At 57.0% G+C, this 57671-nt stretch carries 49 protein-coding genes (2 of these 49 running past the window's edge); 28 read left to right on the forward strand and 21 right to left on the reverse strand.

Translation table 11 applies throughout. The features are described 5' to 3' along the window. A protein-coding gene (locus VFA76_01485) for a PAS domain S-box protein (GenBank protein HZR30510.1) crosses the window boundary here: on the reverse strand, positions 1-996 show its beginning. 2841 nt of this gene lie to the left of the window's left edge; only the first 996 of its 3837 coding nucleotides appear in the window; it begins with the start codon at positions 994-996; its stop codon lies off the left edge, out of view. A 336-nt stretch (positions 997-1332) separates the two neighbouring features. Here VFA76_01485 and VFA76_01490 point away from each other — a divergent pair, with 336 nt between their 5' ends. From VFA76_01490 to VFA76_01525, 8 genes are read left to right on the forward strand one after another with little or no spacing between them, the layout of a single operon-like run. Continuing rightward, positions 1333-1704, forward strand: coding sequence for an energy transducer TonB (locus VFA76_01490; protein ID HZR30511.1), 372 nt, complete (start codon positions 1333-1335; stop codon positions 1702-1704). 60 nt (positions 1705-1764) lie between these two features. Next, positions 1765-3735 carry a HAMP domain-containing methyl-accepting chemotaxis protein gene (locus tag VFA76_01495; GenBank protein HZR30512.1) on the forward strand — a complete coding sequence of 657 codons (1971 nt, stop codon included), beginning with the start codon at positions 1765-1767 and terminating at the stop codon, positions 3733-3735. An 11-nt stretch (positions 3736-3746) separates the two neighbouring features. Beyond that, positions 3747-4262, forward strand: coding sequence for a chemotaxis protein CheW (locus VFA76_01500; GenBank protein HZR30513.1), 516 nt, complete (start codon positions 3747-3749; stop codon positions 4260-4262). Next, positions 4259-5188, forward strand: a complete 930-nt coding sequence (locus VFA76_01505) for a CheR family methyltransferase (protein HZR30514.1) — start codon at positions 4259-4261, stop codon at positions 5186-5188. Before VFA76_01500 ends, VFA76_01505 begins: the two co-directional genes overlap by 4 nt. After that, positions 5185-7266 (forward strand): chemotaxis protein CheA, encoded by a 2082-nt coding sequence (locus tag VFA76_01510; protein ID HZR30515.1) that lies wholly within the window; start codon positions 5185-5187, stop codon positions 7264-7266. The genes VFA76_01505 and VFA76_01510 overlap by 4 nt, the downstream gene beginning before the upstream one ends. After that, on the forward strand, positions 7263-8351 hold the full coding sequence (locus VFA76_01515) for a chemotaxis response regulator protein-glutamate methylesterase (protein ID HZR30516.1): 1089 nt from the start codon (positions 7263-7265) through the stop codon (positions 8349-8351). Before VFA76_01510 ends, VFA76_01515 begins: the two co-directional genes overlap by 4 nt. A 46-nt stretch (positions 8352-8397) precedes the next feature. Next, the gene (locus VFA76_01520; GenBank protein ID HZR30517.1) at positions 8398-8835 is read left to right on the forward strand and encodes a response regulator; all 438 of its coding nucleotides are present in this window, start codon (positions 8398-8400) and stop codon (positions 8833-8835) included. 3 nt (positions 8836-8838) lie between these two features. Then, a complete protein-coding gene (locus VFA76_01525) occupies positions 8839-9339 on the forward strand; it encodes a chemotaxis protein CheX (GenBank protein HZR30518.1) in 501 nt (166 codons plus the stop codon). A 49-nt stretch (positions 9340-9388) separates the two neighbouring features. Here the strand turns inward: VFA76_01525 and VFA76_01530 are convergent, their stop codons facing one another. Then, positions 9389-10681 (reverse strand): hypothetical protein, encoded by a 1293-nt coding sequence (locus VFA76_01530; GenBank protein ID HZR30519.1) that lies wholly within the window; start codon positions 10679-10681, stop codon positions 9389-9391. Between the two features lie 262 nt (positions 10682-10943). Here VFA76_01530 and VFA76_01535 point away from each other — a divergent pair, with 262 nt between their 5' ends. From VFA76_01535 to VFA76_01565, 7 genes are all read left to right on the forward strand, one after another. Then, positions 10944-12944, forward strand: a complete 2001-nt coding sequence (locus VFA76_01535; protein ID HZR30520.1) for an RHS repeat-associated core domain-containing protein — start codon at positions 10944-10946, stop codon at positions 12942-12944. Between the two features lie 13 nt (positions 12945-12957). Then, entirely contained in the window at positions 12958-13392 is a 435-nt protein-coding gene (locus VFA76_01540) for a hypothetical protein (protein ID HZR30521.1), read from the forward strand. Between the two features lie 223 nt (positions 13393-13615). After that, the gene (locus VFA76_01545; GenBank protein HZR30522.1) at positions 13616-14617 is read left to right on the forward strand and encodes an RHS repeat-associated core domain-containing protein; all 1002 of its coding nucleotides are present in this window, start codon (positions 13616-13618) and stop codon (positions 14615-14617) included. A 48-nt stretch (positions 14618-14665) separates the two neighbouring features. Then, on the forward strand, positions 14666-15283 hold the full coding sequence (locus VFA76_01550; GenBank protein ID HZR30523.1) for a hypothetical protein: 618 nt from the start codon (positions 14666-14668) through the stop codon (positions 15281-15283). A 77-nt stretch (positions 15284-15360) separates the two neighbouring features. Beyond that, complete coding sequence (locus VFA76_01555; GenBank protein ID HZR30524.1) at positions 15361-15657, forward strand: hypothetical protein; 297 nt, start codon at positions 15361-15363, stop codon at positions 15655-15657. A 739-nt stretch (positions 15658-16396) separates the two neighbouring features. Further along, entirely contained in the window at positions 16397-16561 is a 165-nt protein-coding gene (locus VFA76_01560) for a hypothetical protein (GenBank protein ID HZR30525.1), read from the forward strand. Positions 16562-16639: 78 nt separating this feature from the next. After that, the gene (locus tag VFA76_01565) at positions 16640-18133 is read left to right on the forward strand and encodes an RHS repeat-associated core domain-containing protein (protein HZR30526.1); all 1494 of its coding nucleotides are present in this window, start codon (positions 16640-16642) and stop codon (positions 18131-18133) included. Positions 18134-18782: 649 nt separating this feature from the next. Here VFA76_01565 and VFA76_01570 read toward each other — a convergent pair. Further along, positions 18783-19646, reverse strand: coding sequence for a Ku protein (locus VFA76_01570; protein ID HZR30527.1), 864 nt, complete (start codon positions 19644-19646; stop codon positions 18783-18785). Between the two features lie 182 nt (positions 19647-19828). On the opposite strand from VFA76_01570, the gene VFA76_01575 reads away from it, so the two are divergent. Next, positions 19829-20608: a DUF92 domain-containing protein gene (locus tag VFA76_01575; protein ID HZR30528.1), complete on the forward strand. Its 780-nt coding sequence runs from the start codon at positions 19829-19831 to the stop codon at positions 20606-20608. 175 nt (positions 20609-20783) lie between these two features. Continuing rightward, positions 20784-21464: a cyclase family protein gene (locus VFA76_01580; GenBank protein ID HZR30529.1), complete on the forward strand. Its 681-nt coding sequence runs from the start codon at positions 20784-20786 to the stop codon at positions 21462-21464. Positions 21465-21509: 45 nt separating this feature from the next. Here VFA76_01580 and VFA76_01585 read toward each other — a convergent pair whose 3' ends face one another. Together VFA76_01585 and VFA76_01590 are read right to left on the reverse strand one after the other, a co-directional pair. Next, on the reverse strand, positions 21510-22127 hold the full coding sequence (locus VFA76_01585) for a YdcF family protein (protein ID HZR30530.1): 618 nt from the start codon (positions 22125-22127) through the stop codon (positions 21510-21512). Further along, the gene (locus VFA76_01590) at positions 22124-22771 is read right to left on the reverse strand and encodes an L-threonylcarbamoyladenylate synthase (GenBank protein ID HZR30531.1); all 648 of its coding nucleotides are present in this window, start codon (positions 22769-22771) and stop codon (positions 22124-22126) included. Before VFA76_01590 ends, VFA76_01585 begins: the two co-directional genes overlap by 4 nt. 134 nt (positions 22772-22905) lie before the next feature. On the opposite strand from VFA76_01590, the gene VFA76_01595 reads away from it, so the two are divergent. From VFA76_01595 to VFA76_01605, 3 genes are all read left to right on the forward strand, one after another. Continuing rightward, positions 22906-23748: an RNA methyltransferase gene (locus VFA76_01595; GenBank protein HZR30532.1), complete on the forward strand. Its 843-nt coding sequence runs from the start codon at positions 22906-22908 to the stop codon at positions 23746-23748. A 65-nt stretch (positions 23749-23813) separates the two neighbouring features. Then, on the forward strand, positions 23814-25124 hold the full coding sequence (locus VFA76_01600) for a replication-associated recombination protein A (protein ID HZR30533.1): 1311 nt from the start codon (positions 23814-23816) through the stop codon (positions 25122-25124). 53 nt (positions 25125-25177) lie between these two features. Then, positions 25178-26446: a GAF domain-containing SpoIIE family protein phosphatase gene (locus tag VFA76_01605; GenBank protein ID HZR30534.1), complete on the forward strand. Its 1269-nt coding sequence runs from the start codon at positions 25178-25180 to the stop codon at positions 26444-26446. Positions 26447-26453: 7 nt separating this feature from the next. On the opposite strand, the gene VFA76_01610 is transcribed toward VFA76_01605, so the two are convergent. The 6 genes from VFA76_01610 to VFA76_01635 all read right to left on the reverse strand — a co-directional run bounded on the left by VFA76_01610 (position 26454) and on the right by VFA76_01635 (position 32885). Further along, positions 26454-26864, reverse strand: coding sequence for a CoA-binding protein (locus tag VFA76_01610; GenBank protein HZR30535.1), 411 nt, complete (start codon positions 26862-26864; stop codon positions 26454-26456). 95 nt (positions 26865-26959) lie between these two features. Continuing rightward, positions 26960-28078: a hypothetical protein gene (locus VFA76_01615; GenBank protein HZR30536.1), complete on the reverse strand. Its 1119-nt coding sequence runs from the start codon at positions 28076-28078 to the stop codon at positions 26960-26962. 94 nt (positions 28079-28172) lie between these two features. Beyond that, positions 28173-29274, reverse strand: a protein-coding gene (gene prfB, locus VFA76_01620; protein HZR30537.1) for a peptide chain release factor 2 whose coding sequence is annotated in 2 segments (ribosomal slippage) — positions 28173-29204 and positions 29206-29274 — 1101 coding nt in all. Because the reading frame shifts where the segments join, the coding sequence is not laid out codon by codon here. A gap of 1 nt (position 29275) precedes the next feature. Beyond that, on the reverse strand, positions 29276-30850 hold the full coding sequence (gene lnt / locus VFA76_01625) for an apolipoprotein N-acyltransferase (GenBank protein ID HZR30538.1): 1575 nt from the start codon (positions 30848-30850) through the stop codon (positions 29276-29278). A 76-nt stretch (positions 30851-30926) separates the two neighbouring features. Continuing rightward, complete coding sequence (lpxD, locus tag VFA76_01630; protein HZR30539.1) at positions 30927-31937, reverse strand: UDP-3-O-(3-hydroxymyristoyl)glucosamine N-acyltransferase; 1011 nt, start codon at positions 31935-31937, stop codon at positions 30927-30929. A gap of 48 nt (positions 31938-31985) precedes the next feature. After that, complete coding sequence (locus tag VFA76_01635; protein ID HZR30540.1) at positions 31986-32885, reverse strand: lysophospholipid acyltransferase family protein; 900 nt, start codon at positions 32883-32885, stop codon at positions 31986-31988. Positions 32886-33051: 166 nt separating this feature from the next. On the opposite strand from VFA76_01635, the gene VFA76_01640 reads away from it, so the two are divergent. Next, complete coding sequence (locus VFA76_01640) at positions 33052-33609, forward strand: cytochrome c (GenBank protein HZR30541.1); 558 nt, start codon at positions 33052-33054, stop codon at positions 33607-33609. Positions 33610-33612: 3 nt separating this feature from the next. Here VFA76_01640 and VFA76_01645 read toward each other — a convergent pair whose 3' ends face one another. Continuing rightward, entirely contained in the window at positions 33613-34563 is a 951-nt protein-coding gene (locus VFA76_01645) for a YSC84-related protein (GenBank protein HZR30542.1), read from the reverse strand. Between the two features lie 281 nt (positions 34564-34844). Then, entirely contained in the window at positions 34845-35513 is a 669-nt protein-coding gene (locus VFA76_01650; protein ID HZR30543.1) for a response regulator transcription factor, read from the reverse strand. Positions 35514-35630: 117 nt separating this feature from the next. Between VFA76_01650 and VFA76_01655 the strand changes: the two genes are divergently transcribed. Beyond that, positions 35631-36263, forward strand: coding sequence for a hypothetical protein (locus VFA76_01655; GenBank protein ID HZR30544.1), 633 nt, complete (start codon positions 35631-35633; stop codon positions 36261-36263). Between the two features lie 60 nt (positions 36264-36323). Here the strand turns inward: VFA76_01655 and VFA76_01660 are convergent, their stop codons facing one another. Both VFA76_01660 and VFA76_01665 read right to left on the reverse strand, forming a co-directional pair. Continuing rightward, entirely contained in the window at positions 36324-37040 is a 717-nt protein-coding gene (locus VFA76_01660; GenBank protein HZR30545.1) for a hypothetical protein, read from the reverse strand. Positions 37041-37313: 273 nt separating this feature from the next. After that, on the reverse strand, positions 37314-37595 hold the full coding sequence (locus VFA76_01665; GenBank protein ID HZR30546.1) for a hypothetical protein: 282 nt from the start codon (positions 37593-37595) through the stop codon (positions 37314-37316). Positions 37596-37798: 203 nt separating this feature from the next. Between VFA76_01665 and VFA76_01670 the strand changes: the two genes are divergently transcribed. After that, positions 37799-38974, forward strand: a complete 1176-nt coding sequence (locus VFA76_01670; GenBank protein ID HZR30547.1) for a P1 family peptidase — start codon at positions 37799-37801, stop codon at positions 38972-38974. 1842 nt (positions 38975-40816) lie between these two features. Here the strand turns inward: VFA76_01670 and VFA76_01675 are convergent. The 6 genes from VFA76_01675 to VFA76_01700 all read right to left on the reverse strand — a co-directional run bounded on the left by VFA76_01675 (position 40817) and on the right by VFA76_01700 (position 51902). Then, positions 40817-42304 carry a CoA-acylating methylmalonate-semialdehyde dehydrogenase gene (locus VFA76_01675; GenBank protein ID HZR30548.1) on the reverse strand — a complete coding sequence of 496 codons (1488 nt, stop codon included), beginning with the start codon at positions 42302-42304 and terminating at the stop codon, positions 40817-40819. Between the two features lie 130 nt (positions 42305-42434). After that, a complete protein-coding gene (gene gabT, locus VFA76_01680; protein HZR30549.1) occupies positions 42435-43799 on the reverse strand; it encodes a 4-aminobutyrate--2-oxoglutarate transaminase in 1365 nt (454 codons plus the stop codon). Between the two features lies 1 nt (position 43800). Further along, positions 43801-45285, reverse strand: coding sequence for an aldehyde dehydrogenase family protein (locus VFA76_01685; GenBank protein HZR30550.1), 1485 nt, complete (start codon positions 45283-45285; stop codon positions 43801-43803). A gap of 49 nt (positions 45286-45334) precedes the next feature. Continuing rightward, complete coding sequence (locus tag VFA76_01690; protein HZR30551.1) at positions 45335-46759, reverse strand: APC family permease; 1425 nt, start codon at positions 46757-46759, stop codon at positions 45335-45337. A gap of 9 nt (positions 46760-46768) precedes the next feature. Further along, positions 46769-48139, reverse strand: coding sequence for a glutamate-1-semialdehyde 2,1-aminomutase (locus tag VFA76_01695; GenBank protein ID HZR30552.1), 1371 nt, complete (start codon positions 48137-48139; stop codon positions 46769-46771). A 79-nt stretch (positions 48140-48218) separates the two neighbouring features. Next, positions 48219-51902, reverse strand: coding sequence for a TonB-dependent receptor (locus VFA76_01700; protein ID HZR30553.1), 3684 nt, complete (start codon positions 51900-51902; stop codon positions 48219-48221). 154 nt (positions 51903-52056) lie between these two features. Here VFA76_01700 and VFA76_01705 point away from each other — a divergent pair, with 154 nt between their 5' ends. The 5 genes in view from VFA76_01705 to VFA76_01725 are tightly spaced (at most 39 nt apart) and all read left to right on the forward strand, a layout consistent with a single transcriptional unit that may run on beyond the window. Beyond that, the gene (locus VFA76_01705; protein ID HZR30554.1) at positions 52057-52866 is read left to right on the forward strand and encodes a cupin domain-containing protein; all 810 of its coding nucleotides are present in this window, start codon (positions 52057-52059) and stop codon (positions 52864-52866) included. A gap of 13 nt (positions 52867-52879) precedes the next feature. Then, the gene (locus VFA76_01710) at positions 52880-54670 is read left to right on the forward strand and encodes an amidohydrolase (protein ID HZR30555.1); all 1791 of its coding nucleotides are present in this window, start codon (positions 52880-52882) and stop codon (positions 54668-54670) included. Continuing rightward, complete coding sequence (locus tag VFA76_01715) at positions 54634-55734, forward strand: ABC transporter substrate-binding protein (protein HZR30556.1); 1101 nt, start codon at positions 54634-54636, stop codon at positions 55732-55734. The genes VFA76_01710 and VFA76_01715 overlap by 37 nt, the downstream gene beginning before the upstream one ends. 39 nt (positions 55735-55773) lie before the next feature. Beyond that, positions 55774-56922, forward strand: a complete 1149-nt coding sequence (locus VFA76_01720) for an ABC transporter ATP-binding protein (GenBank protein ID HZR30557.1) — start codon at positions 55774-55776, stop codon at positions 56920-56922. Then, positions 56923-57671, forward strand: partial view of an ABC transporter permease gene (locus VFA76_01725; GenBank protein ID HZR30558.1) — the 5' portion only. The gene runs 100 nt beyond the window's last position; the window shows 749 of its 849 coding nt (coding positions 1-749); the start codon lies at positions 56923-56925; its stop codon lies off the right edge, out of view.

Here is a 57671-nt window from a genome sequence, read left to right on the forward strand (position 1 = left end):
TCCGAATCCGGCAACGGCACTCAGCAGCGCGCTTTCTTCATCATTAAAGCTCTCGCCGGAGGGGCAGACCAACACAGCGCCGCTGGTCTGGGAAGTGCGTAGGGGGGCCGCGACCCATTGCCCAGCAGAAATCAAACCCATGAACCCCGCCGCTTTAGGGTCCAGCTTTATTGATACCGGTTGGTCCTCGTCCAAAGCGCGGGAGGCCAGCTGGGAGGCAAAGGCGAAGTCGTCACGCGCGTCATGAGCGCGAAGTTTCTCCACCCAGTCGAGATTTTCGGCCGCCGCCGCTCGCAGCCGGAAGCGACCCCCTTCCCGCAATAACACACATACCAGGCGGGCATGCAGCAAAGCGCGCAACCGCTCGGCCAAGGTTTGAATGACGGCAGAAACATCGGGAACGGCCTGCAGCACTTGTGCACACTGCATCAGGATTTCCGCACGGCGATGCTGCTCCCGCGAGAACTTCGTCAGGCGGCTCGCTTCCAGAAGACTGCCCAGATGACCAGCCAGAATCGTCGCTTTTGCGGCAAAATCTTCATCGAAGAAGTCGGCCCGGGAGGTATGGATGAAGACAGTAGTGCCGATCGCCTCGCCGGCGACCAGTAGCGGCGCAGCCATAATGGATTGGGCTTGGTACTGGCCCGCCAGCGGGTAGCGCGACGGATCGGGCTGGTTCACGTACAAGGTGCGTCGGCGGCGCACCGATTCAGCTGCCACCGCACTCTCGTCGGCTTTCAGAGCGGTCCCGGGAAAACCCTCGGCCATATGCCCTTCGGCCGCAACGCCCACTAACTCATCCTTCGCAAGAACCCTCCAGAAATAACTCCCGTCGACTCCAAAGAATTCCCTGGTAGAGCGAAGGAACATTTGAATGAGCGATTTAGAGTCAATTCCTTGAGTTGCGGCGGCGGCGAATTCGAGCAGAAGTTTTTGAAAAGAGTTGTTCAACCGAGGGGGAGAACCTTGAGGCGCAGTGGTATGCCCAGCTTGCATGCTCGGTCGTCAGCACCTGCAGAAACAGTCAAGCCCTGTAATTACTTATAGTTAACTCTGAAACTACTCTGGAATCTCAATTTGAGTCAAGGAAATTGCCATTCGGGGTGTCGAACTGAGTAAGGCCAGTCCGGCAATCTCACAGTGAAACAGCGCCGGACCGGTGTTAGCGCCGGGTGAGACGGGATGGTCCTCTCTGAGCGCCATTGCCCGAGGCTTGGTACCGGTTAAGCACAGCCTTTTCAATGTGATAGCGGATGTTACTGTGGTACTTCTGCTTCTTCTCTGATGGCAAAAGCCGTGCACCTGTGGGTACGAATTCCCTTAGGAGGAGTTGTGTCTGAAATCAAGGCACGGCGATGGCTGGGAATCTGTGCGCTCGCAGCCGCTGTAGTGACCACGTTCTGGCCAATGCAGGCCCTATCTCAGGGCGAGGCGCCCGCGCGGAAGGTTAAGACCCGGGTGGCCCCTGAGTACCCACAATTGGCCAAGAAGCTGAGTATCGGCGGAACCGTGAAAGTTCAGGTGATCGTCGGTCCTGAAGGCCGGGTGAGAAGCACGAAACTCGTGGGAGGACATCCGTTGCTAGTTCAATCAGCGATGGATGCGGTTCGGAAGTGGAAATTTGAGCCTGGAAGTAGCGAGATCTCAGGAGTGGTGGAAGTGAAATTCCAGCCGCAGAGCGATACCGAGAAGGGTGGCAAGTAGCAGCGCGGACAAAGGCCGACAGATCATCGTGAGGGCCAGCCGTAAGCAGGAGGAAACAAAATGACCATTGGCAGGAAACTCTACCTAAATTTCGGAGCCGTGCTTGCGATGGTGGTGGTCCTGTTCCTGGTGAACATGGTCGCTGTCCAGCGGGAGCACACCGCCAAGTCGGCAGCCGCCCAATCACTGGCGATGGCGGAAGCCACCGATGCAGTGCGCTTCCAGATGATGCAGAACCGGCTCTTTCTGGGAAACTACCTGCTTAGCGGGGATACACATGAGTTTGAAAGGATGAATGAAGGCGTGGTTCGTCTGCAGGATTTGATCCGTGATGCCAAGCTGAAGGCAAACTCGGAGCAGCAACGCGCCGCTCTCGAGCGCCTGCAGCAGCTCGAGCAAGCCTGGTTGGCTGAGTTCGCCACGCCGCTGGTGGGCAAACGGAAGGAAGTGGACGCCGGCAACATTACGGTGGCCGAGTTACAGATTTTCTACCTGCAGAAGGACGCCGCTTCCTGGATTCGCGCATCAACCGAAGCCCTGGATATAGCCGATCGCGAAAATCGAAAGGTGGTTGATGAGCGGCGGCGTTCGGATGAGACGGCCGCATACGCAACCTCGGCGGTGGCAAGCATTGGAACCATCATGGCCCTCCTTTTGGGCCTGGCAATCGCATATACCACGTCGAAGTCTATTACCGATCCGCTCACCAATCTGATCTCCGTAGCAAGACAGATCGCAAACGCGGGAGAGCTTGACCACAAGATTGAGATCCAGCGCGAAGATGAAATCGGCGCCCTGGCACAGGCCTTCAACAACATGGTCACCTATCTACGGGAAATGGCCGGAGTGTCTGAAGCCATTGCTGGTGGCGACCTCACGGTGCAGGTGAAACCCCGCTCCCCTCACGATACGTTGGGGAATGCCTTCTCGCGGATGGTGGAAGGCCTGAGAACGCTGGTGCGCTCGGTACGCGATGGCGCTTCGCAAGTGGCCAGCGGCTCGAATCAGGTCGCCGGCGCATCGGATGAATCGGCAAAGATCAGCCTGCAGGCTTCTTCCGCCATTGATGAAGTGACCAGCACCATGCACGAGATGAGCATTAACGTGCAGAACATGGTGAAGAACACGCAGGTACAGGCTTCCAGTGTGAGCGAAACTTCGGCTTCCATTGATGAAATGGTGGCCTCGATCCAGCGGGTTGCGGACACCGCCCGCGTGTTGCTCGACATTTCCAATCGCTCGCGGGAGGAAGTGCATAACGGCATCGGGACCATGGAGAAGGCCACCGACGGGCTGAACCGCATCAACCTGGCGATTCGCTCTTCAGGCGACATCATTGACGTACTCGGCCAGCGCGCCGACGACATCGGGAAAATCATTGAGGTGATTGACGACCTGGCGGAACAGACCAATCTCCTCGCGCTCAACGCTGCCATCGAAGCAGCGCGCGCTGGAGAACACGGACTGGGCTTTGCCGTGGTCGCCGACGAAGTCCGCAAGCTGGCAGAAAAGTCCGCCCAATCCACCAAAGAAATTTCCGAATTGATTCAGAGCATTCAGCGCGAGGCCAGAAAAGCTGTGGACAATATGGACCGCAGCACCACCATCGTGAATGAGGGACTGACCTTGGGCAACGAACTGAACACGGCGTTGAAGAAGATTTCCAACGTTGTCACTGAGGTTTACAAATTTTCCCAGGAGATTGGCGCCGCAACCAACGAGCAATCGCACGGATCTTCGCAGATTGCCAAGGCGACAACCCGCCTCAACGAAATCACCCACGAGATCAGCTCCTCCGTGGAAGAGCAGGCGTCGGGCGCACAGGCGGTTGTCAAAGCGATGGAGCGCATGCGCGAACTGGTGCAGCAGACGACTTCAGGCTCGACCGAACTCGCCGCATCGGCTGAGCAGATGTCGAAGATGGCGCGAGCGCTCATGGATGCCATGGACCGGTTCGTGCTCGAGAGCGCACAACAGCGTAGCCGCCAGCCTGATACACGGGCGCGCGCGGCCGTAGCGGCGAAATCCTGACCTGGTGACCCATGGAAAAGGAGCTGCACATTATCGGGTTCCAGGTCGGGCGTGAGACCTATGGTGTGCCTATCACCTCGGTCCACGAAATTGTGCGTGTTCCCGAGATCACGGCAGTGCCGGACTCCCCCGACTACATCGAAGGAGTAATAAATCTGCGCGGCAAGATCGTCTCGGTGGTTGACCTGCGCAAGCGTTTTGGAGAGCCGAGCGCCCAGCCCGGCCGCAAACATCGCATTCTAGTTACGGAAGCCAAAGGCAAGTTGGTGGGCTTGATCGTGGATTCCGCTTCCGAGGTAATCAAATTACCGGCCTCGGAAGTAGATGCAGCGCCGGCGCTGCTGCAGGAAGGCGGGCTCAACTGTGTCACCGGCGTTGGCAAGGTGAAAGGCAGGCTCATCATCCTGCTGGCGCTCGATAAACTACTGCAACTTGCGCCAAGACCGACGGCGTCGAATGACGCCACTTCCGTGACTAAGAGCGAAAAGAGCCCAGCGGCAAAGGCTCAGGCCGGGAGCGGGAAATGACCCAGCAGGTCACCGACCCTTTAAACCCAGTAGTCAATGCAGTACCACCCACAGAAGCCGAGCTGAAAATTCTGCAGATGCTGGTCTATCAGGAATGCGGCATGCACTTCGACGACCGGCGCAGCCACTTTTTGCAAGACCGTGTCCAGCGCCGTATGCGCGCCTGCCAAACGCCATCCTTTTACAGTTATTACAGGTTGCTCACCAGCAGCGACGGCAAGCGTGAATTGGCGGCATTGCTCGAGAACCTCACCATTAATGAGACCAGCTTTTTTCGCAACAAAGCGCAGTTTGAACTCTTTCACAAGGTGGTAATGGAGGAGCTACTGCAGCGTAAACAGCTGCAGCATGATTACAGCGTGCGCGTCTGGAGTGCGGGTTGTTCTACCGGACAAGAGGCGTACACCATCGCTATGCTGATGTGCGACGCGATTGGTTATTACGCTCTTCGGAATCCGCTGATACCCAGCACTGGTTCAGCTAAAAGTCTAGTGCCGCCGCCATGGAAGTTTGAAGTGTTGGCTTCAGACATCAGCTATTCCGCGCTGCGAGCAGGCCAGGAGGGAATCTACAACGAAAACCAGATGGAAGCGGTGGATTTTGCTTACCGTTTGCGTTACTTCGACAAGGTCGGTGATCGCTACGCCGTAAAAAAAGCAGTGAAGGAATTGGTTCGTTTCGACTTCCACAATCTCAAGACCGAGTTCTTGCCCCAGCATAACGATGTCATCTTCTGCCGTAATGTGATGATTTATTTCGACCAGGCGGAGCAGCAGCGGGCAGTAGAAAAATTCTATCGCTGTCTGGATCCCGGCGGTTATCTGTTCATCGGGCACGCGGAGACACTGTTTGGGATCACGGAGAAGTTCCGCATGATCCATCAGGCCAATGGCACCGCGCACCAGCGCATTGAGGTGGCCCGGTGAGCTTCTTCTCCGAGGACCGCGCCGCCGAATTGCGACAGTTGTTCTTTGAGAGTGCCCAGGAACTGCTCCAGACCCTCAACGAAGACGCGCTTAAGCTGGAGAAGAACTCTCAAGACCCTGAGTTGGCACGAGCCATCCGCCGTACCATCCATACCATCAAAGGTGACTCGGCGGCCTGTGGATTCCGCGAACTCAGTGAATTGGCGCATGAGTTGGAAGATGCGCTGGCGCCGGAGGTGACCAGCGCCGTACCCAGTCAGGTTGCGGAGCTTGTGCTGAGCGCTGCCGACGTGTTCGAGGCCATGCTCGCGGCTTACAAAGGCAAGCTGCAGCTGCCGGCGGCTGAACCGCTGCAACAGATGATTCGTGGTCTCCGGCCGTCAAAGTCACAAGCCCCTAGAGCTGCAAGCATTCCTCCTCCCGTAACTTCCTGGACGGAAGGTGAACGGCAGGCTATCGCACACTTTCTACGTGCCGGAAAGAACGTCTTTCGGGTGAGCGCCTTCATTGACCCACAATGCCCAATGCGAAGTGCCGCGCGTCAGCTTCTGCAAAATGTGCTGCAGCAGTGCGGAGAACTTCTGGCGCTCCATCCCGATGCGCTGGTTACAGATGCCACCTTGGTGGAAGCCGCGCTGGTCAGTGATAACTCTGCCGAGTGGATTGCTGCACGCTGCCGCATTCCCGCGGTGACGAGCGAAATTAAGGTTGAGACGTGGCCTGCGGTGCGTCAAATCATTGCCAAACATCAGGAGACTAATTCCACAGCGCGCACGACTGCCGCAGAGGCGGCGCCGGCAGCCCCTGGAGGAGTCCATACCCTTGAAAACAGTCTCCGCGTGGACGCGGACCGGATTGATCACGTACTTAACTTGATCGGCGAGCTGATCATCGGGAAATCCATGCTGCAGCAGACGGTGAACGATTTCAGCCGACGTTTTCCGGATGACGTTCTTCGCAACAAGTTTGCCGATGTCATGGCTTACCAGACCAGGGTGCTCAATGACCTGCAGCGTTCCGCGATGCAGGTACGTATGGTGCCGGTGGAGCAGCTCTTCCGGCGCTTCCCACGTATCGTGCGCGACCTAGGGAAACAGTGTGGTAAAGAGATCGGGCTAATGCTGAGCGGCCAGGATACGGAGCTAGACAAAAGTATTCTGGACGCAATAGCGGAACCTCTGGCCCACCTGGTGCGCAATGCCGCTGACCATGGGTTGGAGACCGCGGAAGCACGCCAAAAGGCTGGCAAAGCGGCTAAAGGAACCATTCGTCTGAATGCCTACCATCAGGGCAATCAGGTGGTGATCGAAGTCAGCGATGACGGGCGTGGCATTGACACCAAGAAAGTCCTGCGCAAAGCCATCGAGCGCGGCATTTTGACGACTGAGGAGGCAGCGAAGCTCAGCGATCAGGAAGTGGCTATGTTGATCTTCCGGCCAGGATTCAGCACTGCCGAGGAGGTCACCGAGATATCCGGACGCGGCATTGGAATGGATATCGTGCAGAACGTGATCCATCGCCTTAAAGGCACCGTCAGCATTGAATCGCAGGCGGGCGCCGGCACGAGATTTCTGCTCAAGGTCCCCTTAACGCTCGCCATCATCAAAGCTCTCCTCTTTCGTGTAGGTGGACGACTCTATGCGATTCCGCTGAATTCGGTGGTGGAGATCACACGCGCTGTAGAAGCAGACATCCATCGCGTGGACAATCACGAGGTTCTTCAGCTCCGCAAGATCGTCCTTACCATGGTCCGTCTGGGTAGGCGCACCACTTCGGACACGACCAAAATGTTCGTGATGGTGGTGACGCTGGGAGAACGGAAATACGGCCTGATCGTGGATGAGCTTGTGGGTGAGGAAGAACTCGTAATCAAGCCACTTGATCAGCAGGTGGTTTCGACCGAATTGGTGAGCGGAGCCTCGATTCTGGGAGATGGCACCGTGGTGCTCATCCTGAACCTGGCGGCAGTTGTGGAACGTTACATCCGTATACGTCCCCCAAGTCCCGGCGCTGCGTTGCCGGGTGTTCTAACGGAGCGCGCCCCAGTGCCCACGAGCGCGACGGGGGACCCGTCATGAGCCAACCAGTGAGAGTTCTGGTGGTGGACGATTCTGCCTTGATGCGCAAGCTGATTCCGCAGATTTTGCAGACCGACACCTCCATTCAGGTGGTCGGAACTGCGATGGATGGCGCTTTCGCCCTGAAAAAGATTGAGGAGCTAAAACCTCACGTCCTTACACTCGACCTGGAAATGCCGGGTATGGGTGGCATGCAGGCGCTGGGTGAGATCACCCGCAAGCACAAGTTGCCGGTCATTGTTGTGAGTTCCCATACCACTCAAGGAGCCTCGGCCACATTCAAGGCGCTGGCGCTGGGGGCTTTCGATTTTGTCGCCAAGCCGAGGGACGCGTCGGCGCATATGCAGGAAGTGGCGCGTGAATTGATCAACAAGATCAAAGTGGCAGCCGCCAGCGGCGCACCCAAGCTACCGGTCATGCCGCCGGTTGGGCCGCCAAAGGGAGAGAAGCTGCGCTCCCGCAAAAGGGATTCACCGGCAAAGGTGATCGCAGTTGGAATTTCAACGGGGGGGCCAAACGCTATCCAGTATCTGCTCTCGCAATTGCCAGCGGATTTTCCAGGGGTCATCCTGCTGGTGCAGCACATGCCCGAAGGCTTTACAGAAATGTTCGCCCGGCGACTGGATGAGTGCTCGGCGCTTGAGGTGAAAGAGGCCCAGTCAGGCGATCTGCTTGGCGCAGGCCGGGTCCTGGTATGTCCCGGTAACCGCCACATGAGAGCACGGCGGACCCCCTTGGGAGACGTGGTGGTGCTATCGGATGATCCGCGGGTGAACGGGCATCGCCCGTCAGTGGACGTGCTGTTCCGCTCGGTGGCGGAGGAATTCGGGGCCAAGGCTGTGGCCGTGCTCATGACAGGCATGGGAGACGACGGCGCCGACGCCATGAAAGCGGTTAAGGACGCCGGGGGAATGACCATTGCCCAGAGTCCCGATTCTTGCACCGTGTATGGCATGCCCCGCGCCGCTATCGAACGCGGACACGCTATCCGAGTGGTTCCCCTGGACGCTCTGGCCAACACTTTGCAGGCGCAGTGCATGTCAGGAGATGGAAGCAAAGCAGCGCACGCCAGTGCCGACTTTTAGTGAGCGGCATGGCAAGAACTTGTCTGGTAAGTGAGGGAGATTAGTCATGGAGCAATTCGCGGCAGTGCACCGCAAGAACGGCGAAGCGATCCGTTACTTGGTGGTGGATGATTCAGTCTTTGCCCGCAAGAACCTGTCTCGCATGATCGAGTCATTCGGTGGCAAGATCGCGGGCGAAGCCGGCGATGGCTGTGCCGCCATCGCTGAATACGAGCGGCTCACCCCAGACATCGTGCTTATGGACATCACCATGCCGTTGATGGAGGGCATCGAAGCCGCCGAGCGGATCGTACGGCAGCACCCGGAGGCGAGAATCGTGATGGTGTCGTCTGTCGGTTACCAGGAAAATATCGTGGCTGCCCTGCAGCGCGGCGCCCGTCACTTTGTGCAAAAGCCGGTCAAGCCCGAAGTCCTCTACGAGGTAATTAAGTACGTAATGGGAGAAGAATGTGTGGTTGCCAGTGCCGCGACGGGAGGAGCCTAGGCCATGAGGATGGAGCTCATACAGCCGTTCATCAACGCCGCCGATGCGGTGCTCGCCTCCACTCTCGAGTGCCGCAGCACTCGCCTGGGCAATTTCAGCATGGACCAGGAGGCCTACCGCAGTAAGGGGATTGCCGCCATAGTTACCGTCACTGGCGACATTGAAGGACGGATTATTTTCGATGCCGAGGTTGAGACTGCCCGGCGTATGGCTGGTCAGACGATGGGCGGAGAGAAACCGGATTCTGACGAGACGGTCCGAGAGGCTATCTGCGAGCTAGCGAACCAAGTGATCGGGAATGCTATTAGCTCTCTCAATGACCAGGGTTTTCATTTCAAGATTCACCCTCCGGAAGTTCACCAGGGAGAAGGCCTGAAGAGTACTGAAGATACCGAGGCGTTGGTCATGTGTTTCGAGACCAGCAGCGGCAATGTTTTTATGAACATTGCCATGCGGTATAACCGCCGCCGTCCAAAGGCACGGGCCATAGCGGCGGGCGATTAGCAGCGGCCCGCGCATACCCGCTTGTCACCAAGGGTCAGAACATCTGGCATTACGGTCCGGCCACAATGAAGACCGGATTCTGCGGAGGGGATTGCGCCTTCGGTGCAGGCGGTGGAAATGCGCTCCGCGGAGACGGCATAGCGGCGACTTTTAAGTTGCTGGACGTTTTTAGAATCGTAGTTGTACCGGCGTCGCAGCTGGAGACGTAAACTTTGGTACTGTCGGCCGCGGCCGCGACGAACGCCCGGAAGCGCACTCCGGTAAGGATGCTGGTATCAGAGCCGCAATTTGTGGCAACCGGCTGCGTGAGGTCAATCGTCTTGGACACGGTGTTGCTGAAGGCATTGATTACGGTCAGGGCAAGAACCACGTTGTTTCCTGAAATTCCCTGGAAGCTCACGGCATAGGCCCGGCTTCCATTTCCAAGTGCGGTGACTGCTGTGAGACCCGCTGTGGGGATGGCGATCGGCGGCAAGTTCGTGGGTATGGTTTTAGAGACGTCGAGCACGCTGATCGTATTGTCGCCGGTATTGGAAACGAAGAGCCGGTTCGTCTTCGAGTTCAAGAACATGTAATTGGGCGAAGCGCCAACTGGAACGGTCGCGATCACCGTGTCAGTCGTCGTATCAACGACGGAAATGTCGTTTGAACCCTGGTTCAATATATAAACCGCCAACCCGTCCGGGCTGAGCTGTCCCCAGACCGGCGACGTACCCACAGCGAATGTTGTGAGGACCGTGCCACTCGCAACGTCAATGGCAGAGAGATCATTGCTGGCCTGGTTGATGGAATAGATCTTCTTGCCATCTGCTGTCCCTACCAAAGCCACGGGCGTGGTTCCCACTGCAATCTCCGAGAGCAGGGTATGCACGCCGGATGAAATCATGCCAATCGAGTTCGTCGCAGCCTCAGCTACAAACATCTTGGAGCTATTTGTGCTAGCCACATATACGGGGGCGTGATGTACGCCGGGAGACAGCTTGATCGTGGTTGGCGGAATGCTGCCAACCGAAGGAAAGTAACTGGTGACCGTGTCGTCGTCGCGATTGGCGACAAAGACCTGCGACTGCCCGGGGGGCGAAAATCCCGCATGAACCGGGCCCACACTGGCACGTATGGCGCCTACATTGCTGTCTCCGGAGACATCCACCTGGGAAACACTGCCCGCGGCGGCGGGAGCATTGGCGCTCACTACAAACATGGAATGAGTGAGACTAGGGTCCCCTGAGGGCGCGGTTATGGGAGCGGCTACGGGGCGGAAAGTATCGCCGCAGCTTGTGGCAATCACGGCTGACGCGAGAACTGCCGCCAGCCCAAACTTCTCTAAGAATCCTGTATGCACTGCTGAGAGAACCCGCCTTGATTCAGAGTCACTGGGAATCAGTTCATTCTAGCGGGAAGCACGATTTCGCGCCAATTCCCTCGAGGAGCACCTGCAAGCCCTCACACACAAGCAGGTCATTCAGAATGCGAAGTTGAGTCTGATTATCATCAGTGCACAGGATGTTCAAGCATGGCGAGTCCAGCCGGGATAAACCTGACAATGTTCGACAATCAGAACATAATAACCATTCTTGTTCTAAAATCCGGAATGATTTCCACAGATGAAACAGGTCTCGTACGACTCGCGCGGCCGCCGGACCTCTGCTACCGATGGCAATAGCAAGGTGACCCAATACACGTATGATGACGCCGACCGCCTCACTCAAGTAACGGATGCCAGCCAGCATTCCACCGGCTATGCATACGATACCGAAGGTAACCTTAGCAGCATTACGGATGCCTTGGGCAGGCAGACGAGTTTCAACTACGATACTTTCAGGCGGGTTACCAAAACGACGTTCCCATCTACTCTCATCGAAACCTACACGTACGACGCCGTGGGCAACCTGCTGAGCAAAACTGACCGCAAGGGAAACACTATCAGCTATGCTTATGACGCCCTTAACCGGCTCACTACCAAAACTTATCCCGGCAGCGCGACTGTCAACTACACGTATGACCTCGATGGTCGGCTAACCCAGGTCTCAGATTCGACTGGCACGTATCAGTTCTCCTATGACCACATGGGACGGCTGACTGGAACCACAACCAGCTATTCGTTTCTGACCGCTCGAACATTTACCAACAGCTACTCGTACGACGCCGCGTCGAACCGGGTGTCATTTACCGATCCCGAGAACGGCCAGAACACCTATAGCTACGACACTGTAAACCGTCTGACCAATCTAACCAATTTCCAATCGCAGAGCTTCGGCTTCAGCTACGACAATCTGAGCAGACGTACCCAGCTCACCCGCCCCAACGGGGTCAACACTAATTACGCTTACGATTCTTTGTCACGGTTGCTGTCGGTGTTGCATCAGGTGGGTTCGACCACACTCGATGGCGCCAGCTACACCTACGACAACGCCGGCAACCGTACCTCAAAAACCGACGTCGCGACCAGTGTGACCTCAAATTACGGATACGACAACATTTATCAGCTACTGAGCGTGATGCAGGGCGGACAGACCGCCGAGAGTTACACATACGACGCGACTGGAAACCGGTTAAGCACAATGAGCGCATCTCCGTACGCCTACAACAGCTCTAACCAGCTGAGTTCGACTCCGAGTGCTAGCTATACCTATGACAACAATGGCAACACACTGACCAAAGTGGCTTCCTCGGCCACCACCAGCTATGTCTGGGACTTCGAGAACCGGCTGACATCAGTCACCTTGCCGGGAACGGGCGGCACGGTGAGCTTCAAATATGACCCAATGGGAAGGCGCATCCAGAAGAGCAGTTCGAATGGAACCACAAATTACCTCTATGACGGGAGAAATCTTCTGGAGGAGCTGGACGCCTCGGGGAACGTGCTGGCCAGGTACAACCAAGGCCCCAGCATTGATGAGCCGATATCGGAGCTGCGCGGCTCAACCACAAGCTACTATCAGGTAGATTTTCTTGGCAGTGTCACTTCCCTGAGCAACTCGGCTGGGGCGCTGGCGAACACCTACACCTACGACTCGTTTGGCAAGCTGATCGGTTCCACGGGTACACTCACCAACCCATTCCAGTTCACTGGGCGCGAGTTCGATCCTGAGACCGGAATCTACAACTACCGCTTCCGGTACTACGACCAGAACGTCGGCAGGTTCCTCAGCGAGGATCCGATAATGTTTGGTGGTGGGGTCAACTTCTGTCGCTATGCCGATGGGAACCCAGTGTCAGAAGCTGATCCGTTAGGTCTCGACACTAAGGTCTGTTACTACTCGGACGCGGCGGCGGGCTTTGGTCACGTGGGTTTCGGCCTCCCTCAGGAAGGAGAGCAAGGCACACAGGGCTTTTATCCCACTGGCAATCCAATCGACAGCCCTGGCAAGGTCAAGCCCGACGAGCAGAAAAAGCCACAGTGCAAAACGATTCCGGCACCGAAGGATAAAGACCAGTGCATGTTTCAATGTCGGCTTCGGCGGGTCAACAATCCCGGAAACTACAAAGTCACGAGTCGCCAGTGCACGAGCTTTGTACGCGAGTGCTTGCGGGAGTATGGCGAACCTGCCGGTGATTACAACGGCCCACGACCTTGGCCGTTCTTCGATGGATTGCCAAAGTAGGAGGTATGAGCGAATGAGCAGAATCCTGAAATCACTTCTCGTGTTTGCTGGAGCCGGTCTTCTCGGGCCGCTAGTCTGGAACGTTGTGCGGCATCCATCCCGCATGGAAGGGTTCATTAGTGATCTTGTGTTCTTGCTCTGGCCTGCTCAACCGATGGGGGTTATCGAGACTAACGTCGGAGCACCGGCTGCCCTTGCTGTCGCGATTGGTGCGAACCTCATCCTCTTCGCGATCATGGGTGTAATCGTGGGATTGGTGGCCAAGACCCGTGTCCGACTTGCCGTTGCCTATGGCGTGGTCTGCTTGCTTCTCTTCGTTTGGGCGTTCTGGGGAGCGGGCTTCAGTTTTGCACACTTGGGAGTCCTTGCCCTGGCAGTTGGCTTGCTTGTGTATGCGATTCCGTTCTGGGTGGTCATGCCCAGCTCAGCCATGCTGAGGTCAGCTTAAGGGTGTCCCCGAAGCCGTCCTAGCCGCCGGAAGTGAACTGCTAAAGACCAGTTCAAAACCTGCGCTGCCTGCGGCGTCGGGTGTGGGGTGGTGACACGTCACCCCTGGGAGGGTTGCTGCGCAGTACCGCGCGGCGAGCGCGCGGTAACTCCCTGTTCCAGCGACAGGCGAGTTACGGATGTGGCGGCCAAAATGGATCACCCAAATCAGTAGAACTTGAGAAATGGGTGCACTGCTTATCGGTGACGCATCCGAGACGATTGCTCGGTACAAGCGTTTGGGCATTTCCGTCGTATTCCAGGTAAACGGTGCCCCGGTGATTGTTGTGCCACGGCGTGACAAGCTGGACGAAAACGCCAACGGCGGCCGAGGCCAAAAGGCCATTGGGCCATATCACCTGGGGTCGGGCGCCGCAGTGGCCCGCTATTCGCAAGGACTGAACATCGATCAGCCGCTAGCGCAGCTTCGCTCTGGTGCGACAAGTTACTACGAGCAGGACGGAATTGGCTCAGTCTCTGCGCTCAGCAACTCCGCCGGAGTAATGGCTGGCACTTACACGTATGACTCGTTCGGCAAGTTGACTGCTTCAAGTGGCACGCTCGCAAATCCTTTCCAATACACTGGGCGTGAGTTCGATCAGGAAACGGGTTTGTATTACTACCGCGCCCGTTATTATGACGAGAGCGCCGGGCGTTTCCTCAGTGAAGACCCAATGAGGTTTGGAGCTGGCCCGAACTTCTATCCGTACGCAAACAACTCTCCAACCAATGCAATCGATCCGACCGGGACAAGTGCAGTGCCCGTACCGATTCCGGGACTGGAACCTGTTCCTGTGCCATGGGCGTGGTGTTATGAAAGCCCGGTTACATGGTTGGCTTGCTTAGACGCTGGACTGGTCATTTACGACGCCTATCAACTCTATGGTCTGGGTCAAGCGTACGGGTGGTGGAACGACTTTTTGAGCTCCGGCAACATGCAGCAAGTCCACAATCCTAACCGCGCGAAGTGTCAGAGGGATTGCCAGCCATGCGTCCCTCCAGTTGGGAGCTTGCGCTACCGCTTGGATCAAGTACCGCCTAGCAGGCCGCATAAACCCTGGCCGGGAACTCACTGGGACATCGAGCAGATGCAACAACGACCTGCTCCTGACTGCGGGTGTCTCTGGAAAGAAATCGCGAACGGACAGGGCGATATTCCTCCGGGAGTTCCGCCAGTGACGCCATAGAAAACGCGGAGGTCCTTCTCACTGGAATGTGTAGACTCATAAACTCTAATGATGGAAACTCTATCTCTGGGATTCGATCTTCGATTGCGTGCGGAGGACTATGCCAAGGAGGTGTGGTCCAGAGAACACCGAAACTCGTACTTGCTCCGTAAGGATCTTGACTGGCCTCTGTCTGTGGACCGCACAGTGTGGCCCTCGTTCCTCCAGTCTCACTACTTCGATGCAAAGGCACGCCGCATCTCTAACCCGCGATTCGTGAACCAGGACACCTCGGCCCTGGAAAACGACTTCGGAATGATTCGCGATGTGAAATCTTTGGTGCGATTGCCAGGAGCAAAGCTTGGCGTGGGAATCGCTGCGCAGGTGATCTACCGCAAACGCAAGGGGATGGAACCCTTGCTCGGTGTCGAGGCCGATGCGATCCCCCCCGGAGCAGTCGCGCTTGGATTCGATGTGGCAACGGCAACTCCGATCAGCGGGTTATCCAACTGTGGGTACAGCCCGGCGGAATTACCTCGGCTCCGTTCCGCATGGGGCGGCAGACTAAATAAGCACGGCCTTCTGGAGAGTCTTGATGATGCAATGCAGTTCCGAGAAATGACAAACCGCCGCGTTCCGGAACACGCCCCCTTCCATGTTTACAAGCTCTTCCGGATCACTTTGTAGAATGGAAATCGGTAGGGAATCGGGTACTCGGGATCGTCCGCTGGGCTGCCTTCCCCACCGATTACCTCTATGACGGGATGAGTCTCCTGGAAGAGGTCGATCAGAATGGAAATGTGCTCGCCAGGTCTTACGCTAACAATGATCCCCTCAACCTAACGACATGGTCGAAAGCAGGCGCAGTCGTCAACTGTGCTTACTACCTCGTTGCTTTCGGAGCAGGCGTTTGGGGCATCTGGAAGGACAAGGGTCTAGTGCCCTCTGAACACATCACGGCGGGACTCGTGCTTTATCTGTTGCCGGTCTTCGTCATCGCCCTCGTGGATGTGTGGCTGTATCGGAAGGATCTGCCTGGTTTGACGCCAGCGACCCAGTGACGCGAACCGTGGTCGCAACTGCCAATGAGCCGAACTTTAGATCGCGAGCGGCGTCGACACTGATGCCAAGAAGGGAAACCAGTTTGAACATTCTTAGATCAGGAATAGCCACGGGTTTGATGTTCATGGTAGTAACAATGGCGGTCTCAGCTTTGGACCAATCCTTTCCGAAGCCGATTGGTTCTGTGTTGCCCACGTATCCGGAGCGAGCCCGCGCAGCTCGTGTTGCAGGTATCGTAAAGCTATGGTTTATCCTAAACGGCAGGGGGAAGGTGACTGAAGCGGGGGTTGTTTCTGGGAATCCGCTTTTGCGCGACGCAGCGGTAAGCACTGTCAAGAGTTGGAGATTTGACCCAAAGGTCCTCCCGGCGAACGTTCGTTTCGAAACAGACTTCGTTTATGTACTAAATGTTCAGGCGAACGAAGGTGAACCAAAGCTCACAGTTTCCATGAGAGACTGTCGGCGCGTAGAAATCGTATCTGAACGCTACGTCAAGCCCATTGAATAAGCGGAAGATTCCAAGTAACTCTACGGCTGGCGTTTGCCGCCCGTAAGAGCAATCTCCGACAGCGCTCGAATCAGGTAGCGCTCTAGCCCAGACAACTTCTTGGGATTTGCTATCTGGATGGGAGACGTGAAAGTGAACTGTCAGGAGGCATTGCACAAAACCCAAGCCAAATGGACTTAAGGGAATTAATCCTGCGGGACCGTCTGGCGTGTATTAGTGAGGTGTTGGGTATGAGAGTACGGGCACTGGCTTTGATTTTTTTTATTGTGATTGCGCTTCTGGGAGGTGGCGGCTACGTTGAGGTAATCACAATAGGCGCAGCGGGTCCGCTTCAAGGATGGCGCGCGTTAGCTTGGGCGTTTGTTGGAATTATTGGCCTGATCGGGCCCTCGTAACCACGGTTGCACTGATTCGCGCAAAACCTACTATTTCGCCCTAACAGTAAATCGGGTCCCAACCCTGCACGCCCGGTAATGCGTTCCTTCACGACTGCCGACTCGTATGATGCCGCTTCCAACCGGATATCATTAACCGACCCCGAAAACGGACAGACCACCTACAGCTACGATACCTTGAACCGGCTGACCAATCTCACCAATTTCCAATCCCAAAGCTTCGGCTTCAGCTACGACAATCTGAGCCGCCGCACTCAACTCACTCGCCCAAATGGAGTGAACACGAACTACACCTACGATTCACTCTCGCGGCTGCTCTCGGTCCTGCACCAGGCGGGCTCGAGCACCCTCGATGGAAGCAGCTATACGTACGACAACGCGGGCAACCGCACCTCAAAGACCAATGCCATCGGTGGCGTGACTTCGAATTATGGCTACGACAACATTTACCAATTGCTGACGGTGATGCAAGGCGGGCAGACGACGGAGAGCTACACCTACGACACGGTCGGCAACCGGCTGAGCTCGCTAAATCTTTCGCCATACTCCTACAACAGCTCCAACCAGCTGACCTCGACCCCAAATGCCACCTACACCTACGACAATAACGGCAACACATTGAGCAAGGTGGCGTCTTCGGCAACGACTAGCTACGCGTGGGACTTCGAGAACCGGCTGACGTCGGTCACACTGCCGGGCACGGGCGGCACAGTGACTTTCAAATATGATCCCTTAGGTCGCCGCATCCAGAAGAGCAGTGCGGGCGGGACCACGAATTACCTCTATGATGGTCCCAAACTCTTGGAGGAGGTCGACAATAGCGGAACCGTGCTTGCGCGGTATAACCAGGGGTCTTGGATAGACGAAGTTCTGTCCGAGCTACGTTCGTCAACCGCTAACTATTATGAGCAGGATGGCCTCGGTTCCGTAACTTCTCTCAGCGATGCGTCAGGCACGTTGTCGAACACGTACACCTATGACTCGTTCGGCAAGATGACCGCTTCCACCAGCACCATTGCCAATCCATTCCAGTACACCGGACGCGAGTTCGATGCAGAGACGGGACTTCGATTTTACCGGCTCCGGTATTTTGATCCGAGCATTGGCCGGTTCATTTCCGAAGACCCGATTGGGTTCGATGCAGGAATCGACTTTTACAGGTACGTGCAGAATAACCCGGGGCTACTGATCGATCCGTTTGGGTTGTCCTCGATGATTTTCAACCGTGCGAACGGATCGCTGACCCTGCTCGACAAAGATGGTAACGTCGTCACCATTTGCACTGCGGCGAACAACACGACTCGAAGCAGCAACGGTCCCTGGCCGAATGGGAATTATCCCTTCCAGAGTCACACCAATCACCCACCTGATCCTAACGGGCCATATGGGTCTTACGGAGTCGACGTGTTCGATGTGCCCGGGCGGACCGGTATGGGCGTTCACTCAGGGAGGGAGAACAGCGGCGGTCCCAATCACCCGACGTTGGGTTGCGTCCGAACGACGGACGATTGCATGAAAACAATCACGGATTGGCAGTCGCACGATCCAATGACCGAAATCACTATTCAATAAATAATTAAGGCTCTCAGGTCGGAGCCTGTGGGAGAGAATTCGAATGCGCCTAATCTCGCTTGTTCTCATTCTGTTCTTCATGACCAGTGCTTTCGCAGACCATGCAGCGATCAAAAAATGCACCCAAGCAGAGGCAACACAGGCCGAAAAGGAAGCGGATTCGCTCAAGGACTGGGATCAGGTTTATCGCGCATACAAGCGATTCTCGCACTGCGATGATGGCGCGATTGCGGAGGGATACAGCGACTCAGTCACGAAGTTACTCGCGGACGATTGGAAGAGTTTTAACCGGCTGCTGGTGCTCACGAATCGAAACAGAGGTTTTAGGAGCTTCGTGTTGAAGCATGTCGACGAAAGCGCGCCTGGAGATAGTCTGGCAAAGATTGCGAATAATGCCCGCTCCGAGTGCCCCGCAGGAGGCCGGAATCTCTGCCTCTCAATTGCGAAGGCCACGGGGAAGTGATGGCCGTGCAGAGTGTCTGTTGTTTGCGTTTCTTGGCCCGCTGGTGCGTGAGTTTTCTGATCGGAAGAGGCCCCAGCTCAAACGTGAACCTTGCACGTATTCAGGCATGAGAACACTTTCAGGCGGGTTACCAAAACAACGTTCCCATCTACTCTCATCCTGGAGAACACGCGAATCAAGGGTGAGTTAAGATACGCGCCGCTTTGAGGACTTCCGCGGCCGGGCCACTTCCACCTCTGAGGCCCGCTGCGCTTCGGCAACCCGAGCCGCCGGTTTCTTCTTGCCTTCCATCTGGGCCAGGCTTTCCTTGAGGGCAGACATCAGGTCAACCACAGGCGCCAGCTTGCGTGGTTTTTCTACCTCCGCGACCTCGCCACCCTCCAGCTTGGCCTGTATCAGCTTCTTCAGATTTTCTTGGAAGGTATCGTGATATTTCTTGGGGTCAAACTCATCAGCAAGCGCTTCGATCAACTGGTGCGCTACCTTGAGTTCCGCTTCTTTCAGTTCCACATCCGGACGGCCAAAGTTCTCCACCTGGCGGACCTCGTCGTAGTAATACATGGTGTAAAGCAGCATCCCGCCCTTGTGAGGCCGAAGCAGCACCGTGTATTCGCGGTTGTGCATGGTGAGCTTGGCAACGGCGACGTATTTGGTCTCTTCCAGCGCTTTACTGAGCAGCGCGTATGGACGTCGCCCGGCCTCTTCGGGAACTAGATAATAAGAGGTCTCAAAGTAAATGGGATCCACTTCTTCATCTTTTACGAATTCGAGGATTTCCATCGCCTTCGCGGTTTTGGGCTCGATCTTCTTGATCTCTTCGGGTTCGATCACCACATATTCGCCCTTGCGATATTCATATCCCTTCACGATCTCGTTGCGTTCCACCACTTTGTTTTCGGCGGGACAAATGAGCTGTTGCTTCACCCGCACTTTGTCATCGCGATGAAGCATGTTAAAGGAGACGCTGGAGCTGCGCGCTCCAGAAAAGAGTCGTACCGGCATGGATATGAGACCAAACGTCAGGTATCCCGACCACACGGAAGCAGCCATTTTTCTTGTTCCTCTTTTTCGCCCAGAGCTTGGGTGCGGGTCTGCAGTTTACACCGCCCTATTTACAGTGCAAAGTTACTGCTGTCTAACCCCGCCTGACTCTCTGATACGATGCGCAGCGTCGTGTTAATGCCGCAATTGCAAGTGCGGTGATTAGCCCGCGAGCTTCATACGCTCCTTCTATGTCGCTGATTTCACTAGACTTGTTGGTTGTCACCGTAAGTTGGGCCGGGATTTCGAAGCCGGAGTTCTTGCACCGAATCTGGCCGGCGGCGGTTCTTGTTCTGGCGTTTACTATCTTGGCTCGCCTGCTGCGCGCGGTGGATGTTTCAGGCGCGCTCGGGGGCGCCCTTCTAAGTTTTGTTCTTTACATTACTGTCGGGCCCGGCGCATTCGCAGGGGTTGTGACCGTTTTCGTTTTGGCGTGGGTAGCCACCCGTATCGGATATTCTCGAAAGCAGCTTCTGGGTACAGCAGAAAAGCGCAGCGGCCGTACCGCGTCCCAGATCTTCGCCAATCTGTTTGTCGCAGCGCTCTGTGGTTTAGCTTCCAGCTTCAATAATTGGCGTAGTGTTCTCCTCCTCGCAACCGTCGCTGCGCTAGCCGAGGCCGCTGCCGACACGGTTTCGAGTGAGCTTGGCCAGGCCAGTACGGAACACGCTTATTTGATTACCACTTGGGACCCGGTGCCGGTGGGCACCGATGGGGGCGTCAGTTTAGCTGGGACGCTGGCGGGAACTTTTGCAGCTTCACTGGTAGCCTTGGTCTGCGCAGTCACGGGTGTAATCAACTACCGCGGGATTCTATTCGCTACCTTTGCGGCCGTGCTTGGGATGTTTGCGGACAGCTACCTGGGCGCCTGGCTGGAACGTCGGAACCGTATCGGCAATGACACAGTAAATTTTCTTAGCACGCTCACAGCCGCTTTGCTTGCGATTCTTTTCGTGCGCTTTGTGAAGTAACCGTTAATTTCAAATCGGCACGAAATTGATTTTGGGCATGATGGTACCTGTTCGTCTGGCCATGTCCAATTGTTCCTTGTCGGTTATCCCCTGCGGCACGCAAAATGAATCAAACTTAAATTAGTCCACGGCATCTTATAAGAAGCAGGTTTGTGAATCTATGCAGTTGCCCGCTATGAAGTGGAAGACGTTTGTTGTGGCATACGCGTTCGCGATTGCCTTGTTGCTGTTCGCGCAGCGCCGTCCCCAGCCGACTCAGCCCGGAGGGTTTACCGGGGTTGTGGATCTTACTCGGCGTACTGGTGCTAATGCCCAACTGGCGCAACATGGGGCCACTCATATTGACGCTCCAGCCGGCTACGCGAAGGATCTTTGGGCGGTTGATCAAATTCCTCCCGAGCGACTGCTCGGGCCACTGGTGGTAATTGACGTCAGCAGGCGAGTTCGCAGTAATTCCGATTATCAAATCGGGGTTAATGATATTGCGGATTGGGAGCAGACCCATGGTCAGATTCCGCAGGGCGCAATCGTTCTGGCCCGGACCGCTTCGGATGCCAGTGTTTGTTCCTTCAATAAAGCTGAAGCAACACTCTGCCCCGGATATTCGAGTGAAGCGGCACGCTTCCTTGCTGAAGGCCGAAATATTTTTGGGCTTGGGATTGACAGTCAAAATATTGGCGTCGCGCAGGAGGTGGACTCCGTCGGGCAGTTCACTCTAAGACGGAGCGTCTACCAAATCGAAAATGTCGCCAATTTGCACAAAGTGCCTCCGACCGGAGCGTGGGTCGAGGTAATTCCAACCAAGCTTAAGGGTGGTCGTGGCGCACCAGCGCGGGTCGTAGCGCTTCTGAAGTAGTTCCTCTACCGAATATCCGCCGTTACCACAAACAAGAGCAGCGGGCTATGTCAGGTGTAATTTCCAAAGCATAAAGCTGATAGCCTCGCGCGTAACCGACGTGGCTCGCTGCCAGGCGGACCGCAAACCTGAATCAGGGCGAGGCGCGGCATAAACCGTCACTCCTTCGCTCTCCAGCATCTTCTTTACTCGAAAAACATGATAGGCATCACTCACCGCCAGGCAGCTTTGCATTCCATTGGTCCGCATGATAACTCCCACCCGGTGGGCGGACTCGGCAGTATCCGAGCTTTGGGTTTCAGCGATCAGATTGTGCTCAGGAACGCCGCGCGCGATCAAGTAATCGCGTCCCACTCCTCCTTCGCTATAGGTGGGGTCATAACCTGAGCCGCCGGTGGTAATCACCACCGGGGCTACGCCTTGCTGATAAAGCTGGTAGGCGTGTTCCAGACGGGCGCGAAATACAGGAGATGGTCGACCGGAATATTCCGCCGCGCCGAATACGACGATGGCAGACGCAGGCCGGACTTCGTCATGCCCTGCCTGTTCAATGATCCGCCAGCAGGTGGCGGAGAACCAACCCAGCAGCGTTGCCGCAACCACCGCCAGTATTCCCAGAGCAACGTGTCGGCGTTGGCCACGGCTAGGCGAAGAATCCATCATCCTTCGGCAAAAAACTCAGAGATCTCCTGGCCGGCGATGGCGCCCTCGCGCATCACTGTCCAACGGGCTTCCTGGTCAGTGAGATCAACGATCGTGGAAGGAATATCGCGCGGCGATGTGCCCCCATCGACAATTACGGAAATGCGTCCCTGGAGCTGATCGCGGACCTCTTCCGCAGTGGTGCATTCGCTGGCCCCGCTGAGATTCGCGGATGTAGCGGTGATCGGAATGCCCGCCGACTTGATGACCGCCAGCGGAATCTTTGCCGAAGGAACGCGCAGGGCGACATTGCCGGTATTGGCGGTCACTTTCAGGGGAAGCTTCGAGGCCGCGCGCACAATGATGGTAAGAGGACCGGGCCAGAAGCGGCGGGCAAGCGCGTAAAATTCCGGCGGGAGCGGTCGCGCTAACTCTTCCGCCTGCTCAACACTCTCGATGAGCAGTGATAGTGGTTTGTGCCGCGAGCGTGTCTTAATGTCATAGACCCGGTCTACGGCGCGCAGGTTGAAGGGATCGGCGGCCAAGCCGTAGAAGGTGTCGGTGGGCATGCCCAGCACCAGGCCGGAACGGATTTGCTGCGCCGCATAGCTCACCAACGAGGGCTCGGGCTTCTCACTGCTAATTTTGATAATTTCTGCGTGCACTCTGGCTGTTTCCCGATGTTAGGTTAAAACCGCGAACGCTAGCATAACATCCCGCGCTCCGCAAGCCACTCACGGCCAAAAGCGTATCATGCTGATTTCGAGCCTGGATTCAATCTCCCAGGCCGAGCGCCTTTATGATCAGTTCCGATCGCGAGCGGCTGCGGCGAATTACCGGGCGCCACAACCCACTCCTCAAGGAATTGCGCCGTGCCTTTGACCGCGGAGAACTCACTGCGGAAGGCTACTGCGCCATCGAGGGTGTGCGGGTGGTGGAAGAGGCGGTCCGCAGCGGGCTGCGCTTTCAGGCGGTGTTCTTCAGCGAGTCTGCGGCCAACCGAGCCGAGCGTCTGCTGCCCCAGATGGGCGCACAGGTAGAAACACTCCTGGTTCCCGATAAGCTATTCGCCGGAGTGGTTGCCAGCGAGACTCCGCAAGGCGTGGCCGCGCTGGTCCGGATGAAGACCTTTGAGATGGACGATGTGCTTGGGTCGAGCCCTGGCAAGCCGCCAAGAACACCTCCGCTGGTTTTGGTGGTCGCCGGGCTTCAGGATCCCGGAAATCTGGGCACAATTCTGCGGTCCGCTGAGGCGTTTAGCGCGACTGGAGCGCTGTTAAGCGAGAACACGGTCAGCCCCTATAACTCGAAGGCAATTCGGGCATCAGCGGGATCTATCTTTCGTTTGCCTGTGGCGCGGGTAGCGTCCCCAGCGACAGTCGCGGCCCTTCGCGAACGAGGCATTCGCCTGCTGGCTACGTCGTCACACAGCGGTACGCCGCTAGACCAAGCGCAGTTCGCCGGGCCAATTGCCATTTTTGTCGGCGGTGAGGGAGCTGGACTGCCGCGGGAGATCGTCTCCGCAGTGGACGAAGTGATCGCAGTGCCTCACTCGCCTAAGGTTGAATCGCTGAATGCGGCGGTCGCTACATCTATTGTGCTTTACGAGGCTGCCCGACAGCGCCGAAAAGAGGGTGCGTGAGCTTGTTTCAATCAATCCCCGGAGGAGAGCGCTCCACCGACCGCACGCGCCCGCTCGCCGACCGTATGCGGCCACGAACCCTCGATGAATTCGTCGGTCAGGAGCACCTGGTCGGGCCGGGGAAGCCACTGCGCACGCAAATCGAGCGCGACGACACCGGCTCCATTATTTTTTGGGGGCCACCCGGCGTAGGTAAAACGACGCTCGCCAAAGTCATCGCGGGCATGACCCAGGCGGAGTTCATCCAGTTCTCGGCGGTGCTCTCCGGCATAAAAGAAATCAAACAGGTGATGGCGGATGCGGAAAAGGCGCGACAGTTTGGGACCCGCACTATAGTTTTCATAGACGAAATCCATCGCTTCAACAAGGCCCAGCAGGATGCATTCCTTCCCTACGTGGAATCCGGCAGCATTCGGCTGATCGGCGCTACCACCGAGAACCCCTCATTTGAAATCATCTCGGCGCTGCTTTCTCGCACTCGTGTGTATGTGCTGAATCCTCTAACCGAAGTGCAGATCGTCGAACTGCTCAGGCGCGCGCTGGCCGACAAAGAACGGGGGCTCGGCCAAATGGCACTGCGGGCCTCGGATGAAGGCTTGGCCAAAATCGCAGCCTACTCAAGTGGTGACGCCCGCAGCGCCTACAACGTGCTCGAGGTGGCTGCCGGTCTCGCCATGGAGGCAGCGGGCAATAAACCAGGAGCAGAGATCAGTGACCAATTCGTGCAGGATGCGCTGCAAAAGCGCGTTTTGCTGTACGACAAAGCCGGCGAGGAACACTACAACTTGATTTCGGCGCTTCACAAATCTGTCCGCAATAGTGATCCCGACGCTTCGCTCTACTGGCTGGGGCGGATGCTGGAAGCGGGCGAAGATCCTCTCTACATCGCACGCCGCGTGGTGCGCATGGCAGTCGAAGACATTGGCCTCGCCGATCCGCAGGCCCTCTCTGTCACCATTGCGGCACGCGACGCGGTGGATTTTCTCGGAATGCCGGAAGGAAAGCTGGCGCTTGCCCAAGCTGTGGTTTATCTGGCGGCAGCTCCCAAATCAAACGCCTTGTATGAAGCCTATGGGGCCGTGCAGCAGGATGTGGAGCGCACTGTCGCCGAGCCCGTTCCCCTGCACCTTCGCAATGCCCCAACCGGTCTGATGAAGGGGCTGGGGTATGGCAAAGGGTACCAGTATGCCCACGACCTGGAGTCCAAAGTCGCGGACATGCAATGCCTTCCTGACAACCTGCGCAGCCGTGTTTACTATCGCCCAACCGACGAAGGAACAGAACGACGGATACGCGAGCGCCTGGAAGACATTAAACGCCGGCGAACATCTTCCAAGTCAACGCCCGAGCCGAAAAAATCGGAATCGGGCAGCTAGGCCAGCACATCCAAACCGACAGTTCTGCCCTATAGTCCACAGGGAGTAGAGTCATGGCCGCCAGCCCCGCAACTAATATCCGTTCCCTGCCGCGACGGCAATTCCAGCGCAATCATATTCAAAATCTTTTCACGTTGCAGAAAGCCGCACAGAAAATCAACTCGATTCTCGATCTTGATTTGCTAATCGCACGGATCGTTGACGATATTGCAGGTTGGTTCGGCTGCCTAGAAGCCAACATTTATCTACGTGGCGAGGGCGCCGATGAGATGGTACTGGCAGCGGTCCACGGTTGCACCCTCCACACGAAGGGACATCGGCTCAAGGTCGGAGTAGAGGGCATGGTTGGACATGCCGCGGGAACCGGACGGATGCATTATGCCCCCGACGTCGAGAAGGACCCGTATTACGTTGGGTGTGAACAAAACACCCGGTCAGAGGTCGCAATCCCGCTGAAGGTAGAGGACCGAGTGATTGGCGTGTTCACGGCCTCTCACCCGGAAATTGACGGTTTTCCGCCAGAACAGTTGCGTTTATTACAGGCGTTCGCCATACACATCTCGGGTGCGATCCAGAATGCGCAGCTTTTCCGGCAGGAGCGGCTGGCGAATGAGCGCATGAACCGTGAGGCGGAAGAGGCGCGCTACATACAAGAAGCCCTTTTCCCAAGAAGCTCGCCTTATGTTCCCGGATTTGTCATCACCGGCCGCTGCATTCCCGCAGGCGCGGTCGGTGGTGACTGGTACGACTACATTCCCTTAAGTAACGGCCGCTGGATGCTGGTGCTGGCAGACGTAGCGGGAAAGGGCATGGCCGCCGCACTGCTTATGGCAGCGGCGCGAGGCATGATTCGTTCACTGGCCGAGACCTCCCCTGGACCCGGCGAGGTGCTGACCCGCCTGAACCGGCTTCTGCTGGAGGATTTTCCAAGTGGCCGTTTTGTGACCATGCTTTGCGCAGTTTTCGATCCGGCAACTCGTAGTTTGACACTCGCGAACGCAGGCCATCACTGGCCCTTGCTGGGCGATGCAAGCGGTGTTCGCACCGTCCAGGGCGACGGCGGGTTGCCCATCGGCTTTGCACAGGAGACTTTTGCCGAAACCAGAGTGTCATTGCCCGCCGGTTCACGTGTGGTTTTTTACAGCGACGGAATCACCGAGTCGGAAAATGAAAGCGGCGAAGAGTACGGCAGCCAGCGTCTGGGACAGCTGCTCTCCATGCCGGATTTGTCGGTAGAAACCATCCTGGAAGATGCGTGCGCCTTCACCGCTCCGTCTGGCGCGAGAGATGACCGTACTGTAATTCTGATCAAAGCAGATTAACTGCGCATTACCTGAACCGCGCCCGATGTTCCTTCAGGATGCAGTGATCCATAACCACGAAGATGCCGGCCTGGCGTGCTTTAGCGGCGGCCGACTCATGGACCACCGTCTCTTGCATCCAGATGGCCGGCACCTTGAGCTGAATCGCCTGGTCCACAATTTCCGGTACAAATTCTGGACGGCGAAAGATATCCACGATGTCAATCTTCTCGGTGACGTCGAGCAAGGTGGGGTATGACTTTTCACCCAGCACAACCTTGACCTCGGGATTCACCGGAATAATGCGATAGCCGTGGCTTTGAAGGTAGGCGGCAACCCCATGGCTGGCGCGCAACGGACTGGATGAAAGCCCCACCACGGCGATGGTTTTGGCTTTCTTTAGAACCTCTGATATCTGATCGGTCTGGATGCCGGGCATAGTATCTCCGGCCAACATTCTACAAAAAGCCGCCAGAGACGTCAGATCGCCGCTAAAGAGTGGTTGCCAAAGAGAGTGAGTTGCGGAGAGAAGGCTTAATCGCGTTTGCGACTGTCGTTCTTCTGCACGAACATTCGGAGACCCATCTTGCGGACCGTGTCTGAAACTTCCTTGTTGCCAGAGATGTTTTTAAGATCGCTAATCATCAAGTGCTTCATCAGATCGAGCGAAACATCAATAGGGCATTTGGGGTTAAATACCAGGTTGCGGATAATCGAGTAGTTTTTCAGGAACTTCTTCTTGCTTGCCATCGCCCGCAGAACCACGTCCTGCACGTTCTTCATTTTGGCGAACATCTCGGCTTCGCTGTCGGTAACTTTGGGCGATTCCAGCACCGCCAGGGCGACTACCTTGGCACCGTCGCGGATAAGAAGAAATCGTTCGTCCTTGTTCCCCTTCATAGCAAGCTGCACGCGACCGCCCACGTTCAGGCGCGAGATCTTTAAGAGGGTGCTGACTTTCTCTTTCTCTCCGGGAGCGAGCGCCTGTTTGGCTGCAGCCGCTGCCCCAGCGCCTGTGGCCGCAGTCGCCGTCTGTGTACTTGGAACGGTTTCGTCCAAACGCAGCTCGTCTGCACCGCCAATCAGATTGAACGGGCGGTCTTCTTCCGCCGCAATCTCGTCGGCGTGCTCAGCCATGTAGGCCGCTACCTCCTCGTCACCCAGGAGTTCACCTTCCGCGGCGGCGGGCAGTTTCGTTTCGAGACCAGAAAGTAATTCTTTGGCCTTATTGATCTGAGAATCTTCCAGTTGCGAGTTAGAAACCAACGCTTCCAAAACAAGCTGCGATTTCCGAACCCGAGCACTGGCCAGCATAGTTTCAGCAGCTTCGATAGTCGCTTCCCTCGCGTGGTTCGCCAGGTGAGATTCCGGCACGGCAGGGTTCTCCAGCAAGGCCGGAAACAAAGAACGCCGCAGGTTCTGCACCAGGTACTTCAGCACCTCAGCGGGCGTGCTCGGATCCGATGCAACTGCCAAGGATGCATCTTCGTCCCACCCCGCCAGCGTCAACCGTGCCTGCTCAGCAAAAATCGGGTTCTTAGTCAGAAACACCAGGATCTCGATCATCTCCGCCGGTGGAACCGATAGCGCTCCCTTGGCGGCTGAGCGGAGTAGTTGCGGAGGCACCGCCGACTGGCGGATCAGGTCAATCATTCGCGACATAGGTTTGCGAAGACAACTACTGACACTAGGTTAGTACGGTTGGTCGATTTTCCGGTGATTACTAATGTAATAGGGAGGAAGGAGATTATTTCTGTTCGCCGCGCCGCATCCGCAAGTAGGCGCCGATGAACGGTTGCAAATCACCGTCGAGCACGCGGTCCACATCGCCGACTTCGGTCTTTGTGCGATGGTCCTTCACCATCCGATACGGGGCCAGCACGTAGGAGCGTATCTGCGATCCAAAATCTATGTCCAGCTTGGAATCCTCTATTTTCTTCGTAACCGCGCGTTTCTTCTCCAACTCATACTCGTAAAGTTTGGAGCGTAAAATACTCATCGCGCGTTCACGGTTTTTGTGCTGAGAACGTTCGTTCTGGCAACTGACTACGATTCCTGTAGGAATATGCGTAATACGCACCGCTGAGTCGGTGGTATTCACGTGTTGCCCGCCCCGCCCACCCGAGCGATAGGTATCCACCCGCAGATCTTCCGGCTTAATCACCACTTCAATGCTCTCGTCAATCTCCGGCGAGACGTACACGCTGGCGAAGGAAGTATGCCGCCGCTTGGCTTGGTCGAAGGGTGAAATGCGCACCAGCCGGTGCACACCGATTTCGCTGGTCAATAGTCCGTAAGCGTATTGCCCATTGACGCTGAAGGTCGCCGATTTGAGGCCCGCTTCTTCGCCCGGCTGATAGTCGTTCAAAACCGTGGCAAAGCCCTGGCGCTCGGCCCATCGCAGGTACATGCGCAGCAGCATGTCCGCCCAGTCCTGCGACTCTGTGCCTCCCGCACCGGGATGAATCGTGACAATCGCATTGAGCGAATCGTTATCGCCGGAGAGCAGGGTTTCGGTTTCTAAGCGATCCACCAGCTCGCGCAATCCTCCGATTTCTTTTTGCAGGTCGCCACCGACCTGTTCACCTTCGTGCGCCAACTCGAAGTATGCAGCGATATCCTGGCTGCGACGCTCCAGCTCGGATTCCGTGGACAGCACGTTTTCCAGGCGCTTGCGCTCGCGCATCACTTTTTGCGATTCCTGAGGGTTGGACCAGAGATTGGGGTCGGAGACTTTCTTTTCAATCTCGGTCAGCTGCTGGCGAAGCTTGCCCGCGTCAAAGATACTCCCGCAGATCGCGCACCCGGTCTTTGAGGGCTGTATATTCCTGTTCCAGTTCTTCGACCATGCTATCGCACCATCCCGGCGGGAGATCGGAAGCGCCAGAGAAGCGCTCCCATAGAAATTATCGCACACGCATAGGCGAACCAGTCGCCATGGCGGGTGTAGAACGTGGTCCCGGTGAGCAGCCTGTAAGGCGCTTCCAGCGTAGTACGCAGGTTTCGCGGGGCACGGGCGACCACCTGTCCATAAGGATCAATTGCGGCAGTGATGCCCGTATTTGTAGAACGCAGCAGCCAGCGATGGCTCTCCACCGCCCGCATGCGGGCCTGATTGAAATGCTGCCCAATTGCGCCGGTGTCGCCATACCAGCCGTCGTTAGAAATGTTTACAAATACCTGGGCCCCATTGCGGGCGAACTCACGGACCTCGTCGGGGAAGACGGACTCATAACAGATGAATAGGCCCAGCTTCGTAGTGCCGGCCTGAAGCGGCTCACGCCCGGCGCCCCGCTCGAATTCGCCGACCCCACGGGTGAGCTTACCGGCGAAGCTCAGCAGCGACTTGAAAGGCACAAACTCGCCGAAAGGAACCAGATGAATTTTGTCGTAGCGCGCACTCCATTTTCCGTCCGGGGACATCAGGGCGGCGGAGTTGTAAACCTCATTGCTCTCGGAAGTGTCGCCTGCAGTACGGCCTCCAATGCTGCCCGCGATCACGTAAGCATGGTCGCCGCGCGCGACCGCTGCAACCGCCGCCTGAAACTGCAGCTCGTCCATATAGAACGGGGCTGGCGATTCCGGCCAGATCACCAGTTCGGGCTTTCTTGAAGAACGCTCGGCTGCTGAAACGCTGATCCGCACCAGGTCGTGGAGCGTTCCCTGAAAATATTCCGGAGTCCATTGCGAGGGCTGCAGTATGGGAATGTTCGCCTGCACTAATAAGGCAGTGTGGTCGGCGGGAGGAGCGGGCAACCTGATCAATGCCATTAGCTGCAGCAACAACGCCACGGCAATGGCTTCGATGAGAATCAGCTTGCGCTTGGAGCGTGCCACCACCCAGGCCGCCGCAAACACCGTGTTGACCAGAGCAATTTCAAATGACAGTCCGTAGACCCCGGTGAAGGTGGCGATCCGGTTCATCGCAACGTTGTTGACTTGTGCGGTGCCCAATACGTCCCACGGGAAACCGCTGATCTGCGCCCGAGCCAGCTCCAAACCGACCCACAGGAAAGGCGCCACGAACAGCGCGCGTCGAGTGCCGGATCTCTTGTCGCCAGCCGCCAACAGTGCGATCAGCAGTCCGAAAGCCCCGAAGTAGATGGCTAGATAAAGACAAAAAAGTACCAGGATGCCTAGCGCCACCGGAGCACTTAAACCGCCGTACAAATGCATGGTGTCGTACACCCAATAGCAGGTGCCGGCCCACCAGATCACGCCAGCTACATATCCCAGGGCAAACCCTTGCACAGGAGAGGCCGGCTGCAGTTGCGCTTGCATTTCGTCCGGCAGGTGAATCGCATCAGATTGCTGCGTTCTCAACAACGCTACGAGCAAGGGCGCTAGCGCAATCCAGCAAAGCCAGTAGAGATTAGGATTGGGGAAAACCAGGACCTGAAGCACACCAGAGGCGATCGCCAGCATCCAGGCGCTTCTGTGAATTCGCCGCACAAATAAGGATAGCAAATTGATGTTCGAACTTAGACATGAACCCTCGCTCTTATTCCGTCTCGGTTTGGTCTTTCTTGGCCAGCCGCGCAAGAACGGCCAGCTCTTTTAAATACTGCCGAATAGGGCGCGCTGGCGTTCCCCAGAACACGACTCCGGCGCCACGAATCACCTTCCTGGAGGGGATGCCGGACTGCGCTCCCAGAATCGCGCCCTTTTCTATGCGAACGTGGTCTGCAATACCAACCTGTCCGCCGATTATGGCGCCATCTTCGACGACGGCACTGCCGGAAAGTCCCGTCTGGGCGGCAATCACAACGTTTTCTCCTACACGGACGTTGTGGCCGACGTGCACCAGATTGTCCAGCTTGGCGCCACGGGCGATGACGGTTACATCCAGTGCGCCGCGATCGATGGTGGTGTTCGCGCCAATTTCGACGTCGTCCCCGATTTCGAGCCCGCCAATCTGCGGGAACTTCACGTACTCACCGCTTTTGGAGTCGCGCACAAATCCGAAACCGTCGCTACCCAGCACCGCTCCTGCATGCACGGTCACGCGATTGCCCAAGCGCACTCCGGGATAGACGGTTACGTTGGCAGCGATGTTGCAGTGCGTGCCAATCACCGTCCGGCGTCCGATTACGCTGCCTGCCCCGATAGAGCTGGCTTCGCCGATCGTGACGTCCTCGCCTACAACGGCATGCGCTGCAATGGAGACATCCTTGGAGAGGCGGGCTGAGTTTGCTACTACCGCGGTGGCGTGAACTGCGGATTTTTTCGCTTCCGGCTCGCAGAGCAGCGCTCCCGCGCGTGCAAATGCCAGACGCGGTTCGGGAACGATGAGCAGCGGTTTGCTTGATTTAACTTTGGTAGCAGATTCACCCGCGATCACAGCACTCGCGCCGGAGGACAGCGCCGCGTCAAGAAATTTTGCCTCCTCCACAAAGACCAGATCACCGGGTTTCGCAGACTTGATGCTTGCAACCCCCCAAACCTGTGTCTTGCCATCGCCGATTAGCTGTGCGTGAATGAATTCGGCAACGCTCTTCAGCGAACGCTTCATGGCAATGGTTCTATACGGGAGAGCGGCAGAACGCAACTTGCTCCAGAATCAATAAATACTGGCTTCGCCCTCCGGTCGTGTCTTCCAGCGCCTATGCACCCAAAGCCACTGGTCAGGATAACGGCGCACGTAGTCCTCGATCACCTTCGTAAAGAGCGCGGTATTGGCCGTCACATCGGCAGCATCATCTCCGGTACGCGCCAGCGTGAGCGCGGGATCGAATCGGATTCGGTACTTTCCTGCCTCCCTATCCCAGATCGTAAACGCCGGCACCACTGCAGCGTCGGTTCGCAACGCCACACGCGCCACCCCGCTGGCAGTGCAAGCTGGGTGTCCAAAAAAATCTACGAACACACCTTGGGGCGGGGTCATGTTTGTGTCCATTAGAATACCGACTGTCTTCGCACCTTTCATTGCTGAAAGCAATCCGCGGGCAAAGTCCTCTTTGCCGAACGTGCTGTTTCCATGCAGGGTGCGGTAACGGCGCACCAGGTCGTCAAGATATGGATTGTCGAGCGGGCGCACCACAATCTGCAGCGGATGGCCATGCAGCGAATGCACAAAAGAACCGATTTCCCAGCCCCCTAAGTGCGCCGTAAGGAACAATACCCCCTTGCCACGCTGATTAGCTTGCTCGAAGTTCTCGTAGCCGTCATAGACGGCCACTTCGTCCACATTTTCTAGTGTGTAGCGGGGAAAGTGGCACGCCTCGGCGAGGAGCCGTCCTAACGATGTGAATACGCCTCGGACGATCCTGCGGCGCTGGTTGGAGGTTTTCTCCGGGAACGCGAGCGCCAGATTACGCATGCCTACCGCACGCAGTCGTGCATGCAGCAGATAGACCGTCCATGCCACCGCGATCGCGGCAGCGCGGCTGAGTGAACGCGGTAAGGCGCCGAGCACCCGGACCAGCAGCCATACCGGTGCGTACTCCAGACGATGGCGCATCGAGAAAGAAACGTGACGGTAGCATTCCGCTCAGGTTTTTTCAAACTGCCGACGGCGCTCTAGGCTGTAACCTGCGACAACCCGGGGCGCTCTTTTGCCGTAGCTCCTGATTGGAGACAGCTCACAATTCTTTGCTGCATAATGGATCTTCCACAGAGGAGAGAGCATGCATCGCGTTTCGCATACAAGTTTCACTACGGTCGCCTTGGTGATTGCCGGCACCATTGCGCTGATTGCTTGTTCCGCCAATCGGCCCAGTGACATTGAAACTCTGGTGGCACAAGAGGCCAAGAAGATGGCCATCTCCGGCAAAGACCTGCCGAACCCGATTCCCGATACGCCGGAGAACGTCAAAGAGGGTGCAGAGCACTTCCAGCATCATTGCCAGATCTGCCACGGCCTCGACGGACACAACACGGGTGTCCCGTTCGCCGACAAAATGTCTCCGGAGGTTGCTGACCTCGGCGCAAACAACGTTCAGAACTACAGCAATGGTCAACTCAAGATGATCATCGAGAAAGGTATTCGCTTCAGTGGTATGCCCGGGTGGAAAGGCATTTTGACCGACGACGAAATGTGGCGCATGGTTCGCTATATCCGCCACCTGCCGCCGAAGGGCAGCCTGGGTGCTCCCGCCCTCTTTAGGGAAGCAGAATCAGAACATCATCACATGGAGAAAACCGGGCAGCCCCAACACACTCACACCCACAGCCATCACGAGTGACGGTTATCTAGCAGCGGCTTCTTTAGCCAGCTTGGAGAGCGCATCCAGGAACGGAAAAGCGGTACCTGGCGCTTGAATCTGTCCGGTTAAAGACGTGCGAAACGGCACCATCCGACCATAGAACTCGCGGGTGCTCTGCTTGTCTTGCGTGACAGCAGCGCCGTTTAATGTCAGCCCGGCAAAGACGCCACGCGCTCGCGAATAGGTGAGTATCTGGGCGCGCATCTTCCAGTCGGTCTCGCCTTCAGCATGCCGGCCCACGGGGCCCGCCGCCGCCGAGGCATCCGCGCCAATTTGAAACTTGCTCGACAGCAGGTTTCTCATCCCTTGCTCGTTCATGACGAGCATGACCAGGTCCACGGCCTGGCCGCCGATCTGCAGTCCGAAGCTTCCGCCCTTGACTGTGAAGAATGCCGGAGCACTCCAACCTTTGGGGGTGCGACAACTGGCCACTCCGCGTCCGTAACGGCCGCCGAATACGAATCCACCTTTAAGCAGTGAAGGAACTACGGCAACACATTCCGCCGATCCCAGCACTTCTTCGGGAATGCCCCTGTCCGGCGCAGACATGATGTCCTTCAGAACGTCCGCGGCGGCTTGCACTCGCTGCCCCGGTTTGGTCTCCGCCAAGGCCTCGCTCTCAGCCGCGGAAGGCTGTGCAGGGGCGCTGCTGGTGCTCTGAGCCGGTGTTGCCGGGGGTTGGGTAGCCGTGGCCGGACTCGCTGGCGCCGTCGGCGTGGTCTGGGTCGCCGGAGCCGCCTGATTCGGCGCAGCGTCAGTCGGAGTCTTGTCAGCCGGCGGGATATCAGTTTCAGTTGCCGGCTCGTCCACCGGAGCGTTTTGCACTTCGGCTGGAGGCTTGGCCTGGTCCGCTGAGGTGCTGGTCTGGCTCTGGGCAAAACTCATGGCCACAAGGCCAGCAAACATTGCAAATACAACAAAGGATTTCGTCATCGCTCTTCAACCTCGGAGGAAGTCACAGCAATCATGAGTAGTTTTCTTTGAACGCCATCCTAAACCCAAGGACGAAGCTGGAGTGCTGTGAATTGCGTGATGGGTTGGCAGATGAGGTGCGGGCTCGGGGGTACTTTTCTGCCAAAAAAAAAGGGGGCCGGAACTGACCCTTATTCCCAGTTCCAACCCCTCTCCCAGGTTCTGTGGTAGGTGAGCGCAGTATGCCGTCAGGGAGCATGGCCGACAAGGTTACCGAAGGCCGATGCCGAAAGTAACTTCCCCTACTTTGCTGTAACTAGCGAGTGCGTAATGGCGTGGACGGAAAGGGCTATACGGTTCTGTACCCCAACCTTACGCATCAGTTTGGCGACGTGGGCCTTCACCGTGCGCTCCTCAATCCCCAGGGCAGCCCCAATTTCCTTGTTGGAGCGTCCGGCCACCAACATTTCCAGAACTTCCTTTTCCCGGTCCGTAAAAGTGACCCTGCCGGCGGGAAAGATTCGTCCCGGCGAGGTTGAAACCCGCTCGATGAACGTGGAGAGCACGTGCCGTGGCGCCCACACTGAGCCTTGGTTGACCACCCGGATGGCTTGAATAAATTCGGTCGGGGTAGCTGCCTCGTCAACATAGCCCTTGGCGCCCGCAGCGATGGCCTTCAGGATAGTTTCTTCGTCAGCACCGGAACCGGTTACGATGATCCGTAGGTCAGGACGAGCGGCCTTCAGGCTGGCCATCATATCGAACAGGTTCTGGCCGCCACGGCTGCCAAGTAGTACCAAATCAACGTTTTCCCGAGCGGCCAGTTCCGGGACGGTAGAAGAGAGCAGTTCAAGATCGGCCTCAGAATCAAACAACGCCCTAAAGCCGACAAAACGAAGTGGGTCGCTCTCTACCACAGCAATCCGAATACTCGGTTTTTTCGACAAAGCTGGTTTTACGGCCGCTTTCATAATTTATCCTCTTTGGGGGGTGGCTTAGGATAGCCATAACCGGGCGTATGGTAAAGAGTAGAAAACCCTTTAGTGCAAACGGAGGTAACTGGGATGAGGCAGGTGGTTAGAGTACAAATGCTGGTCTTTCTAGTAGGACTCTCTCTGACGGCTAGTGCCGCGACAGCAATGAGGCCCCGGGCAGACCAAAACCAAAATCCGACCGGTGCCCAGAGTGAGCAGCAACCCACCTCTCAGCAACCACCGGAGGCCAGTGCTCCTCAACAGACCCCACCGGTGGCCGAAGCTCCAAGCGCGCGTGCGCCAATCAACCAGCCGCCGTACGAACCGAAGTTTGCAGGAGATCCGTCGCGCTCGGAATCTGAATCTCAGGCACTCGGCTATATGCGCACCGTGCTGCGCGCTCAAAAGGTCTACAAGCAGAAACACGATCATTACGCTGCGTCATTAATGGACTTGGCTACTCACGGTGGAATGGTTACCAAGCGCATGGCCCGCACGACCGACCGCGGCGATTACGTTGTCGGTTTTAAGCACACCGACCAATCTCACAAAACTGCGACCCCTACTCGACGTGCAAAGGCTGCAAAGAAGCCGTCGAGTCCTACTGCCGAAAATGATGGCTACATCCTGGCGCTCACCCCTAAGAACCTGGACGCCACTCATCGTTCGTTTTATGCAGAGGAAGACGGCAAGATCCACGCTGACGAAACCAAGCCCGCCGGGCCGGATTCGCCGGTGTTGCGATAACCGTAGTTCAGAGATCCTTGGGGACTGAACGCGATCACGTGATTCCGTAGAGCGGATTTTCTATGTTGCGGCTCCGGGTTTTATTTCGATTGCCTTTCCGCCACGATAGGTCACCTCGAGCGGCTTGCCGCCGTTGGGATAGTTCACGGTTTTGATCGCGGGATCTTCCTGCCGCTGCGGCACTCCCATTCCGAGCGCGAAGCTTGCCTGAATTTCATCCATGCCGGGCTTCACTTCGTGCTTTTCGATCGAGTCCCAAACCTCCTTGGGCCATACCTTGTAGAGCTGGCGGGGATCGTCAATGAAAAACATCTCGTCGGAATAAATCTGATAATCGCTCCCCTTCATCGCGCCAATGGGAACTGAATAGCTCTTAGCCTCCTTCTCGAAAATTGCGATGACTTGCTTCTGCTTGCGCGATCCAGGAGCAACATCCGTGGTCACATCTTTGATCTGGAGTTTTTCGATGGGGCCCAGCAGACCCGCCTCGTGACTGAAATCGGTGAGGTGGCGCGCCGGATCGTATGCGTAATAAAAGTACCTGTAGCCCTCCTTCACCCACACGGGTTGTCGGGTGAGCTGGCGAGCCGATTTCAAGTCATAGGGATAGAGTTTTTTCGGCACCACGTAATACGTAGGGTTGAGCGGCGGCGCTTGCTGGGCCGCGGGTGCTGCCGATTGATGGCGCGAACGATAGATGTAAATCAGGCGTGCTGCAGCCACTACCAGGCCGATGGCCAAAATCACCTGCAACGTTTTGCGGGTATCTGCTTTCATCCGCGTCTCCAACTTGCCACTGGGCACCTCAGGTTGCTCGAACTTCGTAAGGTTTATTTCCTAACGCATTAAGATTTTTCCCGAATTCCAGCCTTTGCCTTTCGCTCCCTATACTGGGATCACTTTTTACCAAAAAAGGACCAATGGTCCGCTGGCTCTCGGGCACGAATATCCTGGGGGAAACGGTGCAAGGGAGGGAGCGGACAATTGGGAATGCTCCCCGCCAGCTTCGGCTGCCGCGGGGAGTGTGTATTTTTTGGCTGAGTCGTACGGTTACTCGGCAACCATCTCGCGCCAGCTTCTGCTGCCCCGCCGCGCCGCTTCCTCAGCAAAGCGCTCGCCCATGGTTGTGAGTGCAGAGAAGATGCGCACTCCGCGGTCAATGTAGGCCGGCGCGTCTTCCCAGAAGTTTTCGAATTTCTCCGGATACTCCGAGGCAAGCGCTGCTAGGCCAGCCGCCGCAATAACTGTTCCCGGAACCTTACGACCTGAAATCAGGAGCAACGCACCTGCTCCCAGTGAACCAAACACCACCGCCCGCTTCCAGCCTTCCATCTTCTCCTCCATCTTCCCGATGCCTCGCCGTAACCGATTTTCGTTTCGTCGAGAGGATAACACTGCCCAATGACGCCGCCCGCTAACGCTCATAACTGATTAGAGCGATATCCAGGCAGCACTGTTGCTTAGGCTGCTAATGGATGCAACGACCTAAAATTCCTTGTTCGGGTACACTGTTCCGTCCAATTCAGGAGAGAGAGTTGAGATTAAATCTGCCCTGCATCTGCCTGGTTGCCTGCATCCTGTGCTGCCAATGTGCTTTCGCCGAAACCAAGCCCCGGGCACGCGACTTGGGCGTGCCATTCGAGGGCACAGCGGGGCCGCTGAATGCCATCACGGACGTACAAGGGGTTGAGGTAGGGCATACGACCCTTATTTCAGGCGAAGGCCCCCTAAAAGTTGGCGTCGGTCCGGTACGCACAGGAGTAACGGCTGTGCTGCCGCGCGGCACGACCAACAGCGATCCCGTATTCGCCGCCTGGTTCACCGAGAACGGCAATGGCGAGATGACGGGCACGACCTGGGTGGAAGAATCGGGATTCCTCGAGGGCCCGGTCATGATCACCAATACCCACAGCGTGGGGGTGGTCCGAGATGCCGTGATTCAGTGGCGGGTGAAGCATGGGCAGCCTAAGGAAAGCGAGTACTGGTGGTCGCTTCCGGTAGTGGCGGAAACCTGGGACGGCTACCTGAATGACACCAACGGTTTCCACGTGCGTCCAGAAGACGCATTTCATGCTTTGGAGACCGCGCGCGGCGGTCCCGTTCCCGAAGGCAATGTTGGTGGCGGTACCGGCATGATCTGCTACGAATTTAAAGGCGGCATAGGAACGGCCTCGCGAAAGCTCACGGAAAAGCAGGGCGGCTACACCGTGGGCGTGCTGGTGCAGTGCAACCATGGCCGGCGCGGGCAGTTGCGGATCGCAGGCGTCCCCGTGGGCAGCGAGATTACGGACTATCCCGTCTGGTCACAAATGGGGATGGCGAGGCCGAGGGACGTTGGCTCGATCATTGTTGTGGTCGCGACTGACGCGCCGCTCCTGCCGCACCAACTTAAGCGCATCGCCAGGCGCGTCACCCTCGGCCTGGGCCGCAATGGCGCCACCGCGGGAAACGGGTCAGGCGACATTTTTATTGCTTTCTCCACCGCGAATCCGGGCGCATTCAGCTACAAGCACGTAACCCATCCGGCGATGATGGCCAACGATCAGTTGGATCCGCTATTTGATGCGACCGTTCAGGCTGTTGAAGAAGCTGAGGTAAACGCCCTGGTTGCGGCTGAAACCATGGTTGGAGCGGACAACCATAAGGCGACGGCAATTCCGCACGATCGTCTGCGCGAAATTTTAAAGAAGTATAACCGTCTGGGCAGATAAGATTGCTTGCCCCGGTTTCGGTTCACACGGCTAAAGCCGTGTGCTTCCACGGTCAGCCACCCGAGGGTTAGGAAAGGGAAGACCTCAGGGAAGACGTCAGGAAAAGTCGTCAGGGAAGACGTCAAGAAAGCCGTCAGGCAAGGCAGGGAAGACGTCAGGAAAGACCTCAGGAAAGACGTCAGGAAAGCCGTCAGGCAGCCGTGCTTCCACCCTGGTTCAAAACGTTTCTCCACATTTCCCAATTGAAACCTCAGATTGGCAGAAGAGAACGACCCATTTTGGAACGACCCAATTGCGTGATCACGGCCGGTCACTGCTCGCCCCGGGGTCCCTGCCTCACAATCAGAGATAGCTCCAGAGAAGTGACGCATTCGGCTGCAATGCATCACCTACGACAGGGTTGAATAACCGTGGAAGCGCACGGCTTTAGCCGTGCGAAAAGGGGCAGAAGAGTCATGGGCTTTAGCCCCTGTGAATTCGACGGCAAACGAACATTCTTCGTAACTGCTGTCACATGGCAACGCATGCCATTGTTGCAAAGCGATCGAATGGCAGAGTTACTTTGCGAAACCATGTTCCGATATCGTGAACATGGACGCTACCTTCTGCACGAATTCGTTCTGATGCCTGACCATGTCCATCTCCTGCTCACCCCCGCTCAGAGCATAGCTCTGGAACGTGCGATGCAATTCATCAAAGGCGGTTTCTCACATGAAGCGGGGGAATTGCTGAACTCAAGAAAACCTATCTGGGAGAAGAGCTTCACAAATCATAGGATCCGTGACCCCAACGATTGCGAGTCGCATCGCAGATATATTCACCTCAATCCGGTTCGGAAGTTGCTGTGTTCGACCGCGGAAAAGTATGCGTTCTCCTCAGCGAATCCGAGGTTCCGATTGGATCCCGTTCCACAGGGGCTGAAGCCCCTATCTTTGGCAACTGGATCGCACGGCTGAAGCCGTGCGCTTCCACGGTAGTCCGCCAGTCGATATGAGGAAACAACGGGAACATATTAGGAACCGGTGCGCTTCCACGTAGTCCGCCAGTCGATATGAGGAAACAACGGGAACATATTAGGAACTGGTGCGCTTCCACGGTAGTCCGCCAGTCAATATGAGGAAACAACGGGAACATATTAGGAACTGGTGCGCTTCAACGATAATCTGCCAGTCGATGTGAGGAAACAACGAGAACATATTAGGAACCGATGCGCTTCCACGGTAGTCCCCCAGTCGATATGAGGAAACAACGGGAACATATTAGGAGCCCGTGCCCTTCCACCTTGTCCTCCAGTCGATATGAGGAAACAACGGGAACATATTAGGAACCGGTGCGCTTCAACGATAATCTGCCAGTCGATGTGAGGAAATAACGGGAACATATTACGACCGCGGAAAAGTATGCGTTCTCCTCAGCGAATCCGAGGTTCCGATTGGATCCCGTTCCACAGGGGCTGAAGCCCCTATCTTTGGCGACTGGATCGCACGGCTGAAGCCGTGCGCTTCCACGGTAGTCCGCCAGTCGATGTGAGGAAACAACGGACTAAATATTAGGAGCACGTGCGCTCCACGATTATCTGCAGGCGCTGGCTCCGTGGAATTGAATCCATTCAAATCTCATATTGGCAGAAAAGAACGACATTTTGGAACGACCCAATTGCGTGATCACGCCCTAGTCACTGCTCGCCCCGGGGGTCCCTGCCACACAATCAGAGATAGCTCCAGAGAAGTGACGCATACGGCTGCAATGCATCACCAACGACAGTGTTGAATAACCGTGGAAGCGCACGGCTTTAGCCGTGCGAAAAGGGCAGAAAAGTCATGGGCTTTAGCCCCTGTGAATTCAGAACTTCCGGCTGTGCTCGCGGCCCCAGCGCTCGATAACAACTTTCTTGTCGGTGTAGAACTCAATGGCGTCACGTCCCTGGCCGTGCACGGTCCCGAAGAAGCTTTCCTTCCAGCCACTGAAGGGAAAATAGGCCATAGGGGCGGCCACACCGATGTTGATGCCGATGTTTCCCGCCGGCGCCTCATAGCGGAATTTGCGCGCCGCCGCGCCGCTGGTGGTGAAGATCGAAGCTTGATTTCCGTACGGGCTGCTGGCCAGGAACGCGATTGCCTCATCTACGTCGTTCGCTGGAACCAGGCTGAGAACGGGGCCGAAAATTTCGGTGGCCGCGAGCTTGCTGCCGGGAGGTACTTGGTCCAGTACAGTGGGGCGCACAAAATTTCCGGATTCATATTTCGAAATTTTGGTATGGCGGCCATCCACCAGCACTTTGGCGCCTTCGCTCGCGCCTTGCCCGATCAGACTCTCAACCCGAGCTTTGCTTTCGGGCGTAATCACCGGCCCCATCTGGACATCGGGATCGAGGCCAAAGCCCACGCGCATAGAAGAAGCAGTTTCTGCAATGGTATCGCGAAAAGTTTTCTGCGCCTGGCCCACTGCGACAGCAACTGACACCGCCAGGCAGCGTTGGCCGGCGCATCCGAATGCGCTCTCGCCGATGATCTGTGCGGCCTGCTGCATGTCGGCATCGGGCAATACGACAACGTGGTTCTTAGCTCCGCCCTGGCACTGTAGCCGTTTGCCATTTTGCGCTCCACGCGCATACAGGTATTTGGCCACTGGCGTGGAGCCGACAAAACTGACGGCGCGCACGGTAGGATGATCCAAAATTGCGTCCACCGCGGCTTTGCCGCCATTCACCAGGTTCAACACTCCGGGCGGAAGCCCGAGGGTCTCCATCAGTTGAAACGCCAACTGCATAGTAAGTGGGACGCGCTCTGAGGGTTTCAGCACAAACGTGTTGCCGCAGGCAATGGCGTAAGGCAGAAACCAGAACGGAATCATCGCCGGAAAATTGAAAGCTGTAACCGCTGCGACTACACCCAGCGGCTGGCGGATCATCGTCTCATCAATACCGCGGGCAACGTCTTCCAGGTTGTAACCCTGCATCAGGGTGGGAATGCCGCACGCCACTTCAACGTTTTCGATGGCCCGGCGCAGCTCCGCTTTTGCCTCGGTGAGAGTTTTCCCGTTCTCGAGCGTAATCGTCCGCGCCAGATCGTCGATGTGGTCTTCGAGCAGTTGCTTCAGCTTGAACAGATACTGAATGCGCTCTTCGGGCGGAGTGCGGCGCCAGGCAGGAAACGCGGCCGCAGCGGCATCCACTACCGCTCCAACTTCTGCGGCGCTCGACATCGGCACCTGCGCCAGCACTTCTCCAGTCGCGGGGTTCGTGACATCGCGGTGCTCGCCTGCGCCAGACTGCCATTTACCGTTGAAGTAATTGCGGACGGCGGTTTGAGTAGGAGCTGCGATGCTCATGGTTATTCTCCTGTAAGAATGCTGGGCTCGCGCTTTTGTTGCCGTCGCTGCGCTCGCCGGCGCCTGGCGCCGCGCGCAGGTCCTTCGACTCACGCAAAATCGGCGCTCGCTCAGGATGACCATCGAACAGCTAGACAGTCTGTGCGGCGACTTCGCCTTTGGGTTGCAATACCGATCGCAGCGCCGATTCCAAGACCGCCATTCCCTCGTCAAATTGCTCGTCGGTAATAACCAGCGGTGTCAGCCATCGCACGACGTTGCCGTAGGTCCCAGCGGAGAGCACGATCACGCCATGCTCGTAGCAATAGCGTATCACTTGTTTGGCATAGTCTTCCGCGGGCTCGCGGGACTCAGGTGAACGTACCAGCTCCATCGCCTGCATACCGCCCAAGCCTCGTACGTCGCCGATTTCAGGCCACTGCCGCTGCCATTCTCGCGCACGTTTGGCGAAGCGGCTGCCCAACTCATTCGCGCGATCGAGAAGATCTTCGCGCTCGAAAGTATCCAAAACGGCAAGCGCTGCTTCACAGCACACCGGATTGCCGCCGAAAGTTCCACCCAGGCCGCCTGCGCCGGGGGCGTCCATCACCTCGGAACGGCCGGTAATGGCCCCTATCGGCAGGCCGCCCCCCAGCGACTTCGCAGTCGCTAGGATGTCCGGCTCAATGCCGTAGTGTTCGCACGCGAAGAGTCTGCCGGTGCGGCCGAATCCACTCTGCACTTCGTCGGCGATGAAAAGAATGCCGTGTTTCCTGCAGATCTCGACGATGATGCGAAAAAATTCAGGGGGCGGCGCGACGAAGCCACCCTCCCCCAAAACCGGCTCAGCGATCACCGCAGCGACTGACTCCGCGGCCACCACACGCCGGAACGTGTCTTCCAAATGCTGAGCGCAGTAAACGCCACACTCGGGGTACTTAAGCGAATACGAGCAGCGATAGCAGTAAGCAAACGGAATGCGATAAACATCTCCGGGAAACGGTTCGAACCCTTCTTTGTAGGGATGCGTCTTGCTGGTAAGCGACAGGGTCATCATGGTGCGGCCGTGAAACGCATCTTCGAAACAAATGATTGCCGGCCGCTTAGTGTAGGAGCGCGCGATTTTTACCGCGTTCTCTATGGCCTCCGCGCCACTGTTCACGAAAAAAGTCTTCTTGGGAAAATTTCCCGGCGCCAGCTGGTTCAGCCGCTCCGCCAAACGGACGTAGCCTTCGTACGGCAGGACCTGAAAACAGGTATGCATGTAGCGGTCGAGCTGCGCGCGCACGGCTTCCAGCACTCCCGGAGAGCGATGGCCGATGTTCTGGCAGCCAATGCCGCCCGCAAAGTCAATGTAGCGGTTTCCGTCCACGTCTTCTAATACGGCTCCTTCCGCGCGCGCCATGTAAAGAGGCGTGCCCTGGTAGATGCCGCGTGGGACGGCATCGGCACGCCGTCGCATCAACGCTTGCGAGCGGGGTCCGGGAACAGGCGTACGCAGGCGAATGGTCGGCATCTCAGTCGTACCAGCCGATCGGTTGCTCGTTGAGGTTGATGTGGACCTGCTTGGTCTCCAGATATTCTTCGATGCCCCACGGTCCCAGCTCGCGTCCAAACCCGGACTGCTTATAGCCTCCCCACGGCGCCTCGACATATGTGGGCTGCATATGGTTCACCCAGACTATGCCGGCGCGCAGCGCCTTCACCGCGCGCATGGCTTTAAAGATGTCACGCGTCCAAACCGCTGCAGCCAAGCCATAAGGCGTGTCATTGGCGATGCGCAGTGCGTCTTTTTCGTCTTTAAAGGGGATTATGCTGGCCACTGGGCCGAAGATCTCCTCGCGCGCGATCCGGGCGTGATTATCAACGTCGTAGAAGATTGTGGGCTCGATATAATAACCGCGCTTCTGGCCTGAGGGGCTCCCGCCGCCGGTGGCGAGCTTGGCCTCTTTTTTGCCAACCTCCTGATATGAGCGAACGCGGTCGAATTGCTCCTTGCTGACCACGGGCCCCATCTTCGTGCTGCGCTCCAACGGCGGCCCGAGTTTGATCTTCTTGGCCTTCTCCGCCATGGCCTCGACGAACTTCGAATAGATCGGCTTCTCGACCAGAATGCGGCTGCCGGCGGAGCAGACTTCGCCCTGGTTAACGAAGACCCCGAAGAGGGCGCCGTCGATCGCGGCTTCAAAATCGGCGTCGGCAAAAAAGATGTTGGGAGACTTGCCGCCGAGTTCGAGCGTCACCCGCTTTACGCTGTCGGCGGCCATCTTCACGATCTGCTTCCCGACCGCGGCGCTGCCGGTAAAGGCAACTTTGTCCACGCCCGCGTGCTGCACCAGAGGCGCTCCGGCGCTCTCGCCAAAGCCGGTGATGATGTTTACTGCTCCGGCGGGCAGCCCGATATCGGCAAACCAGTTTGCCATCTCAAGCACCGTGATGGGAGTTTGTTCCGCCGGCTTGAGCACGCAACTACAGCCGGCAGCTAATGCCGGCGCCAACTTCCATGCAGCCATAAGAAGTGGATAGTTCCAGGGGATAATCTGTCCCGCCACGCCCACCGGCTCTTTCATCGAGAGGCTCAGGGCATTGTCGGGCACCGGATTCACGTATCCGAGCACCTTCGTGGCAAGTCCACCATAGTATTCAAAGCAGGTGGCGACATCAGCGATATCGTATTCGGCTTCGACTATGGGCTTGCCGGAGTTGCGGCATTCGAGTTCGGCGAGCCTGGCCGATTCCTGACGGATGCGTTCCGCCAACTTGAACAGAACACGGCCGCGCTCTTGCGCCGTGGTCTTGCCCCAGGGACCGGAGTCGAATACTTCGCGCGCAGCCTTCACCGCGCGGTCCACGTCCTCGGCATTGGCGTCGGGGACGTAGGCGATCACCTCTTCGGTCGAGGGATCGTAAACCGGAAAGGTCTTGCCACTGGCGCTATCCACCCATTCGCCATTGATGTACATCTGGTAAGTACGAACATTAGGTTTGATTGCGGTTGCCATAAGTGCTCCTCACAAATAAGGAAGCTCATGTCGCGCGTTCAGGATGACATCAAACTCTGAGCAGCGCGTTGGCGGCAGTTTTGCGCCGCCCGTAAACAAAAAAGAAAAATCCTGCGAGGCCGACGAAGAACAGCGTGCCCACCGCCATCTTCACTTCGAATAGCCAAATCGAAGTGATCTGGTGCGAAGGCACAAAAGCCACGCACATGGCCAGAGCGGTCGTGGTCAGGCCACTGATCCCCGCCAGCTTGAGCGTCGCCGGACTGTAATGGCCAGCCGTGCTCGTTCGCTTCATACCCAATTTAATCACCGCCGCGTACATATAAAGGAACGGCAGCAATTGCAGAACGACGGCCAGATCCAACATGGTCACGAACGCTTCCTTCACTTGTGCGCCGACGAAGCTCATGCTCAAAAACGCCGCCGAAAGCCCGCCATGTACCAGCAACGCCATATGTGGGGTCGCGAACCGCGGATGCAATCGCCCAAGCGCCTCAGGCAGATAAGCGTCGAGCCCGGCCACAAACGGAATGCGCGCCGAACCCGAGAGCCACGCCGACGCAATTCCCGCGATCGAAATGCTCAGCACAAAAGCAAAAGGCGACACAATCCACGCGACTCCCACCTCTTGCGCCATTTTGGCAACCGCTTGCACTACGCCCTGCAAAACGCCGATCTCGTTCTTAGGCACTGCCAGCAAGAGCGTCAGCGTTGCGCCAATGTAAAGCAGTCCTGAAAATACGCCGCCTAACGCCACCGCCCCAGGCAGGGTACGTTGCGGATCACGAATCTCGTCCCCCATGATCGACGCCAGTTCCAGCCCAACCAGGCCGAAGCAGATCACCCCAAACGCCGAAAGCAGGCGAAAGTCGCTGGGGATGCGGAAATCAGACGCCTTCACGCTGACGCCATGAGTCCACGTGACCCAAATGCCCAAGCCAAGCAGCACCAGCGCAGAAGTTGCCGTACCGATGCCGCCCAGATTATTTATCCACTTCCCGACGCCCAGGCCTACCACGTTCAAAGCCACCAGCAGCGCCAGCAATGCCAGAGAAGCGCCCAGGGCGAACCATCGATTGTCCGCCAGCGAGGCAGCCCCCGCACCGGCTACAAAAACCGAGATGCCCACGAAGTAGAGCAACACAGTGGGCACGTAGAAAATGTTATTCGTCCAATAGCACCAGCCCGACAGGAAGCCGTGAAAGTCGCCGAATACCTCTTTGGTCCAGAGATAGACTCCGCCCTCTCCCGGAAAGCGGTGCGCCAGCTCAATCACCGCGATCCCTTGCGGCCAGAAGAACAAGACCAAAGCCAGCAGCCACAGCCAAACCGTGACCGGACCATTGGCCGCGATCGTGGGTACAACGTTGAGGTTGACGATCGCAACTACGAACAGCAGAACCAGGTCCCACCGGCCGAGGACACGCTTGAGATGCGGCGCGCTGACCTCCTCGGCATGGGTCGCGGATGGCATCGAACTCCGCTACTGCGCAACCGCTGCAAACCGCTCCTGCTGGGCTTTGGCCAGCCCCGGCGCAACATCGGAGAACGCCTGCAGGTGCTTGTCAATGTCCGCCTCGGTATGCGCCACGCTGATGGTCCACTGCTCGTCCCACCAGTAGGGCTGCGCCATCACTCCGCGGTTGACCATGCCGAACCAGTAATGCCGCCACAGGTCAATATCAACAGTCGTCCAGTCGCGGTAATTGCGGATCTCCTGCGGATACAGCATCAACGCGCCATTGGCGCCGGCTTGTGCGACGTAGCCCTGCAATCCTACCTTGGCCACCGTCTTGCGATAGCCTTCCGTCAATTTCTTGCTGAGCTTGTCCACGTGCGCGTAATTCTCACGCGTGAGCACTTCGCGGAAGGTCGCCAGCCCCGCCGCCATCGATACCGGATTGGTGTTGTACGTTCCACCATGAAAGACCTTGTGCTGCGAGATCAGGTCCATCACCGATTTGTGCGCGCCGAAGGCCGCCAGAGGCAATCCGCCGCCAATCGACTTTGCAAGGCAGATCATGTCTGGCCGCACGCCAAAATATTCCGAGGCGCCACCCCATCCCAGCTTTGCACCGGTTTTTACTTCGTCGAAGATGAGCAAGGCGCCATACCTATCGCACAGGTCCCTCAAACCCTGCAGGAACCCCGGCTGCGGCATACACATCCCGACGTTCATCAGAATTGGCTCCAGAATCACCGCGGCAATCTGGTCCGGGTTCTCCTTGAACCGTCGCTCCACGCTATTCAGGTCATTGAAGGTAGCCACGGGAACGTTGGCAATACTGGCCTTGGGCACGCCCAGGCCGCCAGGCACTGACGTAGGCGCATGAATATCACCAAAATCCGGTGCGTGCGGCTTCACGCTCACTAGCGCCGTGTCATGCAGTCCGTGGTACGCGCCTTCGAATTTGATCACCTTGTCTCGACCAGTTGCGGCGCGTGCCAGGCGTATTGCGTGCATCGTAGCTTCGGTTCCGCTGGAGCCAAACCGCACCATCTCTACCGGGAAACGCTGGCAAATTTCTTCCGCCAGTTGCCATTCCATGTCATGTGGCATGCCGAACATGGTGCCCAGCTTAAGCCGGGGCTCAACCGCCTTCATCACCGCGGGATGGCAATGCCCCGCCATCAGCGCGCCAAAGCACAGATTGTGATCAATGTAATCATTGCCATCGAGATCGCGAAAATGCGAACCCTGCGCCTCCTTGACGAAAATCGGGTGGGGATCATAAGCGCGGTAGTTGCTTGCGACACCCAACGGGATGCGCTTCAGGTTCTTCTTGTAGGCTTCCGCCGACTTGGGCGTCCGCTTCACGAATACATCGAGTTCGTGCTGTAAATCTGCGTGCATCACTTTCTCCAAATAACTCAAGCCGCACTGCGGCCATTAGATTGCCTGAGGCTGAACGAAGCCCTGGCGTTTTGCGAAATTAGAAAACGTATTTAAGTGCAAATTGCAGCAGCCGCGGGTCGCGAGCACGCGTGACCCGTCCGAAATCAACTCCGTTGCTGCTGTTGCCGCTCGGGTTCAGGAACTGCGTGTGATTGAGAGCATTGAAGAACTCAGCCCGGAACTCAATATGGGTGTTCTCGGTAATGCCGGTATTTTTGTGCAACGCGATGTCCCAATTGTTGATCCCCGGCCCACAACAAATGGTTCGCGGAGCGTTGCCGATTCGGCCAAACAGCGATGGATCGAGCGTTGTGTCCTCGGTAAAGGTGGTGGGATCGAACCAGTAGCCACCATGCGTCCGCGGATCCTGGGTACGAAATGGTTTCAGTTGGTCGGGCTCTCCGGGCAATTCGAAATCGAAGCTGTTCATCAGCTCGTTATCGGCCGAGGAGAGAATGCGAATCGGAAATCCGCTCTGGAAACTAGTAATCCCGGAGAGTGCCCAGCCATTGATCAACTTTCCAGCGGCACCCTGATACTTGGGCAACGGCGGCTCCCAGTAATAACTGAGAACGAAGCGATGCCGGGCGTCAAACTGCGAGAGCCCCCGGCTGCGTCGCGGATCGACCGGATTCAAAATGCCCTCGAAGCTGGAAGCCTGGTCGATGGACTTGCTCCAGGTATAAGCCGCCTGGAACTGAAGCCCGCCGGCGAATCGCTTGTCCAGGCTGGCCTGCAGTGAGTTGTAGTTGGAGTTAGCGATCGTGTCCTGGGCAAAGATGCTTGAGAAGACGGGAACGCTATCGGCAGGGCAGCCTACTCCGGTTGTGGGCTGGCATTGCGGGGACGAAAAGGGCCGGAGGCCCACCAACGTGATATCTGTGGGATTCGGGCCTGTAACTGCGGGAACCGACCCATATGGCAGATGCAAGGTCATCCCCTGAGGGATCGTGTTGGCCGGAATGAAATAAGACGACTCAGAAAAGAACTGGCCGCAATCCAAACTTGTGTCTCCGGTAACACCCGAGATGGCATGCAGGTCAAGGCAGGTTTGCGGATTGGCGAAGTTAATGTCATGGGTGGCCAGCAGACGATGACCCTGCGATCCCACGTAGCCCACCTGCAATACCAGGTCTTTGGTCAGCTCACGCTGGATGTTCAGGTTGTACTGTGACGAGTACTGGGTGCGCATCTTGGGTTGAAACTCGCCGAACAACAGGATGGGCCGGAACACTGACCAATCAATCGCCTTGCCGGGTGGTGGATTAAGAACACCGTTGAACGGATTGGGGACGACAGTCGAGTCCTGCAGCACGAATGGGGTATTGAACATGACGTTAGAAATCCCGGTGCTGCCTCCGAAGGGTGGCTCGGCGCTGAACTGCTCGAGAACGAGTTGTTCCATTGGGTTGTAGAACAAGCCCCAGCCCGCACGAATGCTGGTCTTACCTGAACTGCCCGGACTCCAGGCTATTCCGATGCGTGGCGCAAAAGCTTTGTAGTAAGTTTGGGTGAGGCCATTTTGCACTCCCTTGTCACCCGGAACCACCAGCCCGGTTGGAAAAACAGAACTGCAGTTGCCTAAGGTAGCGGCAGTTGCTGGCGAGAGTTGGCAAGGATAAACGGCGGTCTGCTGCCCCGGCCGGAACGTTTGCACCCGGTGACCGATATCAGTAAGCGGCGTCTGCAACTCCCAGCGCAGTCCATAATTCAGAGTGATGTTGGGTTTCACCTTCCAGCTATCCTGCGCGAACAGGGCCACGATGGTGCTGCGGACGTTTTCAGTTTGCGCCGAACCTTGCAAATAGAAATCAGGGAGGCCTAGCAGATAGTTGGGAAACAGATTTTGGTTCCCGGCCGCATCAGTAGCTATGGGGTCGTTCACCCCGCCGCCAAAGTAGTTGTATTGGCCGTTTACATCAAAGAATAGCGTCTGGTCGAAGCGCATACGGCGCAAATCGCCGCCAAACTTCATGGTATGCGAACCCTTGACTTTAGTTACGTTATCGGTCCACTGGAAGGTATTTCCGATCTGCGGAATTTCACCTTCAAAGTTGTTGCCAATACCAAAGCCGCCGGAAATTGAAATGAACGGCACACCTTCGTGATTCGTGCCCAGATTCGGCGTGATACCCAGCTTCGGATTCGTCGGGTCGCTAAAACACTGGGAAGCCGGCACCGTAGCGCATGAATTGTGCACGGATGCGGTCCGCTGCGGATGCAGAAAATCGCCCTGTGCCTGCCGGAAATATGTAAAGCGGAACTCGTTGACCGTGCTGTTGCTCAGCGTCCAATTGTGAGTAAGGTTCCATTGCTGATAACGCTCATTTGTGATCGCCCCGAACCCAGGCAGGTTGGCGCCACCCGCCTGAAAGCGCGCAAACGGTGACAATAGGTGAGTATCCGTGAAGTAGTAATAAGCGTTCAGGTTCTGCTTGTCGTTGAGGCGATGGTCAACCCGCATGGTGAACTGATCGGTACGGTCGCGCTGGTCTGGCGCAGCCTGGAAAAAGCCGTCGGGAGTGTTGGCCAGAGGCACGAATTGGTTCATCAGATCGACCGCTGTGGGATCCATGCACGGCAGCGGAATCACGCTATTCGCAAAGATGTCAGCATAATTCGCTCCGGGAACAATCGGCGCCGCAGCTGCCGCTGTACAACCTGGCCTCAAATTGAAGACATCCGCCACATGTTGGTCCGTTATTGCTCCGGAAAACGGACTCCCGGAGAAATCACCCGCGCGTTCTGCAGCAGTGGGCACGGTGACCGAATCCGAGGGAATGCCCTTTACCAGGCGACGTCCTTCATAAGAACCGAAGAAGAAGGTCTGGTCTTTCTTAATCGGGCCACCCAACGTCCCACCAAACTGGTTCTGCTTGAAATCTGGTTTTTGCGTATCGAAGAACCCGCGCGCGTTAAGCACTTTGTTGCGGAAAAATTCGTACGCGCTACCGTGCAACCGATTGGTACCGGACTTAGTCACCACGTTCACAATTGCGCCGGAATTGCGTCCGTACTCCGCGTCAAAAGTGTTAGTGATGACGCGGAACTCCTGAATGCTATCCGGACTCGGCTGGATTGCGGGCAGATTCACAAACTGGTCGTTGGCGTCGCCACCGTTCACACTGAAATTGTTGGAGCGTCCCCGGCCGCCATTCACTGAAACGACGCCGGCGCGGTCACTACCGTAGAACAAATCCGAACCGACCGTTGACTGCACACCGGGTTGTAGCTGGAGAAACTGATATGTATCCCGCGAATTCAGCGGCAACTGCGAGACCGAGCGGTCATTGACCACCGCGCCCAACTGTGTGCTGGTGGTGTCAACCAGCGGAGCTTCGGAAGTTACTTCGACCGTCTCCTGTGCCCCACCCACCTGCATGATCATGTTCATGGTGAGGACCTGGTTGATCTCCAGGACAATGCTCTTCTTCACTGCTTTCTTGAAGCCGCTCTGGTCGAATTCCATGCGGTAGTTGCCCACCGCCACTTGGGGGAACTGGTAGTCGCCGCTCTGGCCGGTCTGGGCGGTTTGTGAGGTGCCGGTTTGCTCATTGATCAGCTTCACGTTCACGCCGGAAAGCACCGCGCCCGTGGGATCAGCCACACGGCCGAGAATGCGCCCGCCGGTGCCTTGGGCGAGAGCGGCAATGCTAAACCACGCCAATAGAGAAATGATTACAACGCAGCGTAACGCGCGAAACGTCGCTGAGGGATGCATGCAACCTCCGAAAAACTGTAGAAGACTTATGATCACGTCCCAAAACACGGGCTTGCGCAAACCACCAACCTTGCTATAATCCCGCAAGGTTAGAGAACGTGCCCGCTGGCTGTCAAGGGAAAAACGCTGCCGCGTGGCCAGCCTGGCGAGTCGCATGAACGAGTCCACTCACCCCAACAACAAGGGATATTTAAAGATAGGCGACGTGGCTCGCCAGGTCGGCGTGTCCCCGTCTGTAATCCGATCTTGGGAGAGTCTGGGACTGACGCGTCCGCAACGGACCGCCAGTCGCTACCGCCTGTACAGCAGCGAGGATGTGAAACTGCTCAAGCGCGCACGTTTCTTGCGCCGCGTTCGGGGCATGAACGCTCCTGCGATCGTGCAAATGCTCAAAAGCAAGGGACTGGTGCGCACCTCCCCGGACGGGGCGGGAGGGGGCATCGGCCTGCGCTTGCGCAGTCTGCGCACCCGCCGAGGACTCTCGTTGGCGGAGGTAGCTAAATCGGTGGGGGTTTCCGTAGGGTTTCTAAGCGCTCTGGAACGTTCGCAGATGAGCGCCTCCATCGGCACACTGCGCAAGCTCGCGCGCTTTTACAAAACCAACATTCTCGATTTCTTTGACGCGAAAACATCCAATTCGCACCTGGTACGGCCTGAGAAGCGTAAAGTGCTGGAAGCCGGGCCGGGTGTACGCATGGAACTGCTGGCTTGGGGAAACGCGGTGATGGAACCGCACCTGTTCCGCATCGCCCCAAAAGCAGGCAGTGGCGACTCCTATTCGCACGATGGCGAAGAATTCTTGTTCGTGTTGCGCGGAGAATTGAAGATTGCGCTGGATGGGCAAGAGTATCGTCTGAAGCGCGGCGACAGTTTTTATTTTGAGAGTCCCACGCCGCACACCTGGTTGAATCCCGGACCGAGTGAGGCCTGGGTGCTTTGGGTGAACACTCCGCCCACGTTCTAATGTCGGAGGATTGATGGCAAGAAGATCTTCGCAAAGTTACAGCCGATTGCGCCGTGAGCTTTTAATTCGAGTCGGTATGGTGGGAATTTGCTCTGTCGCACTCTCCTTACTGTTTGCGAGTGCGGCAGTTGCCAAAGACTCTCCCGCTCCGGCCGACACCGTCCTGCTGAACGCTAGGATTTACACCGTCAACTCGCGACAACCGTGGGCCGAAGCGCTCGCGATTCGCGGTGACAAGATCGTGGCGGTAGGCTCTGCCAAGCAAATTGCCGCCTATCGCGGTCCTTCGACCCGCGTTATAGATGCCAAGAACCACCTGGTTCTGCCCGGCTTCACCGATTGCCACATTCACTTCATGGATGGCTCGATTAGCCTGGGCCGGGTCAACGTGGAAGGCGCCAAGAACGTCGAAGAAATTCAGAAGAAAGTGAAGGACTACGCCGACGCGCATCCCAATGCGCCTTGGATTCTCGGCCGGGGCTGGTCGTATCCGGCATTCGGCGCCGCAGCATTGCCAGACAAAAAGTATTTGGATGCGGTGGTGGCGGACCGTCCGGTTTACCTTGAAGGTTTTGATGGGCACACCTATTGGGCCAACAGCAAAGCCCTGGTGGCCGCCGGAATCACTCGCGATACTCCCGATCCCCCCAACGGAAAGATTGTTCGCGATCCTAAAACCGGTGAGGCCACGGGAGCGCTAAAGGAAGCTGCCTTCAGCCTGGTGGACAAAGTCGTACCTAAGCCCAGCCGTGAAGAGCGCCGCGAAGCACTTCGTCAGGGAATTCGCGAGGCCAATAAAGCTGGTCTGGTTCGGGTCCACAGCGCCGGTCAGGACTTCGAATGGCTCGATCTTTATGATGAGTTGCGAAAGAAAGGCGAGCTTACACTGCGCTTCTATGTTGCGTATTTCCTCGACCCGCCGGAGCTGACCTCTGCCGAACTTCAAAAAATCGAGGAGGCCAGCAAGACCTATCATGATGAATGGATCTCAGGAAGTGTGGTTAAGACCATGCTCGATGGGGTCGTCGAGTCGCACACTGCGGCTATGCTTGAGCCTTACTCAGACGATCCCAGTCAGAGCGGAAAAATGTTCTGGGATCCCGCGAAATACAAGCAGGCGGTAACGGAATTGGACCGGCGTGGATATCAAATTTTTACTCACGCCATCGGGGATCGTGCAGTGCGCCTGGCGCTGGATGCTTACGAGGAGGCGCACAAAGCAAACCACACCACGGATTCTCGCGACCGCATCGAGCACATCGAAACCATTACCGCGGCTGATATCCCACGCTTTGGCAAGCTGGGCGTGATCGCCAGCATGCAGCCGCTCCACGCATATCCAGATGAAGACACACTCGGTGTATGGTCGCGCAATGCCGGACCGGAGCGGGCCACGCGAGCCTGGTCTTGGCGCAGCATCAATGCAAACGGCGGCCGGCTCGCGTTCGGGAGCGATTGGCCGGTGGTGACCTTGAACCCATGGCAAGGGGTGCAGAACGCCCTCACCAGGCAGAGTCGGGAGGGGACGCCGCCGGGTGGATTCGTCCCTCGCGAACGACTCTCTCTTGCGAAGACAATCGAGGCATATACCTTGAGCGCCGCCTATGCCGGGAAATTCGAGAAAACGGAAGGCTCCCTGGAGCCTGGCAAAGTGGCTGACTTGATTGTGCTTTCGCAGGACTTATTCAAGGTGGATCCTCACAAGACGGCAGACACCAAAGTTCTGTTGACCTTGGTGGCTGGCAAGACTGTGTACGAGTCGCCAGAATGGTCCGGCAAATCCGCAGCCGCCGGGGGAAGATGACGCTACTACGCCGTATCCTGATCGCGCTGGCGCTGCTGCTGGCTGGGCTGTTTGTTTCCTGTTCCAAAAAACAGCCCACTCTGAACCTGCTCGTGTGGGAAGGATATGCTGACCCTTCATTTGTGCGCGGATTCGAGGAGCAAAACCACTGCAAGGTGTCGGCCTCCTACATGGGCTCAAGCGACGAATTGGTCGCCAAGCTGCGTGGCGGGAGCGCCAGCACCTACGACGTAATCTCTCCTTCGAGCGACGTGGCTACCATGATCGCAACTTCGGGATTGGCGGCCCCGCTTGACCTCTCGCGCATTCCGACCTACTCGCAGCTTTCGCAGCACCTGACCTCGATGCCGCTGGTCAAAACTGGCGGGCAGGTCTTCGGTGTGCCGTTCCTTTGGGGTCCGAATCCCCTGCTCTACGACACCACCGTATTTTCTAAAAGCCCGGAAAGCTGGAGCGTCTTCTGGGAACCCAAGTACCGCGGAAAAATTTCTGTTTGGGACGATCTCTCCACGGTGTATATGGCGGCGCAGCTTCTGGGTTATGACAAGCCCGATCCCAGCCATATGTACAACTTGAGCGATCAGGAGCTCGATGCCGTAAAAGCCAAGCTCCTGGCGCTGAAGCCGAACATCCGCAAAATCTGGTCAACCGGAGGCGAACTGACCAATCTTTTTCAGAACCACGAGGTCGTGGCCGCCATGGGATGGCCCCTGATGACCAACCAGCTTCGCAAGTCGAATTTCCCAATCGGCGAGACCATTCCCCGCGAAAATACTACCGGGTGGATTGATCAACTGATGATCACCAGTGCGAGCGAGAATAAAGACCTGGCCTATAAATTTTTGGAGTACATGACCAGCGCCCAAACCCAGAAGAAAGTCACCGACGTCACCGGATATACGCCGGCGAATCCGCAGGCGGCGCAGTTCATGACCGCAGAGGAGAAGAAGAACCTTCACCTCGACAATGTGGACGAATACCAAAAGCGTATTTACTTCTGGCAGAATGTCCCTCGACGCGCCAAGTACAACGAGATTTGGAACGAGGTCAAAGCCGCGCAATAGGCCTCGCGGGGAGCTCGCGGGCAGGAGTGCCCGCGCTACATGATGGTATCAACGGAAACAGAATCTCTTCCTGGCGCTGCGGCTGTCTCCAAAACTCACCCGTTGCTCTCGATCCGTGCCATCGCTAAGAGCTTTGGTAAGACGCGCGTGCTGCGCGACATTTCCTTGCACGTGGATGAGGGTGAATTCCTCACCGTTCTGGGCGAGAGTGGATCAGGCAAGACCACCCTCTTGCGCCTCATCGCCGGCTTCGAGCATGCCGATTCAGGGGAGATTTGGATGGGCGGCGAACGCCTCGATTCGCTGCCACCCTATCGGCGCCGCGTGAACACAGTCTTCCAGAGCTATGCGCTTTTTCCCCATCTTTCGGTCTGGAATAACGTGGCCTACGGTCTGCGGGTGCGGAAAATCGCTAAACAGGAAATTGACGCGCGCGTCGAACAGGCGCTCACCATGGTGAAGATGAGAGCCTTGGCGCAGTCGAAACCCTCAAGGATCAGTGGCGGGCAGCAACAGCGGGTGGCATTGGCCCGCGCCCTGGTGAATCGCCCGCGCCTCTTGCTGCTGGATGAGCCACTTTCCGCGCTGGACGCCAATCTCCGTCGCCAAATGCAATTGGAGCTGAAATCATTGCAGCGCGAGGTTGGCATCTCTTTCGTTTTCGTCACTCATGACCAGGAAGAAGCTATGGTCATGTCCGATCGCATTGCTTTACTCCGCAACGGCGAGCTTGAGCAGGTTGCCACACCGCGCGACATCTACGCTCGCCCAGCTACCACCTACACCGCCCAGTTCATCGGACATACCAATCTCTTGCGCTGCCAAGTAAGCGGTGGGATTGCCCGTTGTGGAAAGCTCGTGTTCGCCGTTACCACCGAGGATGGTCCGGCGATATTCTCCCTGCGACCTGAGCATATCCGCGTTGTCGGTTCCTCCGCAGGACCATCGAGTCCTGGCGCGGTCCGCTTCTGCGCCGCGGTCCGCAGCCAGTCATTCCATGGCGCGACGGAACTGCTGCAAGTTGAAGCCAGCGACGGGTTGAAGCTCTCTGTGCGCATTTCGGGGCAGAAATCTCAGCCAAAAGGTGTACCGGGCGTCGAACCTGAGTTTGAGTTTTCAGCAAACGATGCGGTGCGAGTCCGCGATACCAGTCTCACATCGCCAGCTGAAAACCAGAAGAGCAGCTGAATGTTTTCACGCGCCTATAAACTGGCCATTACGGTGCCGCCCTTGTTGTGGGTGACGATCTTTCTTCTGGTGCCCTACGTTTTGCTTTTTTGTTACAGCTTTTGGACAGTCACACCGTCACAGACCATCGTCCACCAGTGGAACCTGAACAATTACCGCGAGCTGCTAGCGGTTCCCGTTTACCTGCAGGTATTGTTTCGTTCCATGCGGACCGCCGGTTCGGTGATGGTCCTGGCCCTTCTGCTCGGATATCCGATGGCCTATTATCTTTCGTTTTATGCGGGCAAGCGCAAAGATTTGCTCTATCAGCTGGTGATCATTCCCCTGTGGGTGAGCTATCTGGTGCGCGCATATGCCTGGAAGACAATTCTCGGCAGCGACGGTGTCTTGAACACCTTGTTGCAGTACGTTCACGTGACTCATCATCCGCTCGGTTTTCTTCTTTACAGCCCGTTCGCGGTGGTGCTCACCCTCACACATATCTACACACCATTCGCCTTTTTGCCAATTTATGCTGCGCTCGAGCACATCCCACGCAACCTGGTGGAGGCCTCGCATGATCTGGGCGCGTCGCCGCTGCAGACGTTTTGGCGAGTCGTCTTCCCGCTCTCTATTCCGGGGGTGCTGGCGGGCGCTACCTTTGCCTTTGTGCTGAGTCTGGGAGATTTTTTGGCGCCTCTCCTCTTGGGTGGACCGAGCGGAATCATGATCTCCAACATTGTGGTCAGCCTGTTCGGGGCTGCTTATAA

The organism is Terriglobales bacterium (assembly GCA_035651655.1).
GTDB lineage: Bacteria > Acidobacteriota > Terriglobia > Terriglobales > Acidobacteriaceae > DASRFG01.

Bases quoted from the DNA above. Each gene is read 5' to 3' on its own strand.
- VFA76_01495 (HZR30512.1), top strand. From the start codon at position 1,765: ATGACCATTGGCAGGAAACTCTACCTAAATTTCGGAGCCGTGCTTGCG.
- VFA76_01500 (HZR30513.1), top strand. From the start codon at position 3,747: ATGGAAAAGGAGCTGCACATTATCGGGTTCCAGGTCGGGCGTGAGACC.
- VFA76_01505 (HZR30514.1), top strand. From the start codon at position 4,259: ATGACCCAGCAGGTCACCGACCCTTTAAACCCAGTAGTCAATGCAGTA.
- VFA76_01515 (HZR30516.1), top strand. From the start codon at position 7,263: ATGAGCCAACCAGTGAGAGTTCTGGTGGTGGACGATTCTGCCTTGATG.
- VFA76_01520 (HZR30517.1), top strand. From the start codon at position 8,398: ATGGAGCAATTCGCGGCAGTGCACCGCAAGAACGGCGAAGCGATCCGT.
- VFA76_01525 (HZR30518.1), top strand. From the start codon at position 8,839: ATGAGGATGGAGCTCATACAGCCGTTCATCAACGCCGCCGATGCGGTG.
- VFA76_01535 (HZR30520.1), top strand. From the start codon at position 10,944: ATGAAACAGGTCTCGTACGACTCGCGCGGCCGCCGGACCTCTGCTACC.
- VFA76_01540 (HZR30521.1), top strand. From the start codon at position 12,958: ATGAGCAGAATCCTGAAATCACTTCTCGTGTTTGCTGGAGCCGGTCTT.
- VFA76_01545 (HZR30522.1), top strand. From the start codon at position 13,616: ATGGGTGCACTGCTTATCGGTGACGCATCCGAGACGATTGCTCGGTAC.
- VFA76_01550 (HZR30523.1), top strand. From the start codon at position 14,666: ATGATGGAAACTCTATCTCTGGGATTCGATCTTCGATTGCGTGCGGAG.
- VFA76_01555 (HZR30524.1), top strand. From the start codon at position 15,361: ATGAGTCTCCTGGAAGAGGTCGATCAGAATGGAAATGTGCTCGCCAGG.
- VFA76_01560 (HZR30525.1), top strand. From the start codon at position 16,397: ATGAGAGTACGGGCACTGGCTTTGATTTTTTTTATTGTGATTGCGCTT.
- VFA76_01565 (HZR30526.1), top strand. From the start codon at position 16,640: ATGCGTTCCTTCACGACTGCCGACTCGTATGATGCCGCTTCCAACCGG.
- VFA76_01570 (HZR30527.1), bottom strand. From the start codon at position 19,646: ATGGCTGCTTCCGTGTGGTCGGGATACCTGACGTTTGGTCTCATATCC.
- VFA76_01575 (HZR30528.1), top strand. From the start codon at position 19,829: ATGTCGCTGATTTCACTAGACTTGTTGGTTGTCACCGTAAGTTGGGCC.
- VFA76_01580 (HZR30529.1), top strand. From the start codon at position 20,784: ATGAAGTGGAAGACGTTTGTTGTGGCATACGCGTTCGCGATTGCCTTG.
- VFA76_01585 (HZR30530.1), bottom strand. From the start codon at position 22,127: ATGATGGATTCTTCGCCTAGCCGTGGCCAACGCCGACACGTTGCTCTG.
- VFA76_01595 (HZR30532.1), top strand. From the start codon at position 22,906: ATGATCAGTTCCGATCGCGAGCGGCTGCGGCGAATTACCGGGCGCCAC.
- VFA76_01600 (HZR30533.1), top strand. From the start codon at position 23,814: ATGCGGCCACGAACCCTCGATGAATTCGTCGGTCAGGAGCACCTGGTC.
- VFA76_01605 (HZR30534.1), top strand. From the start codon at position 25,178: ATGGCCGCCAGCCCCGCAACTAATATCCGTTCCCTGCCGCGACGGCAA.
- VFA76_01610 (HZR30535.1), bottom strand. From the start codon at position 26,864: ATGCCCGGCATCCAGACCGATCAGATATCAGAGGTTCTAAAGAAAGCC.
- VFA76_01615 (HZR30536.1), bottom strand. From the start codon at position 28,078: ATGATTGACCTGATCCGCCAGTCGGCGGTGCCTCCGCAACTACTCCGC.
- lnt (HZR30538.1), bottom strand. From the start codon at position 30,850: ATGCTGGCGATCGCCTCTGGTGTGCTTCAGGTCCTGGTTTTCCCCAAT.
- lpxD (HZR30539.1), bottom strand. From the start codon at position 31,937: ATGAAGCGTTCGCTGAAGAGCGTTGCCGAATTCATTCACGCACAGCTA.
- VFA76_01635 (HZR30540.1), bottom strand. From the start codon at position 32,885: ATGCGCCATCGTCTGGAGTACGCACCGGTATGGCTGCTGGTCCGGGTG.
- VFA76_01640 (HZR30541.1), top strand. From the start codon at position 33,052: ATGCATCGCGTTTCGCATACAAGTTTCACTACGGTCGCCTTGGTGATT.
- VFA76_01645 (HZR30542.1), bottom strand. From the start codon at position 34,563: ATGACGAAATCCTTTGTTGTATTTGCAATGTTTGCTGGCCTTGTGGCC.
- VFA76_01650 (HZR30543.1), bottom strand. From the start codon at position 35,513: ATGAAAGCGGCCGTAAAACCAGCTTTGTCGAAAAAACCGAGTATTCGG.
- VFA76_01655 (HZR30544.1), top strand. From the start codon at position 35,631: ATGCTGGTCTTTCTAGTAGGACTCTCTCTGACGGCTAGTGCCGCGACA.
- VFA76_01660 (HZR30545.1), bottom strand. From the start codon at position 37,040: ATGAAAGCAGATACCCGCAAAACGTTGCAGGTGATTTTGGCCATCGGC.
- VFA76_01665 (HZR30546.1), bottom strand. From the start codon at position 37,595: ATGGAAGGCTGGAAGCGGGCGGTGGTGTTTGGTTCACTGGGAGCAGGT.
- VFA76_01675 (HZR30548.1), bottom strand. From the start codon at position 42,304: ATGAGCATCGCAGCTCCTACTCAAACCGCCGTCCGCAATTACTTCAAC.
- gabT (HZR30549.1), bottom strand. From the start codon at position 43,799: ATGCCGACCATTCGCCTGCGTACGCCTGTTCCCGGACCCCGCTCGCAA.
- VFA76_01685 (HZR30550.1), bottom strand. From the start codon at position 45,285: ATGGCAACCGCAATCAAACCTAATGTTCGTACTTACCAGATGTACATC.
- VFA76_01690 (HZR30551.1), bottom strand. From the start codon at position 46,759: ATGCCATCCGCGACCCATGCCGAGGAGGTCAGCGCGCCGCATCTCAAG.
- VFA76_01695 (HZR30552.1), bottom strand. From the start codon at position 48,139: ATGCACGCAGATTTACAGCACGAACTCGATGTATTCGTGAAGCGGACG.
- VFA76_01700 (HZR30553.1), bottom strand. From the start codon at position 51,902: ATGCATCCCTCAGCGACGTTTCGCGCGTTACGCTGCGTTGTAATCATT.
- VFA76_01705 (HZR30554.1), top strand. From the start codon at position 52,057: ATGAACGAGTCCACTCACCCCAACAACAAGGGATATTTAAAGATAGGC.
- VFA76_01710 (HZR30555.1), top strand. From the start codon at position 52,880: ATGGCAAGAAGATCTTCGCAAAGTTACAGCCGATTGCGCCGTGAGCTT.
- VFA76_01715 (HZR30556.1), top strand. From the start codon at position 54,634: ATGGTCCGGCAAATCCGCAGCCGCCGGGGGAAGATGACGCTACTACGC.
- VFA76_01720 (HZR30557.1), top strand. From the start codon at position 55,774: ATGATGGTATCAACGGAAACAGAATCTCTTCCTGGCGCTGCGGCTGTC.